Consider the following 44,795-nt stretch of genomic DNA (forward strand, 5'->3'; position numbering starts at 1 on the left):
GTTGGTTGCCAGTGAGCAAGGTTTTTTTGAAGCTGGGCAAATGGCCAACAGCACTAAGCCAACCGTTTTTATCCAAGCCGGTATTCATGCAGGTGAGATAGATGGTAAAGACGCTATGTTTATGTTGCTGCGCGATATTGCAACAGGTAAGCGCCGTGATATTTTAAAAAAGGTAAACATACTTTTTATTCCTATTTTAAACGTAGATGGGCATGAACGCAGCAGCGCATTTAATCGCATAAATCAGCGCGGCCCTGAAAAAATGGGCTTTAGAACCAATGCAAATAATCTAAACCTTAATCGCGATTTCACTAAATTAGATACACCAGAGGTGAGAAGTGTTTTAAAGGTTATTAATGATTACAACCCAAACTTATACATTGATGTGCATGTTACCGATGGCGCCGATTATCAGTACGATGTGACCTATGGTTATAACCCTGTATTTGCAAGCGAATCGCCTGCTATATCTGATGCATTAGATCAGTATATAAAGCCGGTTATTGACGAAACATTACAAAAGCAAGGGCATATACCTGGGCCATTGGTATTTGTTATGGATAAACGCGACTTTAAAAAAGGCCTTGCAGGTTGGGTGGCTACACCGCGTTTTTCAAACGGGTGGGGCGATTTAAAATCATTACCAACAATTTTAGTCGAAAACCATTCTTTAAAACCTTATCAACAACGCGTATTAGGCACCTATGTATTTTTAGATGGGGCAATAAACGCGCTTTCTCAGTACAGTCATGAGCTTTCGAACGCCGTTAAAAAAGAGCAAGAATTTGTACCTGAGAAACTAATTGTTAAACGAGGTTATGCTAAACAAGCACACACAATCAGTGAGTTTAAAGGGGTAGAATACACATCAAGTGTAAGTGCGCTTTCGGGGCAAACTGAGGTTAAATATTTAGGTAAAGCCTATACCTACACTGACTTACCGATTTATTGGCAAAAAGAGGTTGAACGAGTTGTTGATGTGCCTGAAGCGTTTTTTGTTCCGCCTGTATATAGCGATATAATAGAAAAGCTTAAGTTACATGGGGTGTCAGTAAACAAACTTAAAGGCGCGAATACGCAACCTTTAAAGCTTGCCAAAGTACTTGATTACTCGTTTGATAAAGCCCCATTTGAAGGGCGCTTTAGAGTCTCTGCAAGTTTTGATTATATACCAGCAATAAATGTAGATTTAGACGGATGGTATCAAGTAAATACGCAGCAAAAAGCAGGGGAGTTAGCGGTTCATTTATTACACCCTGAGGCTCCTGATTCATTTTTTGCGTGGGGTGAGTTTAATACAATTTTTCAACGAACAGAGTACATGGAAAACTACGCGTTAATCCCTTACGCAAGGAAAATGCTTAAAGACAACCCAAAACTTGCTCTCGAGTTTGATAAAAAACTTCAAGATAAAGCATTTGCGCAAGATGCCAATGCACGTTTGCACTGGTTATATTCACATACACCGTTTTATGACGAAGCGTATTTGAAATACCCAATTTTAATGTCGTATGAGCAAGTAGCCGTTATTCCCGATCAAAAAGATAAAGAAATTTAATATGCACGTTATTACGATACCCGTGACTGCTTTTTCTCAAAATTGCAGAATTATTAGCTGCACAGAAACAAAGCAAGCTGTGGTGATAGACCCAGGTGGTGACACACAAAAAATTATAGCCACGCTTAGTGAGCACAAATTAGTACTGAGCGCTATTTGGCTTACACACGGGCATTTAGACCACGTAGGTGCGGCCGATGAATTACGCTCACACTACAATGTGCAAATTATTGGCCCGCAAAAAGATGAGTCATTTTGGTTTGATAACCTGCCTATGCAAGCACAAATGTTTGGCTTTTCAGCTATTGATGCTTTTTACCCTGACATTTGGCTTAATCATAATGATGTATTAACGCTTGGCAAACTTAGCTTTAGTGTTAAGCATTGCCCCGGGCACACACCGGGTCATATTGTGTTTTATGAGCCTGAACAGCAATGCGTTATTGTTGGTGATGTTATTTTTAAAGGTGCTGTAGGGCGTACAGATTTCCCTAAAGGCAATACAGAGCAGCTCATTGAGTCTATTAAAAGCCATATTTTAACACTTGATGACAACACGCGTATTTTAGCTGGCCATGGTGAAGATACCACTGTAGGCCACGAAAAACGCACTAATCCATTTGTAAGTGGCCAATTTGGTTAATTAAAATCTATGAAAATGCAAAATTATTGCAGACGGAATTTTAAATTGGCTGTATAATTTAACCAGTTTATTAGATAAATAAGAAATAAAATGTCTCTAAATCACGTAGATCGCCAAATTTTGGCACTTTTACAACAGGACGCAAGTCTTTCAACTGCTGAAATTGCAGACAAAGTAGGCTTATCTCAATCACCTTGTTGGCGACGCATTGCAAAGCTTGAACAAGATGGCTATATCAAAAGTAAAGTTGCGCTTTTAGATGAGAAAAAGCTTGGTTTTGACATGCTTGTATACGCACATGTGCGCTTATCAAATCATGGCAAGAAAAACTTAGCTGAATTTGAAAAGCTAATTATGAGCTATGACGAAGTGACAGAATGTTACACAATGGCCGGCACCATGGACTTTATGCTGCGTATAATCTCACAAGGTATAGAAGGCTATGAGCACTTTGTACGTGACAATTTACTCAGTTTAGAATACGTTCAAGAGGTACACTCTAACGTAACCATGACATGTGTAAAACGCAGTACATCTCTTCCTCTATAAAATAAACGACACAAAGTTAAGCTATACTAAGAAAGCTAATAACGGTGTGTGCGAATTGTTAAATGAGCGCTAATTTGGTAACATTTAGCGCTTTTTCGATCCTAACCTAATAACCCCCTGAGGAACTCAATGTTTAACTTACTCAGCAAAGCGCCTAGCTCTGCTAAAAACGATATTTTATCTGGCTTAACTGTAGCACTTGCTTTAGTTCCAGAAGCTGTTGCGTTTGCTTTTGTAGCAAATGTCGAACCTTTAGTTGGTCTCTATGCCGCGTTTATCGTTGGTTTAATTACGGCTATTTTTGGTGGCCGCCCTGGTATGATTTCGGGCGCAACCGGTGCATTAGCTGTTGTAATGGTAAGTTTGGTACTTGATCATGGTGTTGAGTATTTATTTGCCACGGTGTTGCTGATGGGGATACTGCAAATACTCGCGGGGATATTTAAGCTCGGTAAGTTTATTCGCATGGTCCCTCACCCAGTTATGCTCGGCTTTGTAAATGGATTAGCGATAGTAATATTTTTAGCGCAGCTTGGGCAGTTTAAAGTGCCAGATGGCGCAGGTGGCCAGCAATGGATGACAGGCAACCCGCTTTACATCATGTTAGGTTTAGTTGCATTAACCATGGCTATCATTCACTTTTTACCTAAGCTCACCACTGCAGTGCCTTCTTCTTTAGTGGCTATTGTAACGGTAACCGCTTTAGTAATAGGCCTTGATTTAGACTCGCGCACTGTACTTGACTTCCTAAAAGGGATGACAGGTAATGAAGCGGCTACCATTGCTGGCGGCTTACCTGAATTTCACATTCCTATGGTCCCATTTACCCTGGAAACTTTTTATATAATTTTTCCGTATGCATTAATTTTAGCGGCTATTGGTTTAATTGAGTCGTTATTAACGCTTAGCTTAATTGATGAAATTACCGAAACCCGTGGTCACTCAAATAAAGAGTGTATTGGCCAAGGTGCTGCTAATGTAACCTGTGGCTTTTTTGGCGCAATGGGTGGCTGTGCCATGATTGGGCAATCAATGATCAACATTAATTCGGGCGGGCGCTCGCGCTTGTCGGGTATAAGTGCTGCACTAATGCTGCTTGCATTTATTATATTTGCTTCAAGTTTAATTGAAATGATCCCACTGGCTGCGCTTGTAGGTGTTATGTTTATGGTTGTACTTGGTACGTTTGAATGGGCAAGCTTTAAAATGATGAAGCGTGTACCACTGTCTGATGCCTTTGTAATTGTATTGGTATCTGGCGTAACCGTAGTAACCGATTTAGCGATTGCAGTGTGTGTTGGTGTTATTGTTTCTGCCTTGGTATTTGCTTGGAATCATGCAAAACATATCTACACAACTAATTACATTGATGAGCAAGGTGCTAAAGTTTACGAGCTTCACGGCCCGTTATTTTTTGGCTCAGTTAAAAACTTTTCTGAGTTATTCGATGTTAAAAACGACCCTAAAGATGTAATTATTGAATTTGAACACAGCCGTGTTGCGGATCACAGTGCCATAGAAGCCATCGACAGCTTAGCTGATAAGTACACTAAAGCAGGTAAACAGCTTCACTTACGTCATTTAAGTAAAGACTGTAAGCAGCTGTTACACAAAGCGCGTGACTTAGTTGAGGTAAACGTAATTGAAGACCCAACTTATAAAGTAGCCTCTGATAAACTTGCTTAGTTTATAAGGTGGCTTTGCCCATACGAGCTGATTGAATCGGCATTTTAAAAGCGAAAGGTTAAAGCCTTTCGCTTTTTTATTGGCTTAACTTTGCGGTAAGGCTCTTAAAAATTAAGACAGTTGGTACTGCTAACACTTTGTAATAATCGATATAATAACCAAACCAGTGGTTAAATTAGCTAACGTAATTTTAACTTATTGGCTAACTTATACGGAGTTGTATTTTATTTTGAATTGGCAATCTTTAGTTGATAACAGGCAACGCTTTTTTTGGCTATTGCAAATTGCAGGCTGGATTGGTTATGCGCTTGTAAATTATATCGGCTCTAAAGTATTTGAAATGCGTGATATTTACGTGTTCGTTATATTATTAAATGCCTATGCGGGCTGTTTAATGACAGTCCCACTTCGTTATATTTATAGAAAAACCTGGAATGCATCGCCTTGGATATTAATGGTGGTTGTATTTGGTGCCTCGTACATTACAGGTACATTGTGGGCAATTGTACAAAAATTTAATTTATGGGAAATATACCGCCATGGTTATCGCCCAGAAGATTGGTTTTACTATTTACAGCATGGCTTAGACTCTGTTTACATAATTTTATGTTGGAGTGGCTTATACTTTGGCATAAAGTATTACCAGCTATTACAAAGTGAGCGACAAAAAGCGCTTAAAGCAACTACAATGGCCCATGAAGCGCAATTAAAAATGCTCAGATATCAACTTAACCCGCATTTTTTATTTAATACGCTTAATGCTATTTCTACATTAGTTTTGGTAAAAGAAAACAAAGATGCTAACTTAATGGTGGCAAGGTTAAGCGACTTTTTGCGTTATACACTAAATACCGATCCCATTAAAAAAGTGCCTTTAGAGCAAGAGCTACACGCATTAATGCTGTATTTAGAAATAGAGCGGGTTAGATTTGATGAGCGCTTAAAAGTAAATGTAGATGTAAGCGAGCAAGCAAAAGAGGCACTTGTGCCAAGCTTAATTTTGCAACCGATAATTGAGAACGCAATTAAATACGCCATTGCGCATATGTCACAAGGCGGTGTGATAGACATAAAAGCACAGGTTTTTGCCAACGAACTACTACTTGAAGTAGGTGATAATGGCCCCGGTACCGAGCTAATAGACGGACAACTTGTAAATGCACAAGGGGTAGGGGTGGCAAATACCAAAGACAGATTAAAAACGCTCTATGAAAATAATTATTCGTTTGTATTATCACATAATACGCCAAGTGGATTGAAAGTTAATCTGCGAGTACCGTTTGAGAAGGCTGTGAAGAAATGACTAAAATTAAAACCATCATTGTTGATGATGAACCATTAGCAAGAAAGGGCTTAGCAGTAAGACTTGAAGAATATACTGATATAGAAGTAATTAAACTGTGTAGTTCAGGCTCTGATGCAATAGAAGCATGTAAAGAGCACCCAATAGACTTAGTTTTTTTAGATATACAAATGCCAGGAATGAATGGCTTTGAAGTTGCCCGTGCCTTAAGCGAAAGCACTAAAGCGTTACCCGCGATTGTGTTTGTTACTGCGTTTGATCAATTTGCAGTAAAGGCATTTGAAATACATGCTTTGGATTACATTTTAAAACCCGTTGACGATAACAGACTAAAACAGGCGGTAGAAAAAGTGCATAGTTACTTAAAAACACAGCAAGACAACGCCCATAAGAAAAAACTAGCGAGTTTTGTTGCCGGTATTACAGGTAATAACTGTGAAGAAATACTTAAAAAATTAGCCACAGGCGATACCCTAACCGACAAACGTTACCCAGAATCACTGGCGGTAAAAGAGCAGGGTGAAATTATTCGTGTCCCGGTTGCGACAATTCAGTGGGTTGATGCCGCCGGCGATTATATGTGTTTACATTGCCAAGATGGGCAAACACATATTTTGCGCAAAACAATGAAAGAGCTTGAGCAAGAGCTCGACCCACATTTGTTTGTGCGCGTTCACCGCAGTGCAATTGTAAATACAAAACAAATAAGCAAGCTGGTTACACAAGTCAGCGGTGAGTATTTATTAGTGCTTGAAAACGGACAAGAGCTTAAAGTAAGCCGAAGCTACCGCGATAAAGTAAAAGCAGCGCTAGCCAGCTAGTTTGATATTTTACAGGCACAAAAAATGCGAGCTTAGCTCGCATTTTTTATATAAGGCAGAAATTACGCAACAGTTACAATTTTCATTGTGTTCGTTGCGCCCACAGTTTCCATTGAGTCACCGTGAGTAATAATTACTGTATCGCCAGAGTGTAATGAACCTTGTGCTACAAGGGTATCAAGTGCGGCTTTAACCATTCCGTCTTTTTCAGTTTTTGTAGAATCAAAAAACACAGGGTAAACACCACGATAAAGCGCTGTTTGGCCTAGCGTGCTTGCATGGCGTGAAAGCGAGTAAATAGGTAAACCAGAGCTGATACGCGACATAAGTTTAGCGGTGCTACCTGACTCAGTTAAGGTAACAATAGCTTTAACCGAATCTAAGTGGTTAGCAGCGTACATAGCTGAAAGCGCGATAGATTCTGCATTGTTAGAAAAACGGCTGTCTAAACGGTGCTTAGATACATGGGTTTCTTTTTGCGATTCTGCACCTAAACAAACACGTGCCATTGTAGCGACCGTTTCTTCAGGGTAATCACCGGCAGCGGTTTCTGCTGAAAGCATAACTGCATCAGTACCATCAAGTACCGCATTTGCCACATCCATAACTTCTGCGCGTGTTGGCATAGGGTTATCGATCATCGATTCCATCATTTGTGTTGCGGTTACAACAGTACGGTTTAATGAACGAGCGCGACGAATAATGAGTTTTTGTTTACCCATAAGCGCAGCATCACCAATTTCAACACCTAAATCGCCACGAGCAACCATTACAGCATCTGATGCTAAAACAATGTCATCAACGGCTTCTTGTGTTTCTACGGCTTCTGCACGTTCAATTTTTGCAAGTAGTTGTGCTTTAGAGCCTGCAGCTTCTGCTAAAGAGCGTACATAACGCATATCATCGCCACTGCGCGGGAATGATACTGCAATGTAATCAACATCTATTTCAGCGGCAGTGATTAAATCTTCTTTGTCTTTTTCTGTAAACGCAGGGGCTGTTAAACCACCGCCTAAACGGTTAATGCCTTTATTATTTGATAATACACCACCTACCGTAACCGAGCAGTGCACTAAGTGACCTTCTACTTGCTCAACGGTTAGTTGAATAAGGCCATCGTTTAATAGTAATAAATCGCCAGGGCTTACATCTTGTGGTAGTTCTTTGTAATCAATACCTACCGCGTTTACGTCGCCTTCACCTTTTTCCATTTTTGCATCTAGGGTGAATTTAGCGCCTACTTCAAGGTTTACTTTACCTTCTTTAAACGTTGAAACACGAATTTTAGGACCTTGAAGGTCTGCAAGGATAGCAACATGTTTACCTAATTTTGTGGCTATCTCGCGTACAGCTTGTGCACGGTCTTTATGATCTTGTGCAACACCATGTGAGAAGTTTAAACGTACTACATTAGCGCCAGCGCGAATAATTTTTTCTAGATTGTTATCTCGATCTGTTGCAGGCCCAAGTGTAGCGACTATTTTTGTGCGTCTTAGCATCAAATTCTCCTGTGTGCTTAGATGTGTAAGCAGGTTGACGGTTATTTTGTGACTTCAAAATACTTATAACTTATGTATAAACATTTTTAGTTATAGGCAAACTAGTTAGTATTGCCACTATTTTATACAAAACGAATATGTCATCATTATGACACCGGTGTCAAAATCCGTCAATGATCTTAAATTCAAAATACGCAGAGTATTTGTAACCGCACAGCCCTTATATTTGATACAATTGCAGTGCTTTTTAATAGCGTAATAAAAAAGCATGCTGTATTAGCTCAACGTTCGCATTTTATGACGGTATGAGTATAATGCACGCGGTATTATTTAATGAATTACTTAGTTTACTAACCAAATAGTTGTTACCGAGGAGGACACTAAATGCAAGTTGCATTAGTCGGGTTAGGCGTTATGGGCAAAAATATTGCCTTAAACATGATTGAAAAAGGCATAACGTTAGTCGCATATGATAAAAACCCACATGCGGGTGAAGAGTTATTAAGTTGTGCTAAATCGCAAGGCATGGCCGATAGACTTCATATTGTTTCTGATTTAGGAGACATGGTAAGGCGTTTAGAAGCACCTCGCTCTATTTTATTATTAGTGCCTGCAGGCGAACTGGTTGATGCTGTGTGTAATGAGCTTGTTGAAGCTGGCGTACAGTGTAACGATATGATTGTAGATTGTGGTAACAGTAACTACAAAGACGGCATTAATCGTAAACTTAAGTATCAAAACAAATTTGAATTTGCCACCATGGGCATTTCTGGCGGTGCCGAAGGCGCTCGTCATGGTCCTGCAATGATGGCAAGTGGCTCAGAAGGCGGTTGGGAGCGAATCGAACCGTGGTTTGAAAAAGTAGCCGCTAGCTACAATGGCGAGTCGTGTTTTGCACGCGTTGGTCAATCGGCCAGTGGCCATTTTGTAAAAATGGTTCACAACGGCATTGAATACGCAATTATGCAGCTTATTGCTGAAGTGTATCAACTACTTCGTATTGGCACAGGTCGCTCACCAAAAGAAGTGGCTGAAATTTTTGATGACTGGTCTACCGGTCACTTAAATAGCTACTTACTTGCTATTTCTAGCCATATTTTATCTCTTGAAAACACCAAGCAAGAGCCGCTTGTTGATTTAATTGATAATAAAGTAGGCGCAAAAGGCACAGGCCTGTGGACTGCGCAAAATGCACTTGAACTGGGTATTGCTGTTCCTTCACTGGTTGCCGCGGTGCAAGCTCGCCACTTAACCAATGTATGTGACACCACCGCAGCACAAGAAATGACATATGCTGCTAAAGCTACAAACAAGGTTGATATTGACCTTGAAGAGCTAAAAGATGCATTTACATTGGCGAGTTTATTAGCGTATCGCCAAGGTTTAGCGTTAATTAAAGGGGCTTCTCGTACCCATCAGTGGAAAGTAGACTTGTCTAAAACACTGCAAACATGGCGTGCCGGTTGTATTATTCGTGCTGACTACCTAGATAGCGTAGCGCAAGGCGTTGAATACATTGATACGCTTGAAAATGAATCTAATGCGCTTCGCAAAGTAACTGGGCAAGCTGTAATGACTGGCTTAGCGTTCCCTGTACTTGCATCAACACAAACGTATTTAGCCACATTAACCACACCAAGTAATGGGCATTTAGTACAAGCTCAGCGCGATTACTTTGGTGAGCATGGTATTAAAACTCACTCAGGTGAAGTGTGCCACTTAACTGACTTAGTGGGTATAGACGCGAAAGTAAGATAATTAACGCGTTTATAAAATAATAAAGGCACGCTATTTAGCGTGCCTTTTTCGTTTTGGTCACTAAAATTAGCGGCTTAATTCACCGCGTAAATTGTCTTGCATTAAATGGCGAATCGTTTCAATTTCTAGGTTTTGGCTAAACAAATAATGCAGCTTTGTTAAACACGCCTCTAGTGTCATATCGTAGCCACTTATTACACCAATATTTAATAACGCGTTACCCGTAGCATAGCCGCCCATATTTACATGGCCTTTTAAACACTGCGTTAAATTAACAATAACCATGCCGCGTTTACTTGCCTCACTTAGCACGTCTAAAAAGTCGGGGTCTTGTGGGGCATTACCTACGCCAAAGCTAAGCAATACCAGTGCTTTTATATTGTCATTCACCAAACTTTTAACCACGTCTTTACTAATGCCTGGGTATAAATAAAGTACACCAATTGGCTGAGGTGTAATGGTGGTTACCTGTAGTTCGTTTTCTACATAAGGGCTTAGCTGACCTTTAATTAGCTGAATATTAATTCCAGATAACGCTAAAGGCTCTAGGTTAGGAGATGCAAAAGCATTAAAACCATCGGCATGTGCTTTCGTGGCTCGGTTACCTCTAAATAATTGGTTATTAAAAAATAAGCTCACTTCAGCAATAGGGTAATTAGCCGCTAAAAACATGGCGTTTAATAAGTTAACTTGGCCGTCAGAGCGTAATTGCGATAAAGGAATTTGTGAGCCAGTAACAATAACGGGTTTAGTTAAGTTTTCGAACATGAACGACAGGGCAGAGGCTGTGTAAGCCATTGTATCGGTGCCATGAAGTACCACAAAACCATCGTAATCGTGGTATTTGCTTTTAATGTCATCAGCTATTAGTTGCCAATGCGCTGGCGACATATCTGATGAATCGATTAAAGGGCAGTACTCGTGAATATCAAAAAGGGGCATTTCTTCACGGTTAAATTCTGCGTTATTGACCACTGTTTCTGTTAAAAAACCTTCAGCCGGAATGTAGCCACGGCTCGATTTTTTCATACCTATGGTACCGCCAGTGTATGCGATATAAATGCGTTTACGTTTCATAAAAAAAGCCCAGTAAAAAAACTGGGCTTAGTATAACGTTAAGTTGTTTTAAATACAGCTGCTTGAGTAAATACGTGCACTTTTATTGTGCAACGCTACACTCTAAACAACGTGCGTATACACCTTGCGGATCGTTATAATCTTTCAGATCAGCTACTTCACTACTTAGGCGCTTTATCACCGTATTAATATTAGCTTGAGTGGCTAAAACAGAGGCTGTATCTGTATTTAAGCCAAGCATAGATTTAACGGATGCACTGCCAAAAATATCTTGTAGCATTTTTTCTTGCGGGCTTAGGTCTTGCTTAATTGTTTTCACTTCGTAGTGATTAAGTTTTGCAAGTGCCGCTGCGGCATCAATCGCATCTTGTTTATCACCAAGCTTATCAACTAGGCCAAGCTCTTGTGCTTGTGAAGCAATCCACACACGGCCTTGTGCAATTTTATCAACTTGCTCTGGTGTCATATTGCGAGCATCAGCAACCACATCTATAAAGCGGCTATAAGCTTCTTCAACACTCATTTGAATAACTTGCGCCATTTTTTCATTAAGCGGGCGAGTAATAGAAAATCCAGCCATTTCTGACGTTGCAACACCATCTGAGTACACACCAATTTCAGATAAAGTATCTTCAAAAGTCATAAATGTACCAAACACACCAATAGAGCCGGTGATAGTACTTGGTGCTGCCCAAATTTCGTTAGCTGCTGAGGCAATCCAATAACCGCCAGATGCGGCAACTGAGCTCATTGATGCGATTACAGGTTTGCCTGCGGCTTTAAGTGCTAATACTTCAGCACGAATAACCTCAGAGGCAAACATGCTGCCGCCACCTGAATCAATACGTAAAACAACCGCTTTTACTTTATCATCAAGGCGTGCTTTGCGAAGTAGTGCTGCGGTAGAGTCACCGCCAATTTCACCTGCTTTGCGCTCACCATCAACAATCGTACCTTTAGCAACAACTACGGCAACTTTTTCTGTAATTGGGTTATCAAATTCGATAGGGGGCTTAACTAAGCTTAAGTATTCACGAAAAGACACTTGCTTAAATGTTTTACCGTCTTCTTGTGCGCCAACTAAATCAATGAGTTGTTGGCGAATTTGCTGAGTTGTTTTAAGCGAGTCGACCCATTGATGGTCAAGTGCATATTTACCTGCATCGCCATTTGCCGCCTTCATTTTAGCAAGGTAAGCATCCATGGTTTCGTCAAAGTTAGATTCATCAAAAGGGCGAACCGCAGCAACATCTTGCTTATATTCGCTCCATAATGCACCAAGCCAAACACGGTTTGCTTCTTTAGCAGCATCAGACATATCGTTACGAATAAACGGCTCTACCGCCGACTTAAACGTACCGACACGGAAAATATGCTGCGTTACTTTAAGTTTTTCTAGTGCTTCTTTAAAGTAAAGTGGATACATCCCATAGCCTTCAATGGCTACCGAACCATAAGGATGCATTGCAATTTCATCGGCATGCGATGCAATATAATATTGCGATTGAGTGTAATAGTAGCCCGATGCAATCACTTTTTTACCCGCTTGCTTAAAGGCATCTAACGATTTAGTAATACGCTTTAGCTTATTTAGGTGGGCTTTTGGCATTTCTTGCAAATCTAGTAAGATAACGCTGATGCGCTCGTCATTAGTGGCTTCATCAATCACTTTGACTACATCATCAAGTAAAATTTCACTAGGTGCTTCTGAATTAGACGTAGCATCGTTAATGGCTGCTTCGACAGGGTCTATATATGTTTTTTCTTCCACAATAGGCCCATTAAGATTAAGCCTAAGTACAGAGCCATCTTCTATTATTATTGTATCGTCATCGCTTGATAGAGACATAAAAAATACAATAACCAGTAATAAAAACAAAATGTTGAGTATTAAACGACGAGAAAAGTTTATTCCAGCCCAAATACCTCTAAATACCTTTGCTATCAAAATAGCTCCTTAATTTGGTACAGCTAATACATTAGTTCCATCTTAGCCTAGAATAAAAATAATTTTAACTGCTAAATCGTAACGAAGTGTTTATGAGGTTACATAAATATACGTTTTTAATAGTATTTTTAATTAAATGCAGGCACATATTGCTTATTACTTGCCATTAAAGCAGAATTAGCTAATGTATACAGGTTAGACCAGTTAACGGGGCACAGGATGTTAGAACAACAATTACAATTAAAACACACACAATTACGAAACCGCTTGGTAATGGGCTCAATGCATACAGGCCTTGAAGAGGGCTGGCACAACCGCAAAAGGTTAAGCGCTTTTTACGAGGCGCGCGCTAAAGGCGGCACGGCCATGATCATTACCGGGGGCTACAGCCCTAACTTACGCGGTAAATTAACGCCTATTTCTTCATCATTTAACAGCTATTATGATGTATTTAAACACCGTGCATACACAGGCGCCGTTCATAAACATGGCGGAAAAATATGTTTGCAGCTTTTACATGCTGGTCGATACGCTTATCATCCGTTTAATCAGGCCCCGAGCGCTATTCAAGCGCCTATAAATCCATACAAACCTAAACAAATGTCGTTAGGCTCGATTAAAAAAACCATTAAAGACTTTGCGCACTCAGCCCATATGGCAGAAAAAGCAGGTTACGATGGTGTTGAAGTTATGGGCTCTGAAGGTTACTTAATTAATGAATTTATGGCGCCACACACCAATAAGCGCGATGACGAATTTGGTGGGAGCCTAGAAAATAGAATGCGATTAGCGCTTGAAATAGTTAAAGCCGTTAGGGCTAAAGTATCAGATACGTTTTTAATTATTTTTAGATTATCTGTTATGGACCTAATCCCGAATGGCTCAACCCCTGATGAAGTCACTATTCAGGCAAAAGCACTTGAGCAGGCCGGTGTGGATATTTTTAATACTGGCATTGGGTGGCATGAAGCACGCGTGCCAACAATCGCCAGTATGGTGCCTCCTGGAGCATTTAAAGAAGCTTCAAAACGATTAAAGTCAGTGGTGAATGTACCTGTTATAGCTGTAAACCGTATTAATACGCCGGATATAGCCAACCAAATCCTTAATGATAATGAAGCCGATTTAATTTCAATGGCGCGCCCTTTATTAGCCGATCCGGAGTTTTTTAACAAATATCAAAATCAGCAAACTAAACAAATAAATATTTGTATTGGCTGTAACCAAGGATGTTTAGACCACGTTTTTAAAAATAAACGTGCAACCTGTTTAGTTAACCCACAAGCCGCCTTTGAACTTGATTACCCGTTAGATAAAGCTTCTAAAGCTAAAAATGTATTAGTTGTTGGCGCGGGCCCTGCTGGGCTCTCGGCAAGTTGTTATTTGGCTGAAAAAGGGCACACAGTAACGCTTATCGATCAAAAAACACAAATGGGTGGCCAATTTAATCTAGCCATGCAAATTCCAGGTAAAGAAGACTTTAACCATACGCTTAGCTACTTTACTAATGAGCTTGAAAGGCTCAACGTAAATGTAGAGCTTGGTAGAGCATACGATGATGCAATGTTACAAAAATACGATGACATCGTATTTGCCACAGGTGTACGCCCGCGTGAAGCTGCAATTGAATGCGCAGACTCTAAGCGTGTATTTGCTTATGATGAAGTTATACGCGGTGAGGTCGAACTGGGCAAATCAATAGCCATTTTAGGTGCCGGCGGTATTGGCTTTGATATGGTTGCTTTTTTAAGTGAACATAAATCGCAATCTATTCCTGAGTTTAAAAAGCAGTGGGGTATTGAGTGCGAGGCAGAGCCGCACAAAGATGAGCGACAATTATACATGCTAAAACGCAGTGCAGGCCGCTTTGGTAGCGGGCTTGGAAAAACCACAGGCTGGATACATCGTCAAGTTGCTAAGCAACATGGTGTTAAACAAATTGCTGATTGCCAGTACCACAGTTTTGATAAAAACGGCCTTACAGTTACTGTTGCTGGAGAAAAACAAGTACTGCCGGTTGATACGGTTATTGCGTGTATAGGGCAGGTTTCTAATAATGAAGTGCTTGAGCAACACCGTGACAATGCAAAGGTACATGTTATTGGTGGCGCTAAATTAGCAGCAGCAATTGATGCAAAGCGTGCAATTTTTGAAGCGCTTCAAGTGGCTAGAGCCATTTAACAGTGTTAATAAAATGAAATAATTTACAGTACCCTCAGGTCTTGTGTGTATAGAGTCCATAACTTAATACACTGACAAAGCAGGCCACACATGAGTAAATTATTTCGTTTGTATAATAAAATCATGGGTAATCTATCGTATGCCGACGGATTACCTGCGTTACTTTTTCGCTTAATTTTAGCCCCCGTAATGATTATTGCGGGCTTTAATAAATTAGCCCTAAGTGGAGAAACCGACGGCTTTTTTAGCTATTTTCTTGCTGATGCAAGCGTTGTGCAATGGTTTGGCAATAGTGAATGGGGTTTAGGCTTACCATTTCCAGACTTACTTGCCTTTTTAGCTGGCTGGAGTGAATTTTTAGGCGGGTGGTTTTTACTCTTTGGGCTATTTACCCGCTTAGTAAGCATTCCGCTGATGTTTACAATGGTTGTGGCAGCAACAACTGTGCATTGGCATAATGGTTGGTTTGCTATAGCGCCATCAAACCCTACAACCAGTTCGGCTCAAGTACTTGATTGGTTATCAATTCCAGGGGCTAAAGAAAGCCTTGAAAACTCACTAGAAGTACAAGAACGTATAGGTAAAATTAGGGGCATAGTTGAAGAGCACGGATTTACTGATTACTTATATGAAAAAGGTAAACCTTCCATAATAAATAACGGTATTGAATTTTCTGCTATTTATTTTGCCATGTTACTTAGCTTGTTTTTTGTAGGTGGCGGTCGCTTTGTTAGTGTTGATTATTGGCTCAGGCGTGCAGTAGTAAAAGAGTAGCAAACAAATTGGTTTAAAAAGGGCGTATAAATATTTTTATACGCCCTTTTTGCTTGTAACCTGTGTTAAACCCATAGCGCCTCTCTCGGATTTATACAGTGGTATATGAATATTGTTGACGCAGTAAGGGCGCTGTAATACGAGAGAATAAGTAGGGTTTTAATAAAATTGATAATTAAGCAGAGTTTATTTTTTAAAGGCATAAATGGTACTCTAACGTTTTGAATTATGAGAGTACGCTATGGATGCTATTGAGCTTTTACTAACCCGCCAATCTGACGCTAAATTAACCGCCCCAGGGCCAAATTCAGAGCAGCTCGATATAATAAAGCAAGCCGCGTTACGGGTGCCTGATCACGGATGTATTGCGCCTTGGCAGTTTATTGTCGTTCAAGGTGATGCCCGCCATAAATTAGGTGAGATATACCATCAAAGCGCCGTTGCTGAGCAGCAAGAAGAAAAAGTGATTAAACGCGCAAAAGAGCTTGTGCTGCGCGCACCGATGATCATTATTGCTATTGCTAAGTATCAAGCCCATCCAAAAGTGCCGCGTATTGAGCAAGTACAAAGCGCCGGTTGCAGTGTACTTGCCATGCAACAAGCCGCATTTGCACAAGGTTTAGGTGGTGTATGGCGTACAGGGTATTTTGCACAAAGCACAGCAGTCAAAAGTGCCCTTAATTTAGACGAACAAGATGAAATTGTTGGGTATTTATATTTAGGCACCCCAGAGATTGAGTGCAAAAAGGCAGCTAAGCATAAACCAGATGATTACTTCACTTATTTATAATAAATAATGAACTATTGTAGTTCTGCGCAGTCATATAGCATTAAGGTTGCTGCTGTTAGGCTCGTCCTTTTTTGATTTAGCTGTGAGAAGTGCACGGAAGCAATATAGGTTAACTTTTTCTTCTTCAGTTTGTTTTTTAATCGGTTGTTTTTTGTTAAAGTATGGAAAGTCTTAATAAAAATAACGATAAAGAAGACGAAAACGATGGGAAATTTATTTTTACAAGAAAAAGAGAATTGGCTGGCATGGTCAATTTGGGGAATAGTGGGTGCTTTTATTACACTTTATGTGGCAATGAGCACGAATACTGCACATTTTATAGCTGGCTCTGCTATGGGAATGCTTGTTTTATTAACCTGGTGGATGCAGCAGTCTAAAAGGTTTGATTTTGGTCGGGCCTTTAAAATTTGTTTTTATGTGTTATTGCTTAGTGTATTACCTGCATTTTTATTTGTGGTAGTACCAAGTGATGATTTAAACCGTTTTGATTTAATATTTCAAAGCGTTACATTTTTAGCACTCAGTTTATTACTGTGCTTAATTTGTTCGTGGATTGCACGTAGGCCAAAGCAATATTATTAATAGGGCAATGAGCAATGTAGGTTTTTAGCTATTTGTGGTGGTTTTTTGAACCAAATGCTGTTTTTAGCTAATTATTTACATTTAGGTCTTTACAAGTTGCTCAATACCCCCTATTATTCGCGCCGTACGGAGAGATGGCAGAGTGGTCGAATGCACCGGTCTTGAAAACCGGCATAGGTTTGTAGCCTATCTAGGGTTCAAATCCCTATCTCTCCACCATTATTTAAAAAAACCGCCTTATGGGCGGTTTTTTGCTTTGTGGAGTTTAATAAATGTCAAAAGAAGCAAACCTTACAACATCGCAACGCTTAGTAAAGCATGTACTACTGTGGATTGTATTTGGCTACTGTTATCAAAGCGCGATTAATTTATTAATAAAAATGGCAGCAGATGCACAACCAGACGCAACGCTTATCACCGCCTTTGTGTATGGCATTGGCTTTAACGTATTAACTGCGCATCTTATTACTAAATACGATACGCATTGGCCTGTTATTGGCGCAGCTTTTATTGCTTTAGTTGGTTTAGTATTAGTGCCATTGGTGCTGTTTGGCAGTGGCGGTTTACTAGCGTGGCCATTGCTTGTTGGATTTTTATTCAGTTTACCCCTTTGTAGCTACATAGTTGGCAAAATTAAGGTAAAACACAGTAAAAACTAGCCCCAAACCGGTTTTATTTTATGTTAGCATGTACGCGTCTTTTAACTAACAAAACGTGAAAAACACATTATGTCAGATAATTTTACTACAGATGCTGAAAAAGCAAGTTACGGTATTGGCTTACAAATGGGTGAGCAACTTAAGTCTAACCCTTTTGAAGGCTTAAACCTAAATTCAGTATTTGAAGGCATGAAAGATGCGTACGCTGGTAGCGCTTTTCAAGTTGAGATCCCTGAGATCCAAGCTGCATTTGAAAAAATTAACGAAGAGATCCAAGCGCGTCGTGAAGAAGAAGCAAAAGTACTTTCTGCTGAAGGTATTGCATTCTTAGAAGAAAACGCTAAGCGTCCTGAAATCACTGTTACCGAGTCTGGTTTACAATACGAAGTACTAGCTACAGGCGAAGGCGAAAAGCCAACTGCTGAGTCTACAGTACGTGTTGATTACCACGGTACATTAATTAACGGTACAGTATTTGATAGCTCTTACGAGCGCGGTCAACCAGCTGAATTCCCAGTAGGTGGCGTGATCAAAGGCTGGACTGAAGCTTTACAAATGATGCCAGTAGGCACTAAATGGCGTATTTACGTTCCTCATGAGCTTGCTTATGGTGAACGTGGCGCAGGTGCTGCAATTGCACCTTTCTCAACGCTTGTATTTGACGTTGAGCTACACGAAATCCTTTCTTAATTTAGTTATTAAGTCAGTATTTAAAAAGCCGTGGTCTTGACCGCGGCTTTTTTGTGTCTTGTGGTTTTATAGCAAGCTTTAAAAACGTTAATAATTTAGGCCAATCCGCATAATTAAGTGAGTTATTTTGGGGGAAAGATAAACTTGCTACCTGCGCTACAAACGCTATTACAACAAATAAATAACCTAGTTAATTAAATGAGTAGGCATAAAAAAACCGCATATAAAATGCGGCTTTAAAAGTAACTAAATAAATGCCAAAGCGTTATTAAAAATAACCTCTAATACCAAAGCGGAAGTTTCTACCTGGTAGTGGGGCTTTATTTTTTATAAACGAGCTGTGAACAAAGCCAAGTTCATCTGTAATGTTATCAACATTTAAGTATAACTGCGTATCTATAGCGCCTAAACTTAACTGATAATTAGCTTGAGCATCAACAATTGTGTAGCCATCGGTTTTAGTTTCATAGGCGCTAATATTATCTTGCTCAAAGTAGTGCGTACCTGTGAGCGTTAGTTGTAAATCGCCTACATTGTATTGTAATTCAGATCCTAATTTATTTGCTGGTATGCGCGGCAAGTTACCTTCGTCGTCTTTTAGCTTGGCGCGTGTTGAATCACCAAATACTTTAACCATGGCATTAGGGTCAATTTGATAGTGTACATCAAATTCTACACCATAGAGTTCAGCATCTTTACTGGCAAACTGATATACGGCAACCGCATCATCGTGAGCGCCAATTGCAGACTCTAAACCATCTTCTTCGTCGTAAACTAATCCAGTGTTTTGTTGATAATAAAAGTTTTTAATATCGTTATAGAAAAAATTAACTGTGTAACCAAAGTCACCGCTAAAACGTCTAAAGCTAAAATCTAAATTGGTCGATTTTTCTTGTTTAATGTCTTCTGGCTCAAAGTGAACCTCGTTATCTTCAATATGATAGCCAAGGCCTAGCTCGTAAGTACCTGTAGCAATGTGTAATCCGTTTGATAAAAGCTCAGCAGAAAGGGGCGCACGCTCAGAGTGAGATAAGCTAAGTGCTATGCTTTGCCCTGGTGTGTATTGCCAAATAGCACCGGCAGAGGCGCTTACATTAGTAAAGCTTTCACTGTATGCAATGCTTTCTTCTTCGCCTTCGTCATGATCTTCTTCTTCATCGTGATCATGTGCGTGCTCGCTGTCGGTAATTGTGCTTGTTATTTCGTAATCTTCAATACGCGCACCAAGCTCGAGTGTAACATCACCAAATTCACGTTCTTCAAGTAGATATAACGCATGTGTAGTGGTCACACTTGCAGGAGTAAATGCTTCTTCGCCAATTGCGTCGTAGTCCGATTCGCTATAATGATAGCCCATCATACCGTGCCACTGCGCTAACTTGTGCTCTACATTTAAGCGTGCTTCGGTTGTTTCATTTTTAAAGGTGGTGCCAATTTCACCGTCTTCAATTTCACTGTGTTTGTAATCAGTGTAGCCAACACGAAGATTAATATTTTCAATCCAGTTGTTATCGAGCGCATAGCTTATAAGGCCTTGCCAACGATCTTGCTCTAGATGTGCATAAACAGACTCTTCTTCCTCTTCATCTGCGTGCTCATCGTGTTCTTCTTCGGTTTCACCTTCATGGTCATGATCATGATGCTCATGCCCAGGAATACCGTAATCGGTTTCAATGCTACCGTAAGAAAAGCCAACCGTTAAATGATCGCCCACATAACTCGTACCCACATTAAATGTGTCGCTATCAATAAAAGTGTTTTCTACAGAGTTATGAGTTTCAACATCACCATCTTCATCTGTAATGTTAAATGTAGGCGTTTCATAGTCATCGCCGCTGCGTTTAGTCCCATCAAAATGAAAGTTAAATCCGTCATTTCCTGTTTCTAGTTTTGCAGCCACGGTATTTGAGTTAGAAACCGTGTCATGGCTGTATTCAGCAGCACCGGTTAAATCATCTAAATTGCTCGTTGGAATACGGTTATCAACCACATTTACCACACCACCTATTGCGCCTGAGCCATAAAGTAGGGTGCTTGGTCCGCGCAATACTTCAATTTGTTCCGCTGCTAAGCTGTCGCTTGAGGTTGCATGGTCAGGACCAATGCGCGATGCATCGCTGGCATCTAAACCGTTTTGGGTAATTTTAACGCGAGGGCCATCTAAACCACGGATAATAGGGCTTGATGATACCGGACCAAAGTAACTGGCATTAACACCTGGTAAGCCCTTTAGTGTTTCGCCAAGGGTCGCTTTTGATTTGTTTTTAAGCTCATCACCTGATAAAACGCTCACCGGCGAAATCATTTCTAAGCTATTTTTATGCAGTGCAGAGGCATATACAACAACGGTTTCTACCGAGGTAGGGGTAAGCGACACCGTCACATTGTTTGAGTTTTCATTTACCGCAATACGCGAGTCTATAAAGTTGTCTTTACTTACATGCAATTGACTTTGAGAGTCTACATCAATAGAAAATTCGCCCTGTGCGTTGGTTTTTACACCTTGGTCTTTACCATGTACGTGTACAGCTGCGTTTTCAATCGGTTGGTTTTTATCGTCTGTTATTTTACCGGTAACGGTAGCAGCAAGTGCTGAATGAGAACATAAAACAGAAAAAACTGCAGAGGAAATTAATGTTAACTTTGTCATTATCTTAAAGGTTCGCGGTTACTATGTTGTGATATAATATAACACTGCGTTTTTGACTTATCAACAATGTTATACTATAGCTTAATGTTTTTCGATGAATAAACACGCAAATAAGATAAGCTGTTTAAGAGCGGCTATCAAGCATAATTATATTAAGCTTATGTTGTGCTCTAGTTTGGTTTTTTACATCGATAGGTTCTATCATTTCGCATTCATCACGTATCATTTCTGACACCAGGCTTGGATAATGGCGGCAATCTTCTGGCCTATCTAGGTAAATGCTGCAGGTATACATTGTTTTATGGGAGGGCTCTTTTTTGGGCGCTATTTCTAAAAAGGGGCAAGTGGAGAGTCGCAATTGTGTATTTGGATCAAACCAAATTTCATCATCTTTAACATATTGATAAATCTCTGGGTTAAACAGTGCCCACATTTCAATTTCTTGTACGGTTGCACTTAAATCGCCCCCACCATATTTAATACAGCATTTACCGCATTGGTTGCACTCTTTCATTTTTAGCCAGTATATTAGGTGTCCATTAGTTTCTCAGTGTATCACTGTAACTAACGTGGATTACTTTTTTATATATAATTTTAAAACCACACTTTTAATTCCAACCCGCTATCTATTAATAATGTATTATTACACCTAAATAATTAGCCGTTCTAATAAGATTAGGGCGCCTCTAAATAGTTAGTTTAGTGACCAGTTAAGGATAGTTCCTGATGATGAACACCAAAGTATATAAAGCAGTACATGATTTAGCAGAGCAACTGATGGAAGCTGCAAATAGAAACGACCGTAAAAGGTTTGAATTATTATTTTCTAGGCTCAAAGCTATTTGTGAAGAAAACGAGAATACTTCAAAAGATCACCCTGTACAGTGGGAAACCTTAGCTGACTTTACCGAAGAACTTGAAGAGGCAATTACCACATATGAAAAAGCGCTACAGAAGTCGGTTGCAATCAATAACAAAGATCATATGTCGTCGGTTGCTTATTCAATGGCAACTCTACAAATAGAGCTTGGACAAAAAAATGAAGCGATTAAAAGCCTAAAAAATGCCAAGGTAAGCGCTAATAAAATTGAAGATAAAGCGCTTAAAGCTGAAATTCATGATTTACTTGAGTCACTCACTGAAGAAGAAGGTTAATTAAGCCTAGTTAGTCGCGATTTTAATGAGGTTTGGAATATGGATATGTTAACCGCAATCGAGCAATGGATTGATGAGGTAAATCATAAATATAAATACAAACGGGTGTGTTGTACTCAATTTACATCACAGTTTGCAGGTTTTTACCCAACTGAATTTTTGGAAAGTGCCTTTTATGTTGTAATCGATGAAATACCTAAGCCCGATTTTGCTGCATTACGTGCCATGGGGCTGGATGATTTTATTGATATGAAAGTAAGCGGCATAACTTATAAAAATACTTACTACCTGTTGCCGACAAGTGTTGATAACTTGCGCGTACATTTTCATGAATTAGTGCATGTATTGCAGTGGCAAAATCTTGGTGCTTTAGCCTTTATAGAGCGCTATATGAATGAAATTAAGCACTTTGGTTATCACAATGCGCCGCTTGAAATTATGGCTTATTCGCTCGATACTCACTTTATAAATTCAGGTGAGAAAATAAATGTGCCTGAGTATGTACTGGATGCATTATAAATTTTTTTACAAGGAACAGAATATGGCTAATGTATGGTTATATTTTAGTGTATTAGCGCCTTTTAGTGCCTTAGCAAATTCATTTGAAGAAGATATAACTGCTGCATTAATACAGCGAACAACACACCAAGTTACGTATGATGGGAGTTATCGTTCAATAAGTTACCCAGGTGGTGACGTGCCAAGTAATATTGGGGTGTGTACCGATGTGATTATTCGTGCTTATCGCCAGTTAGGTATAGATTTACAACAGTTAGTACACGAAGACATGCGTGACAATTTTACTCTGTACCCCTCAAAGCGTATTTGGGGGCTGACCAAACCCGATAAAAATATAGACCACCGAAGAACAAACCTACTTTAAAAGACAGGGTCGTGCGTTAGTGTTATCTGATAGCCCTGAAGAGTATAAAACAGGTGATATAGTGACTTGGATGTTACCGGGTAACCTGCCACATATAGGTATGGTAGTTAATGAGCGTTCAGTACAAACTGGCAATCCATTAATTGTACATAACATTGGCCGCGGGGCAGAAAAAACCGATATGCTTTTTGATTATAAAATCACAGGGCATTACCGGTTTGAACCACAGCATTTGAATAAAACGCAGTAAATTTATTTTAAATTAATACTTATATTACCGTTTGGCTTACAGCAGCACAGCAGTATTTCCCCCTCGCGTACAAACGCTAAAGGCTCTTCGTTATAGTGAACTTGGCCTGAGACTAACGTGGCTCTGCACGCGCCACAATAACCTTCGCGGCATTGATACGCTACGTCTATTTTTTGGTTTTCTAAGCAATGTAGAACAGAAGGGCAGCCAGTGCTAAATTCTATACACTGGCTGTTATCTGCAAGCGTTATACTTGCAGTGGGTTTGTCACTCATTATAAATCAAAGTCACCAAATTCTGAGGCATCTACTTGTGAGTCAATTTGACCTACAAGATATGAGCTAATTTCAGCTTCTTGCGGTGCAACTTGCACGTTGTCAGACACAAGCCATGAGTTGATCCATGGAATCGGGTTACTGTTGTTTTCAAATTGCGCAGGCAGGCCAATGGCGGTCATACGTGCGTTAGTAATGTATTCAACATACTGACATAAAATGTGTTTGTTTAAACCAATCATAGAGCCATCTTTGAATAAGTACTCTGCCCATTCTTTTTCTTGCTCTGCGGCTTCAACAAACATTTTAATGGCTTCTTCACGGCACTGCGCGGCAACAATCGCCATTTCAGGGTCGTCTTTACCATCTTGCATAATGTTTAAAATATGCTGCGTACCCGACAGATGAAGCGCTTCATCACGTGCGATTAGCTTGATGATTTTAGCGTTACCTTCCATTAATTCACGCTCAGCAAAGGCAAACGAACACGCAAAGCTGACATAAAAACGAATGGCTTCAAGAATATTTACCGACATCATGGCAAGGTAAAGTTTCTTTTTAAGATCAAATAAGCTAATCACAACGGTTTGACCGTTAATTTCGTGCTTGCCTTCGCCATACAGGTTATAAAGCGACACGCCATTGATTAAATCATCGTAGTAGGTGGTTACCGCATCAGCACGTTCGCTAATTTTTTCGTTACTAACTATGTCATCAAAAATAAGTTCTGGTGACTGTGTAACGTTACGAATAATGTGGGTGTAAGAGCGACTGTGAATAGTTTCACTAAATGCCCACGTTTCTATCCATGTTTCTAGCTCAGGAATAGACACAATAGGGAGTAGGGCAACGTTTGGCGAGCGGCCTTGTACACTATCAAGCAGCGTTTGATATTTTAAGTTACTTAAAAATATGTGCTTTTCGTGCTCTGGCAATGCTTGAAAGTCTAAACGGTCTTTACTTACGTCTACTTCTTCTGGACGCCAAAAAAACGAAAGTTGCTTTTCAATCAATTTTTCAAAAATAGGGTATTTTTGTTGGTCGTAACGCGAAACGTTAACGGTTTGGCCAAAAAACATTGGCTCTTGCATTTGATCATTATGGTTACGACTAAAAGTAGTATAAGACATGTCTATCACTCAAAAAACTATCACTAAAACTATCAGGACAAAGCGGGCAAAGAGCCCGCTTTAAGTTTAACTATTAAATTTTACACGCGCCGCCTGCACAATCATCATCTTCCACTTCTGGAGTGTCGTCTTGTGCATCTGATGCGCCATCGCGGGTGTTATGGTAGTAAAGTGTTTTAACACCAAGCTTGTATGCACCTAGTAAGTCTTTTAATAAGACTTTCATAGGTACTTTACCGCCTTCGTATTTGTTTGGATCATAATTAGTATTGGCCGAAATAGTTTGGTCAATAAACTTTTGCATTATGCCCACTAACTGTAAGTAACCATCGTTTGATGGAATATCCCACAGTAGCTCGTAGTTATCTTTTAAGCGTTCGTACTCAGGAACTACTTGTTTTAAAATACCGTCTTTACTTGCTTTAACGCTAATGTGACCACGTGGTGGCTCAATACCGTTAGTTGCGTTAGAGATTTGCGACGATGTTTCTGAAGGCATTAATGCGCTAAGTGTTGAGTTACGCATGCCGTGCTCTTTAATGCTGGCACGTAATGAATCCCAATCTAAGTGCAGTGGCTCATCACAAATTTTATCTAAGTCACGTTTGTACGTATCAGTTGGCATAATACCTTGAGAGTACGTTGTTTCGTTAAACTTAGGACACGCGCCACGCTCTTTAGCAAGCTCGTTTGATGCTTTCATTAGGTAGTATTGAATTGCTTCAAACGTTTTGTGAGTCAGTGCATTAGCACTGCCATCTGAGTAACGCTTACCATTTTTAGCAAGGTAGTAAGCGTAGTTAATTACGCCTATTCCTAACGTACGACGGCCCATAGTGGCATTACGTGCAGCCGGTACTGGGTAGTCTTGGAAATCAAGTAGGTTATCAAGTGCACGTACTGCAAGCTCAGCAAGCTCTTCAAGTTCATCAAGTGACTCAATAGCGCCTAGGTTAAATGCAGATAGCGTACAAAGTGCAATTTCGCCTTCTTCATCGTTTACGTTATTTAACGGCTTAGTTGGCAATGCAATTTCTAAACATAAGTTAGATTGGCGAATTGGCGCCACTTTAGAAATAAACGGACTGTGCGTATTACAGTGATCCACGTTTTGTAAATAAATACGACCTGTGCTGGCACGCTCTTGTGCGAACATTGAGAAAAGCTCAATCGCTTTAATACGCTTTTTACGAATAGACTCGTCTTGCTCGTATTTTACGTATAACGCGTCAAACTCGTCTTGGTCTTCAAAGAATGCATCGTAAAGGCCAGGCACATCTGATGGACTAAATAACGTAATGTAGTCGTCTTTAATTAAACGAGAATACATTAGTTTATTAAACTGTACGCCGTAATCTAAATGACGAACACGGTTATCATCAACACCACGGTTATTTTTAAGTACTAGTAGGTTTTCTACTTCTAAATGCCAAAGCGGGTAGAATAACGTTGCAGCACCGCCACGTACGCCACCTTGCGAGCAGCTTTTAACCGCTGTTTGAAAGTGCTTATAAAAAGGAATACAACCTGTGTGGTACGCCTCGCCATTACGGATATGGCTACCTAATGCACGAATACGGCCGGCGTTAATACCAATACCTGCACGTTGTGAAACGTACTTGACAATGGCAGATGATGTGGCGTTAATTGAATCAAGGCTGTCGGCACATTCAATAAGTACACACGAGCTAAACTGGCGCGTAGGTGTACGCACACCTGACATAATTGGCGTAGGTAAAGAGATTTTAAACGTTGATACTGCATCGTAAAAACGTTTGATGTAGTCAATACGCGTTTCGCGCGGGTAGTCAGAGAATAAACTCGCAGCCACTAAGATATATAAAAACTGGGCGCTTTCGTAAATCTCACCCGTTACACGGTTTTGTACTAGGTATTTACCTTCAAGCTGCTTTACTGCTGCGTAGCTAAAGTTAAGATCGCGCGAATGATCAAGATAAGCATCTAGCTCGTCAAGCTCTTGCTCTGTGTAGTCAACGAGTAAGTGAGCATCGTAGCGTTTGTCTTCAACCATTTTTGTAACATGGTCAAATAAACGTGGTGGCTCAAACTGGCCATACGCTTTTTTACGTAAGTGGAATACAGCTAAGCGGGCAGCTAGGTACTGGTAGTCAGGCGACTCTTTTGAAATTTGATCGGCTGCTGCTTTAATGATGGTTTCGTGGATGTCTTTTGTACGAATACCGTCGTAAAATTGAATGTGTGACTTTAATTCAACCTGTGAAACCGATACGTTGTTTAAACCTTCGGCGGCCCATTCAATAACGCGATGGATCTTATCAAGATCTAAAGGCTCTTTACGCCCGTCACGCTTGCTTACAGATAACTGTTGGTTCATAGCTTTGCCTGTATTCCTTGGGAATTGTGTATTTTGACCAATGCTTTATACCTCGCTAAAGCAAGGTACGTATTCATTTATTATAAGTTTCACCGTATTGGCGAATTTAATTGAATAACATTTGGCCACAATATCTGGTGTTGTTCAATTTAGAGATCACAAGATAGTGTGGTCTGAGCTGATTTGCAAGGGACATAATTGCCCCTATTTGTGGATAACTTTGGGATAACGTATTTGTGTTAGTAGTCACTCACCTTCGAACAATCATTTAAGTTGAAATAGCTAAAAATCAACTAATGATCTGCTAAATTTACGCATTTTGAAAATAAATTTCGACTGCTTTTTTTATCATCAAGCTTTGCATGAAAACTAACACAATCACAATATATAGTGTTTAAAAATTTACATGGCACTATATATGGTTAAAAGCATCAATGGGGCTGTGCCAGTTAAAATCGGCTTCCCAGCCCTTGGCCTCATCAATACTTGGTATATAGCCCCAAAGCGCTGTTGCTGTGTGCATACCTGCGGCTTTACCTGCTTCTATATCACGTTGAGCATCACCTATGTATAAGCAACGTTTAGGATCTACGTTCATCAGTTTTGTACAGTGTAGTAAGGGTAAAGGCGATGGTTTAGCCTCGGTGAGCGTATCGCCACTGATCACAACGTGTGCATTTTTTAAAGCGGGTATAGCAGCCACTAATGGATCGGTTAAAAACCCGGGCTTATTAGTCATTATTCCCCATTTTATACCTTGGTTATCAAGGGCTATGAGTAATGATTCTATGCCTTCAAAGCAGCGGGTGTGTGTCGCTAGGTTTTGGCTGTAGTGGCTGACTAACTGTTTTATACGTTCAGTTTGTGGTTGCGATGCCCATTGCGCTTTAAAGCCAAGTTCAAGTAGTGCGCCGGCGCCATTAGACGCTACTTTTCTATAAGCCTCAGGCGTAACTTGCGCAACACCTTCACTTTTAAGTACGGCATTTAAAGCAGCACCTAAATCGTCTGCTGTATCAAGCAAGGTGCCATCTAAATCAAATAAGAAAGCGTCATACTCAAAAGGAGTTAAGGGGGTATGAGAGCTAGCCATTATGCTAACTTCTCAAAGTGAAGAATGTAATTAACACTCACATCTGTATTTAATGAATACTGCTTAGAAAGCGGGTTGTAGCCCAGGCCAGCACTGGCACGTACTTTTAAACCGGCTTGTTCAGCCCATGCAATAAGTTGTGCAGGTTTGATAAATTTGTTGTGATCGTGTGTGCCCTCAGGCACCATTTTTAACAGCTTTTCAGCACCTACAATAGCAAACAAGTAAGCTTTAGGCGTTTTATTTAGGGTTGAGAAAAACACATCAGCCCCTGGCTTGGCAAGCTCTGCGACTGCATGAATAATAGAAGCAGGGTCAGGTACATGCTCTAGCATTTCCATACAGGTTATTACATCAAAGCGAGCAGGGTGCTGAGTTGCAAATTCTTCTGCAGGTACTTTTATATAGTCAACATTTACACCGGTTTCTAGGCTATGAAGCTTTGCTACGGTGAGTGGTTCTTGCCCCATGTCTATACCGGTTACGTGTGCGCCCATGCGTGCCATGCTTTCGCTAAGAATGCCGCCACCACAGCCTACATCGAGTGTTTCTTTATCAAATAAGCCTTGGGTTTTGTTAGCCACAAAGTCTAATCGTAATGGGTTAATTTCGTGAAGAGGTTTAAACTCTCCGTCTTGGTCCCACCATCGCTCTGCAATGGCTTCAAATTTTGCTATTTCTGCGTTATCTACATTTTGATGTTCGGTCATAAAATACTTCCTCGTCAATCTGAGGCCATTATATAGGGCTAAATTGATAAATCGCAAAGTTTTGCGCCTGTAAATTTAAATTAATTGTGATAGCATGGTCGCTTAGAAATAATAACAAATACTCTTGGCGCCTAATACCGGGTTGCTAAGAGCTGATACTGAAGGAATGTGATATCAAATGACTGATCTCGCCAATGAAATTCTGCCAGTCAATATTGAAGACGAGTTAAAAAACTCCTACCTTGATTACGCAATGAGCGTAATTGTAGGACGTGCATTACCAGACGTACGTGATGGTTTAAAACCTGTTCACCGCCGCGTTTTGTTTGCAATGAACGAGCTTAGTAATGACTGGAATAAGCCTTACAAAAAATCGGCCCGTGTGGTCGGTGACGTAATCGGTAAATACCACCCACACGGCGACAGTGCAGTTTATGACACCATCGTGCGTATGGCACAGCCATTCTCACTACGTTATATGCTTGTAGATGGCCAAGGTAACTTCGGTTCGGTTGATGGTGATTCAGCAGCGGCAATGCGTTATACAGAAGTACGTATGGCAAAAATGTCGCATGAGTTATTAGCCGATCTTGAAAAAGAAACGGTTGATTTCGTTCCTAACTACGACGGTACCGAACAAATTCCTGACGTTTTACCAACCAAAGTGCCTAACTTACTTGTTAACGGTTCATCGGGTATTGCGGTAGGTATGGCAACAAACATTCCACCTCATAACTTAACTGAAGTGGTTAATGGTTGTTTAGCGCTTATTCAAAACCCTGATTTAACGATTCATGAATTAATGGATTACATTCCGGGTCCTGATTTCCCAACGGCTGCCATTATTAATGGTAAAAAAGGCATTGAAGATGCTTATTTAACCGGCCGTGGTAAAGTGTACATGCGTGCACGCGCCGACATCGAAACCGATGAAAAAACAGGCCGCGAAACCATTATCGTGCACGAAATTCCTTATCAGGTTAACAAAGCACGCTTAATTGAAAAAATTGCTGAGCTTGTTAAAGATAAAAAAATTGAAGGCATTAGTGCACTACGTGATGAATCAGATAAAGACGGTATGCGTATCGTTATTGAGATCAAACGTGGTGATGTAGGTGAAGTTATCCTCAACAACTTATATTCACAAACTCAGTTACAAACTGTGTTTGGTATGAATATGGTTGCATTAATTAACAACCAACCTAAGTGTTTCAACTTAAAAGAAATGCTTGAAGAGTTTGTTATTCACCGCCGTGAAGTGGTTACACGCCGTACCGTATTTGATTTACGTAAAGCGCGCGACCGTGCTCATACCCTTGAAGGTTTAGCAATTGCGCTTGCCAACATCGACCCAATTATTGAGCTAATTCGTAAATCGCCAACCCCAGCAGAGGCTAAAGTAGCCTTAACAGCTCGCCCATGGGATTTAGGCAACGTACAAGCTATGCTTGAAAAAGCAGGCGAAGACAACGTAGCACGCCCAGATTGGCTGGCAAGTGAGCTGGGTATTCGCGATGGTCAGTACTATATTTCTGAGCAGCAAGCACAAGCAATTCTTGATTTACGTTTACACAAACTAACCGGTCTTGAGCATGAAAAAATCTTAGCAGAGTACCAATCGCTGTTAGATTTAATTGCTGAGCTACTACACATTTTAGCTAGCCCTGAGCGTTTAATGGAAGTTATTCGTGATGAGTTAGTAGAAATTAAAGAGCAATATGGTGATGAGCGTCGTACAGAAATTAACGCGGCAGCGCACGATATTAGCCTTGAAGATTTAATTAACGAAGAAGATGTTGTTGTGACCCTATCGCACGAAGGTTACGTTAAGTATCAGGCATTGTCTGATTACGAAGCGCAGCGCCGTGGTGGTAAAGGTAAGTCAGCAACGAAGATGAAAGATGAAGATTTCATTGAGCGTCTTTTAGTGGCTAATACCCACGATACCATTTTATGTTTCTCTACTGCGGGTCGTTTGTACTGGCTTAAAGTATACCAGTTACCACTGGCTAGTCGCGCTGCTCGCGGTAAGCCAATTGTTAACTTACTGCCACTTGAAGATGATGAGCGCATTACTGCTATCTTACCTGTACGCGAGTACGAAGAAGATAAATACATTTTCATGGCAACTGCATTTGGTACTGTGAAGAAAACACCACTAACGGCATACAGCCGTCAACGTGCAAGCGGTATTATTGCGGTAAACCTTAACGAAGGCGATAGCCTAATTGGGGTTGATATTACCGACGGTAGCAACGAAATTATGTTGTTTACTGATGCAGGTAAAGTTGTACGCTTTAAAGAAGCGGAAGAGTCTGCTGTTGTTGATGAAAACGGCAACCCGGTACTCGACGAAGAAGGCAACCCTGAAATTCGTTTCAAAGGTGTTCGCCCTATGGGTCGTACTGCTACCGGTGTTCGTGGTATTAAAATGGCCGACGACCAACGCGTAGTGTCGTTAATTGTGCCTAAGTCTGACGGTGCTATTTTAACGGTGACTGAAAATGGTTACGGTAAACGTACTCAACTTGAAGATTACCCATCTAAGAGCCGTGCAACACAAGGTGTTGTATCTATTAAGGTGAGTGAGCGTAATGGCGCAGTAGTTGGCGCTGTACAAGTTGACGACAACGACGAAATAATGATTATTTCAAACCGTGGTACGCTAGTACGTACCCGCGTTAATGAAGTATCGACGGTTGGACGTAACACCCAAGGTGTTATTTTGATCAGAACTATTGACGAAGAGCAAGTAGTTGGTTTACAACGTATCGAAGAGATTGAAGTTACAGACAGTGACTTAGTTGATATTGAAGACGTTGAAACGGTTGATACAGTAAATGAAGAAGCAACGGATGATAATCCACCTTCTGAATAACTGAAATTGAAAAAGCGGCTAAGGCCGCTTTTTTTAATCATGTTGAAAAAAATTAATAATCCTTTTTTGTTTATCAAAAGAGTTTAAATTACTGGAATGAGGCAAAGGTAATGAGTAAATATAATTTTTGTGCGGGGCCAGCTATGCTTCCACAAGCTGTTATGCAAAAAGCACAAAAAGAATTTTTAGACTGGCAAGACTTAGGCGTATCTGTGATGGAAATAAGCCATCGTAGTAAAGATTTTTTAGCGCTTACAGCAAAATGCGAAGCCAGCCTTCGTCGTTTAATGAACATTAGCGATGAATTTGAAGTGTTATTTATGCACGGTGGTGGCCGCGGTCAATTTAGCGCTGTGCCATTAAATTTACATCAAAATGGTAAAACGGCGGTTTACTGCGAGAACGGCGTTTGGTCTAAAAGTGCCACTGATGAAGCTAATAAATTTACTCAAACCCACTCAATCAACGTTAGAAATGACGCAAACGGGCTGTTTTCTATAAAAGAAGTGGCGCAGTGGGAGTTACCTGCAGATGCCTCTTACATTCACTACTGCCCAAATGAAACAGTAGACGGCTTAGAGATTTTTGATGTGCCGAGCCACCCAACGGCACCTATTATTGCTGATATGTCATCGACTATTTTGTCGCGTGAAATTGACGTAAATAAATTTGATTTAATTTATGCCGGTGCACAAAAAAATATAGGTCCATCAGGTATAGCTATTGTTATTGTTCGCAAAACATTACTTGAGCGTGAAGGTTTAGCTAAACCAGGTATTTTAGATTACGCACTTGAAGCAAAACAAGGCAGCATGTTTAATACACCGCCTACTTTTGCATGGTATTTAGCAGCTGAAGTATTTGAATGGCTAGAGCAAAACGGTGGCGTTAAGGCAATGGAAGCACAAAATATTGCTAAAGCTAAGCTGCTTTATGACTTTATTGATGAATCGCCTTTTTATACTAATAAAGTAGCGACGCATTGTCGTTCGCGTATGAATGTACCGTTTTGGCTAAACGATGAAAGCTTAAACGAAAAGTTTGTAACGCAATCTAAAGAAGCCGGCTTACTTGCCCTAGAAGGGCACCGAATTGTAGGCGGTATGCGCGCAAGTATCTATAACGCAATGCCACTTGCAGGTGTGCAAGCCTTGGTTGCCTTTATGGCGGCATTTGCACAGGAGCACAGCTAATGGAACAACTTCGTTTAGAGCCTATTTCTCGTGTAAATGGCAGTGTTACCTTACCTGGGTCTAAAAGCCTATCAAACCGTATTTTATTATTAGCAGCGCTGGCTCAAGGGACTACCGTTGTTGAAAACCTGCTAGATAGCGATGATATTCGCCATATGTTGGGTGCATTAAAACTACTAGGTGTTAACGTAACGCTTAATGATGATCGCACTGTGGCAACCGTAGAAGGGGTTGGCGGTGTATTTAAAACCCCAAGTGACCCTTTATTTTTAGGCAATGCAGGTACTGCTTATCGTCCTTTAACAGCGGTACTCGCAGCTGTAGCTGGGGAGTATGAGCTTATAGGTGAGCCGCGCATGGAAGAGCGCCCAATAGGGCACTTAGTCGATGCGCTACAAGCACTTGGCGGCGATATAACCTACACAAAACATAAAGACTACCCACCACTAAAAATAATTGGTGGGCAAATTAAAGGCGGTACTGTTGAAATTGATGGCAGTATTTCTAGCCAATTTTTAACAGCATTGCTAATGGCTGCCCCTTTATTTAGAGGTGATACGCAAATTACCATTAAGGGTACTTTGGTATCTAAGCCTTACATTGATATAACGTTAGATGTAATGGCGCGTTTTGGGGTGACTGTTGAGCACAGCGACTATACAACATTTAAAGTTAAAGGCGGCCAACAATACCAATCACTAGAGCGTATTATGGTGGAGGGTGATGCATCATCAGCGTCTTACTTTGTTGCGGCAGCGGCTATTGCCGGTGGCGAAATTGAAATTAAAGGCGTGGGCGCTAAATCAGTTCAAGGTGATATTTGTTTTGCTAAAGTGATGGAAGAAGTTGGCGCTGAAATAAAATGGTATGACGAGCGTTTAGTTGTTCGTAAAGGCGAATTAAAAGGTGTAGATATTGACGCTAACGCTATCCCTGATGCGGCAATGACACTTGCTACGGTTGCTTTATTTGCTAAAGGGCCTACAGCTATACGCAATATTTATAACTGGCGTGTAAAAGAAACTGACCGTTTATATGCAATGGCAACTGAGCTTCGTAAAGTGGGTGCCGAGGTTGTAGAGGGTGAAGATTTTATCGAAATTACACCACCGAGTGCATTCAATGATGTGGCTATAGATACGTATGACGATCACCGCATAGCGATGTGTTTTGCAATGGTTGCCGTAGGCGGAAAGCCTATTACAATCAACGATCCTAAATGTACATATAAAACTTTTCCAACCTTTTTCAAGGTTTTAGCATCAGTGAGTGAGTAGGCTTTTTATAAATAATTATAAAAAGTTACACACTAAAGCGGATCTATTTGCAGAAGTGACGTATAATATCGCGGTTTTATTTAGGTGTGCATTGCAGGAGGTTTTAAATGCAGGCGTTATTAATGCCCGTAATCACCGTTGATGGCCCAAGTGGTTCAGGTAAAGGAACTGTTTGTCGCTTGTTAGCCGACAAATTGGGGTGGGATGTATTGGATAGCGGCGCAATTTACCGTGTATTATCCCTTGCCGCACTTCATCACCAAATAGCATTAGACAACGAAGAAGCGCTTGTCCCGCTTGCTGCAAACTTAGATGTGCAGTTTTTGGTTGATAGCCAAACTAATGCTGGAAAAGTTATTTTAGAAGGCGAAGATGTAACCTCGACAATTCGTAATGAAGAGGTTGGGGCAGCTGCTTCAAAAGTGGCTGCATTACCCCGTGTACGTGAAGCGCTACTTCGACGCCAGCGTGCGTTTAAAACCGAACGGGGCTTAATTGCTGATGGCCGAGATATGGGCACCGTGGTTTTTCAAGACGCACCATTAAAAATATATTTAACCGCTAGTGCACAAGAACGCGCGCGCAGACGTTATGTTGAGTTGAATGAGCGCGGCCTTGATGTTACACTAAGTGGTCTATTACAGGACATTCAAGCTCGTGATGAGCGCGATATGAATCGCACCGTTGCGCCGCTTGTTCCTGCTGATGATGCAATTGAAATAGACACAAGCGAGCTCAACGCTCAGCAAGTGTTTGATAAAGTTATAACTTTAGTAGATATTGCTATCTCACAAGGCAAGCTTCCTAAACGAAGCTAAACACATTTTATGCACCAGCAGGACGCCAGTGCTATTTTAACAACCCCATGCAGCATGGTTGCTTATTGGTATTAATATATGAGACGTATATTCGTATGTCAGAAAATTTTGCGCAGTTATTTGAAGAAAGCTTAAAGGGTTTTGAAGCAGAGCAAGGCTCTATTGTTAAAGGTACAGTAATCTCTATCGAGAATAACATTGTACTTGTAGATGCTGGTCTTAAATCAGAAAGTGCTATCCCTGCAGAGCAGTTCAAAAATGCTGCTGGTGAACTAGAAGTTGCTGTAGGCGACGAAGTAGATGTTGCACTAGATGCAATCGAAGACGGTTTCGGTGAAACTATCCTTTCTCGTGAGAAAGCGAAGCGTCACGAAGCGTGGATCCGTCTTGAGAAAGCATGTGAAGAGCAAGAGACTGTTACTGGTGTTATCAACGGTAAAGTTAAAGGCGGTTTCACAGTTGAAGTTGATTCAATCCGTGCTTTCCTACCTGGTTCACTTGTTGATGTTCGTCCAGTACGTGACACAACTCACCTTGAAGGCAAAGAGCTTGAATTTAAAGTAATCAAGCTTGACCAAAAACGTAACAACGTTGTTGTTTCACGTCGTGCAGTTATCGAATCTGAAAACTCACAAGAACGTGAAGAGCTTCTTGCTAACCTTGTTGAAGGTCAAGAAGTTAAAGGTATCGTTAAGAACCTTACTGACTACGGTGCATTCGTTGACCTTGGTGGTGTTGATGGTCTACTACACATCACTGATATGGCGTGGAAGCGTGTTAAACACCCTTCAGAAATCGTTAATGTTGGCGACGAAATCGCAGTTAAAGTTCTTAAATTCGACAAAGATAAAACTCGTGTATCTCTAGGCCTTAAACAGCTTGGCGAAGATCCATGGGCAGCTATCGCTGGTCGTTACCCAGAAGGTTCTAAGCTTTCTGGTCGTGTAACTAACCTTACTGATTACGGTTGCTTCGTAGAAATCGAAGAAGGCGTTGAAGGTCTAGTTCACGTTTCTGAAATGGATTGGACTAACAAGAACATCCACCCTTCAAAAGTTGTTTCACTAGGTGACACTGTTGAAGTTATGGTTCTTGAAATCGACGAAGAACGTCGTCGTATTTCTCTTGGTCTTAAGCAATGTATTGCTAATCCTTGGCAGGAATTTGCTCGTCTACAAAACAAAGGCGACCAAGTTACTGGTAAGATCAAATCAATCACTGACTTCGGTATCTTTATCGGTCTTGACGGTGGTATTGATGGTCTTGTACACCTTTCAGACATTTCTTGGAACACGCCTGGCGAAGAAGCTGTACGTGAATTCAAGAAAGGCGACGAAATCACTGCTATCGTATTGCAAGTTGACCCAGAGCGTGAACGTATCTCTCTAGGTGTTAAGCAAATCGAAGCTGACCCGTTCAATAACTACCTTGATGCAAACAAAAAAGGTGCTATTGTTAAAGGTAAAGTGACTGAAGTTGATGCGAAAGGCGCAACTGTAGAGCTTATCGAAGGCGTTGAAGGTTACATCCGTGTAGCTGATATCGCTCAAGAGCGCGTTGAAGATGCAACGACTGTTGCTTCTGTAGGCGACGAAATCGAAGCTAAATACGTTGGCGTTGATCGTAAGAACCGCACTTTAAGCTTATCTGTTAAAGCTCTTTTCGAAGCAGAAGAGAAAGAAGTACTAGAGAAGCTTAAGAAAGAAGAGCCAGTGTTTGAAAACGCAATGGCAGCTGCTTTCGCAAATGCACAAAAAGACTAATTACTAATTAGTTTTTAATTGGAAGGGCAGTTTTGCCCTTCCACTATTCTCTTTAAGGAAACGCTATGACTAAGTCAGAACTGATAGAAACACTTGCCGAACAGCACGCACACGTTCCAGTGAAAGATGTTGAAAATGCAGTAAAAGAAATTCTTGAACAAATGGCCGGCTCATTATCTACTTCCGATCGTATTGAGATCAGAGGTTTTGGTAGTTTCTCTTTGCATTACCGCGCTCCTCGCACAGGTCGTAATCCTAAGACTGGCGATACAGTAGAGCTTGATGGTAAGCATGTACCTCATTTTAAACCAGGCAAAGAATTACGCGACCGCGTAAACGAGAGTATTGCCTAGTTAACCAGTTGGAGTAGTTACTTGTTTAAGGTATTAAAAATTATTCTGGTTGTACTATGCCTATTTTGCGCATTTTTATTGGGTTCTCAAAATCCACAATTAGTACAAATCAATTATATTATTGCCAGTAATACCTTGCCACTCGCTGTAATTATAAGTATCTGCTTTATACTGGGTGTAATAATAGGGTGTTTTATTAGCTTTAAATTGTTTTCTAAATTAAAGTGGCAAAATTACCGCTTAAAAAAACAATTAGGCCCAGAAAAAAATAATAGTAAGCTTATTGCTAATAAAGACACCTAATCATGATTGAGCTTTTGTTTTTACTACTGCCTGTTGCTGCCGGTTATGGCTGGATTATGGGCAAAAATAGTGCAAAAAACCAAGCTCATCAACTCAATCGCCAAATCACTTCAGAATACAGTAAAGGCTTAAAGTTTTTACTAGACAGAGAAGAAGATCAGGGCTTAGAGCACCTAATAAACCTATTAGAAGTGGCTGCTGACTCTGTTGACCACTACTCAACCCTTGCTACCATGTTTCGCCGAAGAGGTGAGCTTGACCGCGCAATAAAAATTCATGAACTCCTTTTAAAACACCCAAGTTTAAATGAACAACAAGCCGCAGCTAGCCGTCTAGAATTAGCCGAAGATTATATTATGGCCGGCTTATTAGACGGTGCAGAAGAGCATTTAGTGTGGCTTGTTAAAGCTGGGCATGAACAAGCACTTGACCCAATTATTACTTTATACTCGCAAACTCGAGAGTGGGAAAAGGGCATTAATATGTTCGAAGCCCACAGTGAGTTATTTGTTAAAGAGCAGCATTTTAAAGCAATTGCTAATTTTTACAGTGAAGCTGCCCTAAGCGAAAATAAACCGCAATTAATGAACAAAGCCATTAGCTTAAATTACAAAGCGGTTCGTCCTTTATACGAACTAGGGTTATCGGCTTACACAAGTGAAGACTACGTTAAAGCAATTTACTATTGGCGTGAACTCGTTTGCCAATTTACGTTATTTGCACCTTTGTTTATTGACCAGCTTGCACATAGCTATAAGCAGTTAAATTTAACACATCAGTTTCATGATTTATTATGTGACTTGCTCGATAAAGGTGGGGTGCTAATAAAAATAAAACATTGCCAAGCACTGTTAGAGCAGGGAAATACTAAACAGGCATTTGAGTTTTTAACCGACAGCTTAAAACGTCAGCCTACAATTCGAGGTTTTAGCTTTTTACTACAGCTAATGAGTGATAAAAATCCAAATACCAAAGAAGTACTTGATGAAATTGATAAGCTAGTTACGTCTTATATAGCTACAAAACCAGACTTTCAATGCCAACACTGTGGTTTTACAAGCCACACTATTTATTGGAACTGCCCATCTTGTAAACATTGGGAAACCATTGTGCCAAGTAGAGGCCTAGACGGATTTTAATAACCCCCAACTATTTATAACTTTACTGCCATTCATTAGGATAGTTATGTCTTTAGAAGATACAAAAAAAGTTCTTATTGCCCTAGATTACGATTCACAAGACGCGGCTCTTAATTTTGTAAAAAAACTCTCACCAGATACGTGTCGCTTAAAAGTAGGCAAAGAAATGTTTACTTATTTTGGCCCTGCATTCGTTAAACAGTTAATCGATTTAGGCTTTGACGTATTTTTAGATTTAAAATTCCATGATATCCCTAATACAGTGGCAAAAGCGGTCACCGCAGCGGCTAATATGGGCGTTTGGATGGTAAACGTTCATGCATCAGGTGGTTTTGAAATGATGAATAAGGCAAAGCAGGCACTTGAAAAGTTTGGTGATAAAGCACCTTTATTAATTGCAGTGACAGTGCTAACCAGCATGGACGAAGCTGAACTAAAGCGTTTGGGTGTTGAAAAATCAGCGCAAGAACAAGTTATTCATTTAGCTAAATTAACAAAAGAAGCAGGGCTTGATGGCGTAGTATGTTCTGCCCAAGAAGCGAAAGCGCTAAAAGCGCAATTAGGTAGCGAGTTTAAGCTAGTTACTCCTGGCATTCGCCCTGCTGGTAGCGATGTGGGCGACCAAAAACGCATTATGACACCTAAGCAAGCTATTGAAGCGGGTAGCGATTACTTAGTGATTGGTAGACCAATTACACAATCGTCAGATCCGGTACAAACTTTAGCCGATGTTAATAAATCACTAGTTTAAGTTAACAAAAAGCAATTATTTAGTGCTAAACCCCTTTTATGAATACATTTTTATGCTACATTAGTACTAAGAATGCAGTAAGGGGGTTATTTTGAAGTTAATTTTTGGATCTATTTTAATTGTTGTTGCAGGTTTTTCAGTAAATAAACACGTTTTTTCTAGTAAAGCTTATGATGGAGTAGCGACGATTACTGACTTAGTCGCAAATTACCCTGTCGATTTATTTGAATTTAAGCAAACCATGCATGGCTACGCACACCACTTATGCTATAAAAATGAAGAGCGCTTAACGCGCCAAAAAGTAACTACGTCAGATTGCATTTCAAATCACGACGACAAACAAAGTGAATGTGAAAATAAAGTATTTAGATTGGCGCCACTAAGCTTAGAAACCAAAGCTGAGATACTTGATTATTCAAAGCAATATACAGAATGTACGTTGCCGTATAAGCGTATTATGGGCTAATGCCTGTTAGTAATTCCCTAATTATTTTTCAGGGGTAAACCTAGTGTTAGCTTTGTTTAAAAAATTTTATTTACGCGAAGGTGAGGGCAGAGAATAGGGCAATATAAGTGCCGTTAGCGATAATAGCTAAATAACGTTTTTTTATTCATCAAAACGTTTTATCATCTTTGAACAATCATTTAATTAAACTATTTAGAAACGTTTTAACTATAAGCGCCAACATAATGTTAGCGCTTATAAAAAGTGTACAACTATTTTAAGCGGATAGATTTGGCTTCTATGTCTATCAAGCCTTGCTTAAATAAACCACCAATGGCTTTTTTGTAGTTAGCTTTACTGGTTGAAAATACTTTTTTGATAAGCTCAGGATCAGATTTATCACCAATGGCTAGTATGCCGCCCTCGTTTTTAAGCTTTTCCATTATTTTATCGCCAAGTTCACTTACTTTACCCATGCCTGGCTTTTCAAGTATAACGTCGATTTTTCCGTCTTCACGTACTTTTTGAACAAACCCTTTAAGCTTTTGCCCTACAAATAAGTTTTTAAATACCATGTTGTAAAACACAACACCAAAGTGAGACTCTTCAATAAGCACTTTGTAGCCAATATCTGTTTTTCCAGCAACAATTAAATCAACTTCTTGAAGATGTGTGTACTCAGGTTCATCTTTTGATAAAAAGCGATTAAAGTTGCTTGATGCACAAATACGTTGGCTCGCATTATCTAAATATAAGCGAACTAAATAAGAATGACCTTCTTGCATACGTGGTTTTTGCTCGTTAAATGGAGCTAAAACATCTTTTTCAAGTCCCCAATCTAAAAAAGCGCCGATGCTATTTATTTCTTTAACACGAAGCAGTGCGTATTCACCTACTTGGGCATGAGGTTTTTTTACTGTTGCTGTAGGTAAATTGGCGTTATCTAAAAAGATAAAAACGCTTATGCTATCGCCAGCTTCAAGTTCATCTTTAATTTCGTGTTTTGGTAAAAACACTTCCCCTAAATCGTGGCCATCAAGGTAAGCACCTTCATTGCTCACTTCTTTTACAAATAAGGTTTGTGTTGTTCCTAGGTAACTCATAATTATTCCTGCTCAGGCTTTTTTTTACGGCGCATTGGTGAATTGCCATCAATGTTTATCGGGGCTTTTATAGGTGCAGCTGGTTTTTTAGGTTTTGCCTTACGTTTAACTTGCGGCTTTTTCACCTGTGCAACTTTTTTAGTTTTTACAGAGGCTGTTGCAGGCTTTTTCTCTTTTACACCTTTAAATTTAGCTTTAAGGCCTTCAACGCTTGCAAAAACCAGCTCGTCGTTCAAAAACGACTTAATTGCTAAGTAGCTTGCCCAGTCTTTAGGGCCTACTAGCGATAATGCATTACCTTTAAATCCGGCGCGGCCTGTACGACCTATACGGTGTACATACTCTTCAGCGTGTTTTGGTAAATCAAAATTGATTACGTGCGTTACACTTAATAAGTCCAATCCTCGCGAAGCAACATCAGTGGTGATCAAAATTTTAAAGTTTTCGCGGCTAAACGAGTCCATGATCTCAAGACGTTTGCTCTGTGTTAAATCGCCAGCTAAAGCCACTGATTTAAAACCTTTTGCATTTAATGCTTCACTTAAACGGCTGGTATCGGCACGGGTAGCTGTAAATATAATACATTGGCCAACATCATCTTGTTTTAAAAAATGCTCAAGTAACGCTTCTTTATGATCAAGGTGATCAGCTAAATAGAGTGTTTGTTTAATATCACTGTGTTGTTCGTTAGCGGCGCTCAGTGTAATTTGTTTTGGCTTTTTTAATAAATTACGCGATAGGGCATCAACTTGAGCGTGATCTAGTGTCGCTGAAAACAACAATGTTTGGCGCAAGCGGTGATTAGCTTGCTCGTTAATCATTTTCAGCTGTTCAGTAAAACCTAAGTCTAAAATACGGTCGGCTTCATCAAAAATTAATAGCTCTAACCCACTTAATTGTAATGAGCGTTTTGTGATGTGATCGGCCAAACGCCCAGGGGTTGCCACAACAAAGTGCGGGTCGTTACGAAGGGCTTTAATTTGATCGTTAAAGTTCTCGCCACCGAGTATTTTTACAGCTTTAATGTTTGTGCCCGCAATTAATAAACGCAACTGCGTAAATACTTGCGTTGCAAGCTCACGGGTTGGTGCAACGATGAGGACACGTGGATCGCGTTTACTGAGCGCTTTTTGTTTCATAACTCGCTGAACAGCAGGTAATAAAAACGCTAATGTTTTGCCCGACCCAGTTTTAGACTGAGCAAAAATGTCATGCCCTGCAAGTGCGGTAGGCACTGCATGTGCTTGAATATCTGTGGGCTGGGTGATCCCTTGATGTGCTAATTGTGTTTCAAGGCGAGTATCAATCCCAAGATCAGTAAAGTGCAAAGTCGTGTTCTCCAATGTGCAACTTAAATTAATGGCCGCATTATAGCTTACACAAGGGTTATGCCGACAGTAAAAACCATTCTAACGCGCTATTTTTTGCAATTAATTATAAAAAGCGTAAAATACGCGCCCCATATGCGCCGGATTTACGATTCGGTAAACGCCACTTAAGGCTATCAAAGCAAAATAGGAAGTAAAATGACTGCTGTTCATAAAGATGATGTAACAAACGAGCACTTTGTAGTGTGTGCAATGTACAAATTTGTAGGTTTGCCAAATTTTGAAGCACTACGTAAACCCCTTTTAGAAGTGATGGAAGCAAACGAAGTACGCGGTACTTTATTGCTTGCTGCTGAAGGTATTAACGGTACTGTATCGGCTAAACGCGAAGGAATAGATAACTTACTTGCGTGGTTAGACACACAAGAAAACCTAAAAGACATAGTGACTAAAGAATCATACGATGATGAATGCCCGTTTTACCGCACTAAAGTAAAGCTAAAAAACGAAATTGTTACTATGGGCGTTGAAGGGGTTGACCCACTAAAAGTAGTGGGAAGCTATGTTAAGCCTAAAGAGTGGAATGCATTAATATCAGACCCTGAAGTGATTTTGATTGATACACGTAACGATTACGAAATTGAAATTGGCACTTTTCAAAATGCAGTCGATCCTAATACCAAAACTTTCCGAGAGTTCCCTCAGTGGGCTAAAGAAAATTTAGACCCAGAAAAACACAAAAAAGTAGCCATGTTTTGTACCGGTGGTATTCGCTGCGAAAAATCAACGGCTTACATGAAAGAGCAAGGGTTTGATGAAGTTTACCACCTTGAAGGCGGTATTTTAAAATACCTAGAAGAAGTGCCAAAAGAAGAAACAATGTGGGAAGGCGAGTGTTTTGTTTTTGATAATCGTGTAGCAGTAAATCATGATTTACAAAAAGGCTCTTACGATCAATGTCATGCGTGTCGTATGCCGATTACAGAAGAAGAAAAGCAAAAGCCAGAATACATGGAAGGTGTTTCGTGTCATCACTGTATTGATAATGTAACCGATGAGCAACGTGCTCGTTTTGCTGAGCGTCAAAAGCAAATAGAATTAGCACAAGCACGTGGTGAAGGGCACATTGGTAATGAAGCGCAAGCGGTTTTACAACAACGTAAAGAAGCTAAAAAAGCACAAAAAGAAGCCCAGCGCGGTAAATAATCTTTAACTACCTATTATCTACATAGCCCAGTTTATACTGGGCTTTTTTATTTATATAGCCACTTTTTAGTTTAATCCTGCCAGTATTTGTATAAATGCGTAGTCTTTAAGCGCCTTTTTCAAAAATTAATTGGTATTACCAATTTAATTTCATCTTATAGTTTTGCTAATTTATCGTTCTATCCTACCTATTGATCAATCAGCTGTTAGACTTCGTAAGGTAATGGAAATAATAATTAATTAAGGTGTTACTTTGAAATCGCAAAACTTTTTAATCGGTGTGCTTAGTTCGCTGCTGTTTTTCAGCCTACCTGCAATGAGTGCGAACGTTGTTGTACAAAAAATTGCCCTAGAAAGTGCAAAACAACAAGTACAAGCGGTAGGAAATACAGAGGCAATTCATTCGGTTGTAATGTACCCCGCAGTAGGCGATAGAGTAACAGGCGTTTTTTTTAAGCCAGGTGATAAAGTAAAAAAAGGCGATACTTTACTCGAACTTGATTCTCGTAGGCAAAAAGCAGCGCTTGATGAGGCTAAAATTAAACTTGCCGACACCCAGCGAATACTAAAACGATTAGAACAAAGTCAGGCCAAAGGCGCAGTGCCTAAAAGCGATGTTGATGATGCTAAAACTGTTGTAGAGCTTGCCAAAGTCACCCTCATACAGGCTCAAACTGAGCTTGAAGACAGAAAAGTAATTGCGCCGATAAATGGCATTATGGGTTTAACAGATGTTGAGGTAGGCGATAGAATAACCGAGCAAACGCCCATTGCCACAATAGATGACACAACAAGCCTGTACATAAATTTTAACGCACCGGAGTCGGCTATCAGTATGCTGCGTAATAAAAGCAGCTTAACGGTGTTTCCTTGGCAATCAGACACTGCCATTAACGCTGATATTGCCTATTTAGATTCACGCGTAGACCCACAAACTCGTACTTTACGTGTTAAAGCCAAGCTAAATAATGAAAAACAACAATTTTTACCTGGTATGAGCTTTAGAGTACATATTGAAGTGTTAGGCGAGCATTTTGCTGCAGTTCCTGAGGCTGCATTACTGTGGGGGGCAACAGGCCCGTATGTATGGACCAGCATTGATAAAAAAGCCACACGTGTTGATGTAAAAATAGAGCAGCGCTTGGCGGGGCGATTATTGGTTTCTGGGCCGTTAAATAAAGGCGATACTTTAGTAATTGAAGGGGTACAACGCTTACG

Annotated in this window: 39 protein-coding genes, 1 tRNA gene and 1 pseudogene (1 of these 41 only partly in view); 29 read left to right on the forward strand and 12 right to left on the reverse strand. The window is 40.3% G+C overall.

Annotation, left to right across the window (positions count from 1 at the left end; all coding sequences use genetic code 11):
* From PSH54_RS08375 to PSH54_RS08400, 6 genes are all read left to right on the forward strand, one after another.
* Window positions 1-1,558 carry the 3' portion of a M14 family metallopeptidase gene (locus PSH54_RS08375; protein ID WP_273605930.1) on the forward strand. Its footprint begins 260 nt before the window's first position, so 1,558 of the gene's 1,818 nt are visible here — the last part of the coding sequence; the start codon falls outside the window, past its left edge; it ends in the stop codon at window positions 1,556-1,558.
* A 1-nt stretch (window position 1,559) separates the two neighbouring features.
* Complete coding sequence (locus PSH54_RS08380) at window positions 1,560-2,201, forward strand: MBL fold metallo-hydrolase (RefSeq protein WP_273605931.1); 642 nt, start codon at window positions 1,560-1,562, stop codon at window positions 2,199-2,201.
* A 90-nt stretch (window positions 2,202-2,291) separates the two neighbouring features.
* A complete protein-coding gene (locus PSH54_RS08385; RefSeq protein WP_002960703.1) occupies window positions 2,292-2,750 on the forward strand; it encodes an Lrp/AsnC family transcriptional regulator in 459 nt (152 codons plus the stop codon).
* Window positions 2,751-2,879: 129 nt separating this feature from the next.
* A complete protein-coding gene (locus PSH54_RS08390) occupies window positions 2,880-4,436 on the forward strand; it encodes a SulP family inorganic anion transporter (RefSeq protein ID WP_004587844.1) in 1,557 nt (518 codons plus the stop codon).
* Between the two features lie 229 nt (window positions 4,437-4,665).
* Window positions 4,666-5,739 carry a sensor histidine kinase gene (locus PSH54_RS08395; protein WP_024034075.1) on the forward strand — a complete coding sequence of 358 codons (1,074 nt, stop codon included), beginning with the start codon at window positions 4,666-4,668 and terminating at the stop codon, window positions 5,737-5,739.
* Window positions 5,736-6,560 carry a LytR/AlgR family response regulator transcription factor gene (locus tag PSH54_RS08400; RefSeq protein ID WP_024034076.1) on the forward strand — a complete coding sequence of 275 codons (825 nt, stop codon included), beginning with the start codon at window positions 5,736-5,738 and terminating at the stop codon, window positions 6,558-6,560. Before PSH54_RS08395 ends, PSH54_RS08400 begins: the two co-directional genes overlap by 4 nt.
* 62 nt (window positions 6,561-6,622) lie before the next feature.
* Here PSH54_RS08400 and pyk read toward each other — a convergent pair whose 3' ends face one another.
* Window positions 6,623-8,059, reverse strand: coding sequence for a pyruvate kinase (pyk, locus tag PSH54_RS08405; RefSeq protein WP_004587847.1), 1,437 nt, complete (start codon window positions 8,057-8,059; stop codon window positions 6,623-6,625).
* Between the two features lie 384 nt (window positions 8,060-8,443).
* On the opposite strand from pyk, the gene gndA reads away from it, so the two are divergent.
* On the forward strand, window positions 8,444-9,817 hold the full coding sequence (gene gndA, locus PSH54_RS08410) for an NADP-dependent phosphogluconate dehydrogenase (protein WP_024034078.1): 1,374 nt from the start codon (window positions 8,444-8,446) through the stop codon (window positions 9,815-9,817).
* 66 nt (window positions 9,818-9,883) lie between these two features.
* Here the strand turns inward: gndA and ansA are convergent, their stop codons facing one another.
* Both ansA and sppA read right to left on the reverse strand, forming a co-directional pair.
* Complete coding sequence (gene ansA / locus PSH54_RS08415; protein WP_024034079.1) at window positions 9,884-10,894, reverse strand: asparaginase; 1,011 nt, start codon at window positions 10,892-10,894, stop codon at window positions 9,884-9,886.
* Between the two features lie 82 nt (window positions 10,895-10,976).
* Window positions 10,977-12,842, reverse strand: coding sequence for a signal peptide peptidase SppA (gene sppA / locus PSH54_RS08420; RefSeq protein ID WP_273605932.1), 1,866 nt, complete (start codon window positions 12,840-12,842; stop codon window positions 10,977-10,979).
* 219 nt (window positions 12,843-13,061) lie between these two features.
* Here sppA and PSH54_RS08425 point away from each other — a divergent pair, with 219 nt between their 5' ends.
* The 7 genes from PSH54_RS08425 (at window position 13,062) to PSH54_RS08455 (ending at window position 18,518) form a co-directional block, all read left to right on the forward strand.
* The gene (locus tag PSH54_RS08425; RefSeq protein WP_273605933.1) at window positions 13,062-15,023 is read left to right on the forward strand and encodes an oxidoreductase; all 1,962 of its coding nucleotides are present in this window, start codon (window positions 13,062-13,064) and stop codon (window positions 15,021-15,023) included.
* Between the two features lie 90 nt (window positions 15,024-15,113).
* Entirely contained in the window at window positions 15,114-15,797 is a 684-nt protein-coding gene (locus PSH54_RS08430) for an HvfX family Cu-binding RiPP maturation protein (protein WP_055253459.1), read from the forward strand.
* Between the two features lie 241 nt (window positions 15,798-16,038).
* Entirely contained in the window at window positions 16,039-16,587 is a 549-nt protein-coding gene (locus PSH54_RS08435; RefSeq protein WP_273605934.1) for an NAD(P)H nitroreductase, read from the forward strand.
* Window positions 16,588-16,791: 204 nt separating this feature from the next.
* Window positions 16,792-17,169, forward strand: coding sequence for a hypothetical protein (locus PSH54_RS08440; protein ID WP_024034084.1), 378 nt, complete (start codon window positions 16,792-16,794; stop codon window positions 17,167-17,169).
* 128 nt (window positions 17,170-17,297) lie between these two features.
* Window positions 17,298-17,388 (forward strand) — tRNA-Ser (locus tag PSH54_RS08445).
* Window positions 17,389-17,441: 53 nt separating this feature from the next.
* On the forward strand, window positions 17,442-17,828 hold the full coding sequence (locus tag PSH54_RS08450) for a hypothetical protein (protein WP_029772511.1): 387 nt from the start codon (window positions 17,442-17,444) through the stop codon (window positions 17,826-17,828).
* 69 nt (window positions 17,829-17,897) lie between these two features.
* Entirely contained in the window at window positions 17,898-18,518 is a 621-nt protein-coding gene (locus tag PSH54_RS08455; RefSeq protein ID WP_004587856.1) for an FKBP-type peptidyl-prolyl cis-trans isomerase, read from the forward strand.
* A gap of 268 nt (window positions 18,519-18,786) precedes the next feature.
* Here PSH54_RS08455 and PSH54_RS08460 read toward each other — a convergent pair whose 3' ends face one another.
* The gene (locus PSH54_RS08460) at window positions 18,787-21,168 is read right to left on the reverse strand and encodes a TonB-dependent receptor (protein WP_273605935.1); all 2,382 of its coding nucleotides are present in this window, start codon (window positions 21,166-21,168) and stop codon (window positions 18,787-18,789) included.
* Window positions 21,169-21,292: 124 nt separating this feature from the next.
* Window positions 21,293-21,682, reverse strand: coding sequence for a YkgJ family cysteine cluster protein (locus PSH54_RS08465; protein WP_273605936.1), 390 nt, complete (start codon window positions 21,680-21,682; stop codon window positions 21,293-21,295).
* A 212-nt stretch (window positions 21,683-21,894) separates the two neighbouring features.
* On the opposite strand from PSH54_RS08465, the gene PSH54_RS08470 reads away from it, so the two are divergent.
* The 3 genes and pseudogenes from PSH54_RS08470 to PSH54_RS08480 all read left to right on the forward strand — a co-directional run bounded on the left by PSH54_RS08470 (window position 21,895) and on the right by PSH54_RS08480 (window position 23,456).
* The gene (locus PSH54_RS08470) at window positions 21,895-22,323 is read left to right on the forward strand and encodes a hypothetical protein (RefSeq protein WP_024034088.1); all 429 of its coding nucleotides are present in this window, start codon (window positions 21,895-21,897) and stop codon (window positions 22,321-22,323) included.
* A gap of 39 nt (window positions 22,324-22,362) precedes the next feature.
* A complete protein-coding gene (locus PSH54_RS08475; protein ID WP_273605937.1) occupies window positions 22,363-22,842 on the forward strand; it encodes a hypothetical protein in 480 nt (159 codons plus the stop codon).
* Between the two features lie 22 nt (window positions 22,843-22,864).
* Window positions 22,865-23,456: pseudogene (locus PSH54_RS08480) on the forward strand (DUF1287 domain-containing protein).
* 2 nt (window positions 23,457-23,458) lie between these two features.
* On the opposite strand, the gene yfaE reads toward PSH54_RS08480, so the two are convergent.
* The 5 genes from yfaE to ubiG all read right to left on the reverse strand — a co-directional run bounded on the left by yfaE (window position 23,459) and on the right by ubiG (window position 29,020).
* Window positions 23,459-23,731, reverse strand: coding sequence for a class I ribonucleotide reductase maintenance protein YfaE (gene yfaE / locus PSH54_RS08485; protein WP_004587862.1), 273 nt, complete (start codon window positions 23,729-23,731; stop codon window positions 23,459-23,461).
* The gene (nrdB, locus tag PSH54_RS08490) at window positions 23,731-24,861 is read right to left on the reverse strand and encodes a class Ia ribonucleoside-diphosphate reductase subunit beta (protein WP_004587863.1); all 1,131 of its coding nucleotides are present in this window, start codon (window positions 24,859-24,861) and stop codon (window positions 23,731-23,733) included. The genes yfaE and nrdB overlap by 1 nt, the downstream gene beginning before the upstream one ends.
* A gap of 73 nt (window positions 24,862-24,934) precedes the next feature.
* Window positions 24,935-27,217, reverse strand: coding sequence for a class 1a ribonucleoside-diphosphate reductase subunit alpha (gene nrdA, locus PSH54_RS08495; RefSeq protein ID WP_273605938.1), 2,283 nt, complete (start codon window positions 27,215-27,217; stop codon window positions 24,935-24,937).
* A 412-nt stretch (window positions 27,218-27,629) separates the two neighbouring features.
* On the reverse strand, window positions 27,630-28,310 hold the full coding sequence (locus PSH54_RS08500; protein ID WP_138685118.1) for an HAD family hydrolase: 681 nt from the start codon (window positions 28,308-28,310) through the stop codon (window positions 27,630-27,632).
* The gene (gene ubiG / locus PSH54_RS08505) at window positions 28,310-29,020 is read right to left on the reverse strand and encodes a bifunctional 2-polyprenyl-6-hydroxyphenol methylase/3-demethylubiquinol 3-O-methyltransferase UbiG (protein ID WP_004587866.1); all 711 of its coding nucleotides are present in this window, start codon (window positions 29,018-29,020) and stop codon (window positions 28,310-28,312) included. Before ubiG ends, PSH54_RS08500 begins: the two co-directional genes overlap by 1 nt.
* Before the next feature lie 178 nt (window positions 29,021-29,198).
* Here ubiG and gyrA point away from each other — a divergent pair, with 178 nt between their 5' ends.
* The 10 genes from gyrA (at window position 29,199) to PSH54_RS08555 (ending at window position 39,961) form a co-directional block, all read left to right on the forward strand.
* Window positions 29,199-31,898 carry a DNA topoisomerase (ATP-hydrolyzing) subunit A gene (gene gyrA, locus PSH54_RS08510; RefSeq protein ID WP_054982454.1) on the forward strand — a complete coding sequence of 900 codons (2,700 nt, stop codon included), beginning with the start codon at window positions 29,199-29,201 and terminating at the stop codon, window positions 31,896-31,898.
* A gap of 110 nt (window positions 31,899-32,008) precedes the next feature.
* Window positions 32,009-33,091, forward strand: coding sequence for a 3-phosphoserine/phosphohydroxythreonine transaminase (gene serC / locus PSH54_RS08515; RefSeq protein WP_273605939.1), 1,083 nt, complete (start codon window positions 32,009-32,011; stop codon window positions 33,089-33,091).
* Window positions 33,091-34,368 carry a 3-phosphoshikimate 1-carboxyvinyltransferase gene (gene aroA / locus PSH54_RS08520; RefSeq protein WP_273605940.1) on the forward strand — a complete coding sequence of 426 codons (1,278 nt, stop codon included), beginning with the start codon at window positions 33,091-33,093 and terminating at the stop codon, window positions 34,366-34,368. The genes serC and aroA overlap by 1 nt, the downstream gene beginning before the upstream one ends.
* 107 nt (window positions 34,369-34,475) lie before the next feature.
* Window positions 34,476-35,186, forward strand: coding sequence for a (d)CMP kinase (cmk, locus tag PSH54_RS08525; RefSeq protein WP_004587870.1), 711 nt, complete (start codon window positions 34,476-34,478; stop codon window positions 35,184-35,186).
* 95 nt (window positions 35,187-35,281) lie between these two features.
* On the forward strand, window positions 35,282-36,949 hold the full coding sequence (rpsA, locus tag PSH54_RS08530; RefSeq protein ID WP_004587871.1) for a 30S ribosomal protein S1: 1,668 nt from the start codon (window positions 35,282-35,284) through the stop codon (window positions 36,947-36,949).
* 65 nt (window positions 36,950-37,014) lie between these two features.
* Complete coding sequence (gene ihfB, locus PSH54_RS08535; RefSeq protein ID WP_004587872.1) at window positions 37,015-37,302, forward strand: integration host factor subunit beta; 288 nt, start codon at window positions 37,015-37,017, stop codon at window positions 37,300-37,302.
* A 21-nt stretch (window positions 37,303-37,323) separates the two neighbouring features.
* Window positions 37,324-37,605 (forward strand): lipopolysaccharide assembly protein LapA domain-containing protein, encoded by a 282-nt coding sequence (locus tag PSH54_RS08540; RefSeq protein WP_064385448.1) that lies wholly within the window; start codon window positions 37,324-37,326, stop codon window positions 37,603-37,605.
* Window positions 37,606-37,607: 2 nt separating this feature from the next.
* Complete coding sequence (lapB, locus tag PSH54_RS08545; protein ID WP_273605941.1) at window positions 37,608-38,744, forward strand: lipopolysaccharide assembly protein LapB; 1,137 nt, start codon at window positions 37,608-37,610, stop codon at window positions 38,742-38,744.
* A gap of 46 nt (window positions 38,745-38,790) precedes the next feature.
* A complete protein-coding gene (pyrF, locus tag PSH54_RS08550; protein WP_004587875.1) occupies window positions 38,791-39,495 on the forward strand; it encodes an orotidine-5'-phosphate decarboxylase in 705 nt (234 codons plus the stop codon).
* A gap of 91 nt (window positions 39,496-39,586) precedes the next feature.
* The gene (locus PSH54_RS08555; RefSeq protein WP_273605942.1) at window positions 39,587-39,961 is read left to right on the forward strand and encodes a hypothetical protein; all 375 of its coding nucleotides are present in this window, start codon (window positions 39,587-39,589) and stop codon (window positions 39,959-39,961) included.
* A gap of 251 nt (window positions 39,962-40,212) precedes the next feature.
* Here the strand turns inward: PSH54_RS08555 and PSH54_RS08560 are convergent, their stop codons facing one another.
* Window positions 40,213-41,043 (reverse strand): CvfB family protein, encoded by an 831-nt coding sequence (locus PSH54_RS08560; protein ID WP_054982457.1) that lies wholly within the window; start codon window positions 41,041-41,043, stop codon window positions 40,213-40,215.
* Between the two features lie 2 nt (window positions 41,044-41,045).
* The gene (locus PSH54_RS08565) at window positions 41,046-42,371 is read right to left on the reverse strand and encodes a DEAD/DEAH box helicase (RefSeq protein ID WP_273605943.1); all 1,326 of its coding nucleotides are present in this window, start codon (window positions 42,369-42,371) and stop codon (window positions 41,046-41,048) included.
* 198 nt (window positions 42,372-42,569) lie between these two features.
* On the opposite strand from PSH54_RS08565, the gene trhO reads away from it, so the two are divergent.
* A complete protein-coding gene (trhO, locus tag PSH54_RS08570) occupies window positions 42,570-43,577 on the forward strand; it encodes an oxygen-dependent tRNA uridine(34) hydroxylase TrhO (protein ID WP_024034100.1) in 1,008 nt (335 codons plus the stop codon).
* 316 nt (window positions 43,578-43,893) lie between these two features.
* Window positions 43,894-44,795, forward strand: a 902-nt coding sequence (locus PSH54_RS08575) for an efflux RND transporter periplasmic adaptor subunit (protein WP_443197769.1), incomplete at its 3' end; no start/stop codon positions are given.

The sequence above is a fragment of the Pseudoalteromonas sp. Angola-30 genome, from assembly GCF_028599215.1.
Classification (GTDB): domain Bacteria; phylum Pseudomonadota; class Gammaproteobacteria; order Enterobacterales; family Alteromonadaceae; genus Pseudoalteromonas; species Pseudoalteromonas atlantica.

Bases quoted from the DNA above. Each gene is read 5' to 3' on its own strand.
- PSH54_RS08380 (WP_273605931.1), top strand. From the start codon at position 1,560: ATGCACGTTATTACGATACCCGTGACTGCTTTTTCTCAAAATTGCAGA.
- PSH54_RS08385 (WP_002960703.1), top strand. From the start codon at position 2,292: ATGTCTCTAAATCACGTAGATCGCCAAATTTTGGCACTTTTACAACAG.
- PSH54_RS08390 (WP_004587844.1), top strand. From the start codon at position 2,880: ATGTTTAACTTACTCAGCAAAGCGCCTAGCTCTGCTAAAAACGATATT.
- PSH54_RS08400 (WP_024034076.1), top strand. From the start codon at position 5,736: ATGACTAAAATTAAAACCATCATTGTTGATGATGAACCATTAGCAAGA.
- pyk (WP_004587847.1), bottom strand. From the start codon at position 8,059: ATGCTAAGACGCACAAAAATAGTCGCTACACTTGGGCCTGCAACAGAT.
- gndA (WP_024034078.1), top strand. From the start codon at position 8,444: ATGCAAGTTGCATTAGTCGGGTTAGGCGTTATGGGCAAAAATATTGCC.
- ansA (WP_024034079.1), bottom strand. From the start codon at position 10,894: ATGAAACGTAAACGCATTTATATCGCATACACTGGCGGTACCATAGGT.
- PSH54_RS08425 (WP_273605933.1), top strand. From the start codon at position 13,062: ATGTTAGAACAACAATTACAATTAAAACACACACAATTACGAAACCGC.
- PSH54_RS08430 (WP_055253459.1), top strand. From the start codon at position 15,114: ATGAGTAAATTATTTCGTTTGTATAATAAAATCATGGGTAATCTATCG.
- PSH54_RS08435 (WP_273605934.1), top strand. From the start codon at position 16,039: ATGGATGCTATTGAGCTTTTACTAACCCGCCAATCTGACGCTAAATTA.
- PSH54_RS08440 (WP_024034084.1), top strand. From the start codon at position 16,792: ATGGGAAATTTATTTTTACAAGAAAAAGAGAATTGGCTGGCATGGTCA.
- PSH54_RS08450 (WP_029772511.1), top strand. From the start codon at position 17,442: ATGTCAAAAGAAGCAAACCTTACAACATCGCAACGCTTAGTAAAGCAT.
- PSH54_RS08455 (WP_004587856.1), top strand. From the start codon at position 17,898: ATGTCAGATAATTTTACTACAGATGCTGAAAAAGCAAGTTACGGTATT.
- PSH54_RS08460 (WP_273605935.1), bottom strand. From the start codon at position 21,168: ATGACAAAGTTAACATTAATTTCCTCTGCAGTTTTTTCTGTTTTATGT.
- PSH54_RS08465 (WP_273605936.1), bottom strand. From the start codon at position 21,682: ATGAAAGAGTGCAACCAATGCGGTAAATGCTGTATTAAATATGGTGGG.
- PSH54_RS08470 (WP_024034088.1), top strand. From the start codon at position 21,895: ATGATGAACACCAAAGTATATAAAGCAGTACATGATTTAGCAGAGCAA.
- PSH54_RS08475 (WP_273605937.1), top strand. From the start codon at position 22,363: ATGGATATGTTAACCGCAATCGAGCAATGGATTGATGAGGTAAATCAT.
- yfaE (WP_004587862.1), bottom strand. From the start codon at position 23,731: ATGAGTGACAAACCCACTGCAAGTATAACGCTTGCAGATAACAGCCAG.
- nrdB (WP_004587863.1), bottom strand. From the start codon at position 24,861: ATGTCTTATACTACTTTTAGTCGTAACCATAATGATCAAATGCAAGAG.
- nrdA (WP_273605938.1), bottom strand. From the start codon at position 27,217: ATGAACCAACAGTTATCTGTAAGCAAGCGTGACGGGCGTAAAGAGCCT.
- PSH54_RS08500 (WP_138685118.1), bottom strand. From the start codon at position 28,310: ATGGCTAGCTCTCATACCCCCTTAACTCCTTTTGAGTATGACGCTTTC.
- ubiG (WP_004587866.1), bottom strand. From the start codon at position 29,020: ATGACCGAACATCAAAATGTAGATAACGCAGAAATAGCAAAATTTGAA.
- gyrA (WP_054982454.1), top strand. From the start codon at position 29,199: ATGACTGATCTCGCCAATGAAATTCTGCCAGTCAATATTGAAGACGAG.
- serC (WP_273605939.1), top strand. From the start codon at position 32,009: ATGAGTAAATATAATTTTTGTGCGGGGCCAGCTATGCTTCCACAAGCT.
- aroA (WP_273605940.1), top strand. From the start codon at position 33,091: ATGGAACAACTTCGTTTAGAGCCTATTTCTCGTGTAAATGGCAGTGTT.
- cmk (WP_004587870.1), top strand. From the start codon at position 34,476: ATGCAGGCGTTATTAATGCCCGTAATCACCGTTGATGGCCCAAGTGGT.
- rpsA (WP_004587871.1), top strand. From the start codon at position 35,282: ATGTCAGAAAATTTTGCGCAGTTATTTGAAGAAAGCTTAAAGGGTTTT.
- ihfB (WP_004587872.1), top strand. From the start codon at position 37,015: ATGACTAAGTCAGAACTGATAGAAACACTTGCCGAACAGCACGCACAC.
- lapB (WP_273605941.1), top strand. From the start codon at position 37,608: ATGATTGAGCTTTTGTTTTTACTACTGCCTGTTGCTGCCGGTTATGGC.
- pyrF (WP_004587875.1), top strand. From the start codon at position 38,791: ATGTCTTTAGAAGATACAAAAAAAGTTCTTATTGCCCTAGATTACGAT.
- PSH54_RS08560 (WP_054982457.1), bottom strand. From the start codon at position 41,043: ATGAGTTACCTAGGAACAACACAAACCTTATTTGTAAAAGAAGTGAGC.
- trhO (WP_024034100.1), top strand. From the start codon at position 42,570: ATGACTGCTGTTCATAAAGATGATGTAACAAACGAGCACTTTGTAGTG.